Here is a 56,737-nt window from a genome sequence, read left to right as displayed (position 1 = left end):
TCTCCATAAAGCTCCCCGATCATCGGCCCCGGTCGGAAATACCACCGGCCACGACCTCCGCACCCGATCTACGAAGGATCCAACGGGGTCCGGCGATACAAGGGCCGGTACCGTCGACCGAACCGGTGAACCTGCCAGGACCGCCCGGCGGCCGCGACGGCGAGAGGAGTGATCCCATCCGATGAGGTACCCAACGCCTGGAATCCGGCAGGTGACGCTGGCCTGTGTCGTCGCCGGCCTCATGGCCGTGACGGTCGGCATGACTGGCTGCAGCAGCGAAACGCATAACGGCGACCGACGGCCGGAGCCGACTCCCCAGGCCGCGAACGACACCGACATCGCCAGGGAGGCTTCCGAATTCGGCGGAATCGTCATCCCGGAGAATGTCTCTCTGCTCAGCGCCCGATCCGAGCGCGGTATCGACACGCTCTACCAGCTCGCGCTATCGACCGATCCCCAGGGCCTTACCCTGGTGCTGACCACGTCGAAATTCTCCGCGCCGCTGACCAAAGTCTTCGGCGTGGCTCAGACCGCCATCGCGGGGCCTTCCCTGGAGACTTCACCGTCGATCCTGAAGGCCCAGGACCTCTACCGACGCCCTGATGGAAAGTCGGTCAACCGGATCGTCATCGTGGACGAGCGGGACGCATCGAGCCGCTTCGTCCACATCCAGCTGTTCGACACATGATCGGCGTGCTCGGCCAGGGTTGAGGATCAGGTAGCCCACCAGCGCGGCGACGAACACGAGCAGCGGGAGCACGGCCGCAGTGCGTTTCTGCCAGTTGACCATCCCTGGCATCACCCAGGTCGTGCTCGCCGTCGGCGTCGATGCCGGCCTGCGACCGCACACCCTGCGCCACACCTACAGCACCCGGCCTGCGCCTCCATCGAAACCAGCGCCCGCTACTTCCGCCGGTACTGCCGAACAGGCCGCTGTCATCGAAACCGTCTTCGAGCAGCAGATCGGAAGAACCCATAAACGACGATTCCCCACACCGGAACCCTCGAGATCGACGCGGCCGACCTCGAACGTTGCGAGGGCTGGAGCCTCGCGGCAGTCGCCGCCACCGAAGGCACGGTCGCCGACGCCCGCCAAACGATCTCGCCGAACAACAAAGGTCCGAGGCGACCCACGCACCTGCTGCACGCGTTCACCAACCCTCGACGTCGCCGATCGCACCGCTGCGGTGACAGTCGCGCTTGAACGGAGGCCGCTGCGGATGAACCGGCCTCAGTCGGCGAGGTAGCGCAGCATCACCACAGTGTTGAAGTGCCTCGTCTCGGCCAATCGGAGCTGGATGCGCTTGTCCAGTGAAGGGAACAGCGGTGTGCCGCCGCCGAGCACCACGGGCGAGACGAACAGCTGGTACTCGTCGATGAGCCCGTGTGGCATCAGCGAGGCCGCGAGACTCGCACCACCGACCTCCATGACGCCATCGCCTCCGGCCTTGAGCCTGCGGACCTCCTCGACCGCGTTCTCACTGACCAGGGTGCTGTTCCAATGGACCTCGGTGAGCGTCCGGGAGAAGACGACCTTGGGCTTCTGCGTCCAGAGCCCGCCGAACTCACGCTCGATTCGCGGCGCGTCCTCGGGCACGTGCGGCCAGTACTCGGCCATCAGCTCATACAGGCGACGACCGTGCAGCGAGACCTCGATGCCGCGGTAGCGGTCGTTGTGGAACTGGTGCAGCTCCTCGTCCGGGGCAGTCCAGTCGATGCTGCCGTCGCGATCGTTGACGTAGCCGTCCAGAGACACACCGAACCCGTAGATCAGTTTCCTCATAACCGGGCAGACCTCCTACACGCTCGAAACTCATCGGACCTCACCATGGGTTAAGCCATATCCATTGGTTTTTCGGAGATCTCACCAGTCGGCGACCCCATGTCCGACAGCCGGGTACGGCAGATTCCGGCGAGGTCGTCGGCCCCGGCGAAGCCCGTCCTGTGCCAGCTCGCAACAGTGCAGGACCCGCCGGAAGCCACCAAGGCGCGCGTGACACATGGCGGCGCCCAGCACCGCGTCACCCCATTCCGCTGCCACCTCACAGGATGCCGCAGCCCACGGCTCGCCCCGCGCACCAGACTCAGACTCCGCACGGGCACGCAGTCTGACCGCCACAGCGGGCCCATGCCCCCAGAACCCACAACGTATATCCCAACTCCGCAACCTAGCCCCGCACACCGCAACCAATCCCTAAACAGAACAAATATTGTCCGTTCCAATTGCGGACCGCGACTAGCTGACCTGCTCCCGAAAGGTTGCCGAACAGTTCGGCGGCGCGAGTGTTCGGAAATCTACTTTGCGGATCGGGGGACCTCCGCCGGTCAGACCGAGTGATCCGGGGACGCAGGCAACGGGAACGATCGGGTTCCCGCTGGTCACCACCAGCACGCCGAAACCTATGTCCACCGAACCCACCCACGAAAGCCAACCCGAACACCCAAATGCCGGCCCGAACAGGAGCGGACGGGTTTCCAGACGATGCGGGATTGCAGCGAAGCTAGTGGTGCCTCCGTGCGGAAACGCCGCTGACGCGACTCCTGTGCGGGTGACAGGTGAGACTCATACTTCTCCGGCGCCCGGCGTACGATAGCGGTGGCTGATCCGGGGTCGGTGGCCCCGCCGGTCGGCGACCGAGGTGGATGCGAGGAAGTGGCTCACAAGGGAGCTGAGTATGCGCATCGTAGTGGATCTGAACAAGTGTCTGGGATACGCGCAGTGTGTCCCGCTGGCGCCGGATGTGCTGAAGCTGCTCGGTGACGAGGCGCTCGCCTACGATCCCAACCCTGACGAATCCCAACGCCAGCGGGTACTGAGGGCGGCGGCGGCCTGTCCGGTTCAGGCGATCATCGTGGAGACCTACACTCCCGCTGAGGATGACCCGATGTGAGCGCGGCATCACTGGTCGCCGAGCTGGTGGCAGCGTTTCGCGCGGAAGGCCGCATCGTGATCGTGGGCGCCTCGCTGGCCGGGTTGCGCGCCGCGGAAGCGTTGCGAGAGCACGGTTTCCGCGGCAAGCTCACGGTGATCGGCGACGAGCCGCACGAGCCCTACGATCGTCCGCCGCTGTCGAAGCAGGTGCTCGAGGGATGGGTACACCCCGATCACACCAGGCTCCCGCGGCGGCGGGCCGTCGACGCCGACTGGCGGCTGGGGGTCGCCGCCACCGGCCTGGACCGGGTCAACCGCCAGGTGCTGCTGGCCAACGGGGACAAGGTCGACTACGACCGGCTGCTGATCGCCACCGGGGTGCGGGCGCGGCAGTGGATCAATCCTCGAGAAGCCGCGCTCGACGGCGTTTTCACAGTGCGTACCTGCGATGACGCGGCACGCCTGCAGGCCGCGCTGCACGCCGCCCCTCGACGGGTCCTCATCATCGGGTCAGGATTCATCGGATCGGAGATGGCCTCGGTGTGTCGCAAGCTGGGCCTGCCGGTGACCGTCACCGAACGCGCCGACGGGCCGCTGGTCGGCGCACTGGGCGGGGTGATCGGTGATATCGCCGCCAGGATGCACCGCGATGCGGGCGTCGACCTGCGCACCGGGGTCGCGGTCGAGGCGCTGGAGGCAGATGACGGCGGCCACGTGCGGCGGGCTCGGCTTTCCGACGGAGCCACCCTCGATGTCGACGTCGTGGTCGCGTCACTGGGCTCGATCCGCAACGTCGAGTGGCTCGAGGGCGCCGGGCTGGCCAGCGGCTTCTGGGGGGTGGGGTGCGACGCCGGCTGCCGCGCGTTCGACATCAACGGCGTAGTGACCGACAACATCTTCGTCGCCGGCGACATCGCCCGCGCCCCGCACGTGCTCTACGAATACCAGTTCATCTCCATGGAGCACTGGGACAACGCGGTGTCCGGAGCTCAGGTAGCTGCCAACAACATGATCAACCTGGAGACCGAGCGGTGCCCGCACCTTCCACTGCCGATGTTCTGGTCCGCCCAGTTCGGCGTCAACATCAAGGGTGTGGGGGTGTGCTCCTTCGGCGACGAGATCGTGTTCACCCAAGGTTCGCCTGACCAGCGCCGCTTCGCCGCCGCATACGGCCGTCGGGGGCGCATCGTCGGCGCCGTAACGTTCGACCACGGCAAGTGGCTCGACTATTACGGCGCTCTCATCGAGCGGTCGGCGCCGTTCCCGCCGCCACCACCGGGCTACGACCGCCCCGGGGACATGACCCCGATCCCGGCGCGCTTCCCGGATCCGCGCGTGCCCACCGAGATTCCCACCGTCGTGCTCACCGGCCACGACCCGACCACCCGGGGTGCCGAGTTTCGTCGGCGGAGCTGACACCGCACGCCACTGCCCGCCGAATCAAGGAGGGATTATGACCGCAGAGACTGCCTGGGCGGAGGCGATGACCTACGACAACCGCGCCGATCCATACCCGTTCTTCGCCGAGCTTCGCAAAACTCCCGTCGTGCAGGTGGCCGACAACCTCTATGTCGTCACCGGCTACCGCGAACTGCTCGCGCTCGCGCACGACCCCCGGATCAGTTCCGACATCCGCCGCAGCCCGCTGGCAGCCCACCTAGCCGGCGACGCCGAAGCACCCGCGGGCGTCGAAGACTTGCAGGCGCACGGCGGCCGCAAACCGAGCATCATCGTGTCCGATCCGCCGAATCACGACCGAGCCCGCCGGCAGGTGATGCGCCACTTCGGGCCGCCACACTCGCCCGACCTGATCCCGAGCATGGAGCCCAGCATCGTCGGACTGTGCAACAAGCTGCTCGACGACATCAAAGCCCGAGAATCAACCAGGTTCGACGTGGTCGACGACTACGCCTATCCCGTACCGATGACAATGATCTGCAAAATCCTCGGGGTCCCCCGCGCCGACGAACCAACCTTTCACATCTGGATCCGTGACCTATTGACCGGCCTGGATCTAGGCCCGGACGCCACCACCGACGAAGGACGTGCCCGCGCAGCCCAAGGCCGAGCCGCCGGTGCGGCACTGCGGCACTACCTCGCCGAGCTGATCGAGCAATACCGTCACCAGCCCGGAGATGGACTGCTGTCGGACCTGGTCAACGACACCGACGGGCCGGACGGTCCGATGTCACCGCAAGAGGCGGTATCCAACGCGCAGTTGTTGCTCGTCGCCGGCCACGACTCCACGGTCAACACCATCGCCAACTGTGTGATGACCCTGCTACGCAACCCCGGCTCGTTCGAACTGCTGCGGCAGCGCCCGGAACTAATTCCACGCGCCATCGAAGAAGTCCAGCGACTGCAGTCGGCCGTGCAGTTCTTCCCCAGCCGCAGCGCCACCGACGACATCGAGATCGCCGACACCGTCATCCCGAAGGGCGCGGCGGTGCACCTGATGTACAGCGCCGCCAACCGCGACCCCACCCGCTTCGCCAACCCCGACCAGTACGACCCCGAACGCCCCGACAACGAGCACCTCGGCTGGGGCAGCGGAATCCACACCTGCATCGGCGGCCCGCTAGCGCGGCTCGAAGTCAACCTCACACTGGAAACCTTCCTGCGCCGCGTGCAGAGCCCCCGCCTGGTTGACGACCCACCGCCATATCGCCGAAGCCATATCTTCCGCGGACCCCTACACCTCATGATCGACGTCGACCACATCACCGACTGACGACACATCATCAAGTCGTCGCCCACCCCTTGCTCACCCGACCACCGACATCAGGCGATCCGCTGGGAGAACATGGTCCAGATTCGTTATGCCGACCGATCATGGCGACGGCAAACTGAACGTCCGGGAAATGCCTATGAGCGTGCATATCTCGGGCGGCATGTGCGGACCCGGCACTACGGCTGTTCCGCCGATCGAGTTGCCCGCGCATGTCTTCGGCAATGTTCATCAGGGTCGGGCGGTGTGAGCGGAGTACCGCCATGCACCTTCACGCTCTAGCCAGGTGGTGAAATCCAGCAGTTCCGGATGGCATCGCCGCAGCGCCACGATATCGGCATTCCAGCCTCCACCCTGGTTGGCGAACCGGTAGCCGGCGAGGGCGTCGGGGTCCTTGTCCAACAACGCTTCTCGTGGGATCGCTCGGTATTCGATCGATTGTCCGAGGGACCGGCTCATGGCCTCGGCGATCTCGGTCATGGTCAGCTCGTCGCCCGCCAGTTCCACAGCGGCTCCGATGTATTCGTCCGGGTGAGTGAAAGCCCGTACAGCGAAGACACCGATGTCGGTACCCGCGATCAGCTGCACGGGAACGTCCGGATGAATGACATCGGTGAGTACTCCCTCGCGCAAGCCGAAGCGGGGGTCGAGCTGGTTCTCCATGAAGCGCACCGGGCGTAATGCGGTGGTCGGCAGGCCGAGCCGAGTCGAGTAGCTCTCCAACTCCGCCTTGCTCTGCCAGCGGCGAATGCCGTGATCGGCGTCCGCAGCGCCGACCGAGGCGTAAACGAAGTGAGCAACACCCGCTGCCGCGGCCGCATCCGCGACATTGCGGCCGAGCCTCAGTTCATCGTCGACGGTGAAGCCGGGAGGTGTGCCAGGGTATCCCACGGTCGGTTGCACGCTGAACACCCCGTGAACACCCGCCGCCGCCGTATCCAGCGTGGTTCGGTCGCCCATATCGCCACGCGCCAGTTCCGCACCCGCCCCTGCCAACATCCGAGCACCCGCCGTGTCCGGGTCACGCACCAGCGCACGCACCCGCCAACCCGCCGCCAGCAGTGCGCGAGCCGTTGCGCCACCTTGGGTGCCCGTCGCTCCGGTAACCAAAACGATGTCCGACATCGCATCCTCCTCGAATAGCGCTGTTCGCCTGTATCGGCAATAAGTGGGGATTGTCCCCGTTTAACCGTCGGCTACAATACGGGGACTATCCCCGTTTTGCAATCGGAGTGTAATGACACCAGCCCCGAGCAGACCGGCTCGCGCCGACGCGCTGCGCAATTACGAGCGGCTCATCACCGCCGCCACCAATGCCTTCGCCGAACACGGCCCGCAGGTGCCGCTGGACGACATCGCACGCGCCGCCGGGGTCGGCAATGCCACGCTCTACCGCCATTTCCCGACCAGACAGGCACTACTGGAAGCGGTCCACCACGACCACATAGAGGCACTGGTCCACCGAGCCGGCGACTTGGCCACAGCACACGCCCCCGCCGAGGCGCTCAGGTTGTGGCTCGACACCGTTGTCGCACAGGGCAGCGCCACCCGCGGCCTCGCGGCCTCGCTGCTCGCAGTCATAGGCACATCGACCGAATCTTGGTGCCGGAAAGAAATATTCGCCACGGCAACCGGCCTTTTGCAGCGCGCTCAGGATGCGGGCGAGATCCGTTCCGGGCTGACCGCACCCCAGTTACTGAAGCTCGTCAACGCGATAGCCCTTGCCACTGAAGGAGATCCGGACCGAACGCAGCAAGCCCATACGCTGCTGGACTTCCTCTTCGACGGCCTTCGCATCCAAGCGTGACACTGTGCACGCGACAGACCTTGTGCACAGCTCGAACGGGCCGATCCACCCTCCCGGCAACAATCGGCTTCCACCCGGTGCAGGACTCTCGGCCAGGATCGTGTTTTAGCGCTTCACTTCCAGGTGTGGCGTGGGCCCGCCTCTTCGATGATTCGACCTGCTGGTGTGAGTCGAGTCGCGGTCGCGAATGCAGCTGGGACGACCGGAAGCTGGGCGCGCCCGCCAGCCTATGGCAATTCCACTGCGAAGCCCGGCCCGTCCTGACCGCACCGGCGCTATCGTGGAGGTACCTGTGGGGAGGAATACGATGGTATCGGTGACGCTGTACCGCTATTCGTTCAATTTCCGCTATGCCCTGAACGACCGGCAGATGGCGGGTTTCGACCCGGGCCGGGCATTCGTCGAGATCTATGCCGTCGACACGCCCGAAGGCCGGGACGAGCGCGGGTGGACCTGTCTCGACCGGAGGACGGCGACGCGGAGTATCCGAGTCGAGGCCACCGACGGGGAATCCGCCGCGTGGGCCCGGGCCCAGACCGAGGCGCTGGATGCACTGTGGACCGCCGAACAGCAGCTCGTCCACGATCTCGGCATGCGGATCGAGGTCGGCTTCTCACCCGGACTGCGGCGTGGTTCCGGCTGGTCGGCGGCCCGCCGCCGCAGCCGGACCGCGTCACGGCAGGCATTCGACAGACTCGAACAGCGGCTGCACGACATCGCCGAGCGCTATCGCCCCGTCCGCGAGCAGATCGAGCCCCGCGTGGACGAGGCCGACGCACGCGCACAGGAAGAACAGGCACGACTCTGGAAAGCCCAGCGCGAGCGGGAAAAACGCGATGACCGCTTCACCGAGCTGGCGGCCCAGACCCGATGGAGCTACCGCGTCACCGAATCCGACCGAACCGTCCACGTCTTCCGCGCCGACGACTCGACCCTGACCACCGGCGCACTGATCGACGAGCTCCAGCGCCCCACCCACCACCTCACCGGCTACACCGTGCACTGGGCCGCCGCCGATCGCGCCGAGATCGAGCACGTCAGCGGTGCGGCCTTCGCAACCTGGTGGGCCGTAGTAGCTCCCGGCCACTGGAACGATTCCCGGCGCATCCCGTCCCGCCCGCCGACCCGTTCCGGCCCATACATCGGCGGCCACTCCAGCTACGGCGGCCACTCCTCCTCCTGCGGTGGCGGCTTCTCCTCCTGCGGTGGCGGCTTCTGACGCGACGGCGTGCAGCCGGGCTGATACACAACGTCCAGGCGGTCGCGGACCTGTGCTTAGCGCCGGATTGGGCGGATCTGCTCCCCGACCCCCGACGGCCGCCCGTCGATGCCGGCGAGGGCGAGGACGTCGTGCTGGTCGATTTCCGAACACGACTAGGGTGTAGCGGTGTATCCGCCCCAGATCCGGCGATAGCGTCGAAAGACGTTGTGAACACGGTAGTTCGAGTTCACCTGAACACTGGCCGAGATCCGGCTGACGATCTCGGGCATCTGCACCACTACCCCCTGGCCCTACATGTGGGATCTGTCAGCTCTGTGTCAGCGGTCGTGTCAGCACGGGATCAGTCCGGTGTCAGGACAGCGGGCGATTGTTGCTTCCGTAATCAGTTCGGCGAGCACGACATACGCCGACCCGGACAGAACAGATTCAAGGGAGCAACCACCATGTCCATCACCATCACCATCACCGACCAGGACAAGGCCACCCTGCGGACCGCCGCGTACGGCGCCGTCTCGCTGATCGCCGCCGCTGATGCCACCGGCACGCCCCACAAGGCCGCCACCAACGGCAGCAACGCCCTGTACGCCGCGACCGGCCTGGTCGGGCACGTGCTCGCCGCGAAGTCCAAGGACATCAAGCTGAAGGGCAAGAACGTCGCCGAACTCGCCGACCAGGTATTGCCGGCACTCACCGCAGCCATGAGCCTTCTCGGGCAGCAGGATCCGGCCGAGGCCGAGAACTTCCGTAGCACCGTCCTCGTCGCTATCGACGCGGCGAGCCGGACCCACCAGAGCCAGCCCAGCCCCACCGTGGTCGCGATGATCAGCAAGATCACCGGAGCCCTGTACGCCGTGTGACGGGATGGGCCGGGGCGTCTGAAAGTCGGCGGCGTCGCTGAACGTCGCCGTGTGGGATGTCGGCTTTTCATCCGGTGCCAGGCAGACCCGTAGGCCGAATGACCGCGCCGATAACGCGCGGCCTTCGGGGAGCGCCGTCGAAGCCATGGGCGCCACACCGGGACGGGTCCCGCAGATCGAACACTATAAGCAGGAGATTGATGATGGAACACAACAACAGCGGCTTCTCCGAGGCAGGGCTGCGCAGAGTACGCGACGTGCTGGACCGGCATGTCGAGTCCGGAAAGATTCCCGGGGTCGTCGCCCTGGTCAGCCGGGGCGGCCAGACGCATGTCGAAGCGATCGGGACGATGCGCGCCGACGGTGACGCTCCGATGCGCCGGGACACGATCTTCCGGATGGCGTCCACGTCCAAGCCGGTCACGATGGCGGCGGCGGTGATCCTGCTCGACGAATGTCGTCTGCGGCTGGACGACCCGGTAGATCCGTGGCTGCCCGAACTGGCCGACCGTCAGGTGCTGCGCCGGGCCGATGGGCCGCTGGAGGACACCGTGCCCGCGCAGCGACCGATCACCGTACGGGACCTGCTGACCTCCACATTCGGGCTCGGAGTGGATCTCACGCTCATGGGATCCCCGATCATGGACGCGGTTCTCGACCGGGCCAACTACAGCGGGGAAGCCGCATCGGCGCCCGAGCCGGACAAGTGGATGAGCCGCTTGGGCGAGCTGCCGCTGTCGTACCAGCCCGGCGAGCGGTGGCAGTACGAACTCAGCCACGATGTCCTCGCCGTGCTCGTCGCCCGGGTCTCGGGTCAGTCGTTCGAAACGTTTCTGCGCGAACGCGTCTTCGAGCCGCTGGGGATGACCGACACCGGCTTCCACGTGCCCGCCGGCAAGATCGACCGGCTCCCGCCCAGCTACGCCCCCGACCCGCAGACCGGCGAGTTCATCGTGTGGGACGAGGCCGCGGGCGGAAGGTTCAGCGAGCCTCCGGTATTCCAGCACGGCGGCGGCGGGCTGGTCTCCACCGTCGACGACTATCACGCCTACTTTCAGATGCTGCTCAACCACGGGATGCACGGGACCGAACGGATCCTGTCCCGGCCCGCCGTCGAGCTGATGACCACCAACCGCCTCACGCCCGAACAGAATGCCGCCCGAAATGCGCTGGCCAAGAACAACGTCCATGTGTCGTTCGGTCAAGGACAGCACGGTGGCTGGGGCTTCGGAATGGCGGTGCGCACTTACCGCGGCGACTACGCTCCCATCGGCCAGTTCGGTTGGGACGGCGGCACCGGCACATCCGCCTACGCCGACCCGAGCAACCAGCTCACCGGAATTCTGTTGACCCAGGTCGGGTTGTCGACCCCGGATCCGGCGTGGCTCATCCACGACTTCTGGACCACGCTCTACCAGGCACTCGATTCCTGACGAGGCCGGTCTCGACCCCGTCTGCCTCAGGCCGGGTCACCCGAGGGCGAGATCACCTCAGGCGACCCGACCTGAGCAATCCAGACAACAGATTCATCAGCTGACGAGCTGAGCACCTGGCACCTGTACACGGGGGTAGTGGTGTATACCCCAGCTCCGGTGCCAGCATTGAAAGACGTTGTGGAACATGGTAGTTCGGAGTTCGCCGGAACATTAGCGCCGGATCTCGGGCATCCGCAACCCCGATTTCTCGCAGATGCTCCTCAACCCCGACCAGTTGGCCGCTACCTCCTTGCCCGTGATCACGGCTGGCCGGTGGCGAACGCCTGTACAGCGTCGCCGAACTCCGGGCCGCCCACGACGTATCCGCCGACGGTTCCACCGATCAGCACACCCGCGGGGATGCTGATCCCCCATATCAGGGGCAGACACGCCCCGAGGAGGCCGCCCACGATGGCACCGCCGACGACGCCAGGCAGGTTCTTGTTGATCTGCTCCTCGAGCCGGTCGTAGGAGCTGATGTCCTTCAGTTGCGCAATATCTTCTGCCGTCGGGGTCGGTGTCACCGCCAGAGTGCGACCGTCCGCACCGACGTGCTGCGCAATCGCGATCGAACGCCCGTCGACGGCGAACCACTGCGGTATTTCGGTCACCGCCGCTCCGTCGCCGGACTCGAGCACCACCGCACCGTTCTGCGCGATCGCGAACTTGCCATTCTCGACGGTGGCGATAATCACCCTGTCGACTGGCGAAACCGTGATCTGGTAGTTGATTCCGTGATCCACACCGGAAGTCGTGTCCCCCACACTCACCGCAGTCGGCTGCTCCGTGCCGGCCAGCTCTGCATGCGCGGTTGCCGCAGTGACACCCACGGCCGAGATGGCCATGAAAACAGCCGCAGTGATCTTCTCGAACTTCATCCTTCGAATCCCTCCACTCAGCTGCCCCAGATGGGCGGACCGAGTCAGACCTTAGGCGTCGAATCCAGTGGTGTGTCGTACGCCACACACAGTTCGAAGTCGAGAGCTGACCTCGAACGTCCGATAGAGGGCCAGGGGGTCGGGAGCCCGGGGCGATGACACCCGTTATGCCATCGCCCCTTAGCCGTCGTTCGCGTCATCTGGGCGCCCCGGCGGACCTATCGGTACGGGCCCGTTCGGAGCGGATGGGGCTGGCTAGCAGTTAGTCTTCCTCGTCGCCGTCAGGCGGGTCAATTGGGCTGCCATCGATATCGTCTTCTATATCCTCAGTCGGTTCGCCGGGCATGGTTCGATCTCCATTTCGGGTTGGAAGTAGAGCAGGTCAACAGTAGTTATCGTCCGCTACCTGCTGGTGGCCTCGGGCTCGATTGGCAAACCTGCTCGAACGATGCCAGGGTTCCCGCAGAACTCGCCGATTTGGGGCGGATTTGAAGATCCCCTACCCAAATAGATTGCGGTAGACCGCCGATTCCATTCCCTTATCGGCGGTCAGAACTTTGCAAGGATGGATATGCCCCGGACGAAACCGCGCGCATGCCACCATGCCGTGGCGCTGTAGTTCCCAGCGTGGAAGGCGAAACGCCGTGCCCGGTCCATCTTCAGTCCTCGGCAGACGGCCGATGTTGTAGGCCGACCAGATCGGCGGCAGCCGGGTTTTGTTCGAGCTGGTGTTCGGTGTGCATCGGACTGATCTGCCCGCGGTATGTCCGCAGGATCTCGGTGACTTGGTCGCGGTGTTCGCGGGCGGCGCGGTCGGCCATGGCGTGGGCGGCGGTAATCGCGCGGGAGTACTCCATATCGCGTTGTTCGAGTTGATGGTGGTGTTCGGTGGCCTGATCGTCGAGCCGCTGTCGCAGAGTCGCGTTCTCCTCAGCTGACGCCTCAGCGTTGGTGACCGCGGCATCTCGTTCGCCTTCGGCGTGGGCCTGTGCTGCGCGGGCGGCGTCGAGGTGTCCGCGCATTTCCCTCAAGACCGCTTCGGCCTCCTCGTACACCCGGTCGCGATCCACTTCTACCTCGCCAATGCGCTCTTGTGCGTCGGTAGAAGCTTGTGCTGCAAGGTCTTTGGCCTGCTGTGCTTCCTCAGCGGCTTCGTCGGCGGCGACCAGGGCCAGCTCCTCGAGTTCGACCGCGCGTTCCAGCCGACATGCCATGACCGTGGCCGATTTCTCCGCATCGGCGCGAGCCTGTTCGGCGGCGGCGATGCGGACGGTCGCGTCCCGTCGCACCTCGGCGATCTCGCGGTCGATGACCTCGGGATCGGTGACCTCGGCGATCAATTCACCGGCGTCTACCAGCATGGCTGCCAGTTCCGCGCGCGTCAGCTCGATGCGGTCGACAAGATCGGTCGTAGAAGTGGAACGGAACCTGCCAGGCGATCGACCCGTTACTACGGGGTCGCGGGCGGGGTGTGAGCATGAAGCCTCCAGAGCCGGTAGGTGCCCTGAGAAGCTGCCGTGACCGCAAGTGGTGACATGTGTGGTGACATACATGTCTGCACCAGGGTAGCTCACGCTACTGACCTGGTGTTTTCGTGGAGCGGATGACGGGATTCGAACCCGCGACCCTCACCTTGGCAAGGTGATGCGCTACCAGCTGCGCTACATCCGCGTGCGCTTCGTTGTGGTCCGGGAGGGCCGCGACGTCGTGCGCCCAAAACTGTAGTCCGTCATCACGTCCAAAGGAAAATCGGATATTCGCCGGGGCCGGTCAGGTGGCGTTTTGGTCGGCAACGCTCGGGGTGAAGGAGGAGGCGTGGTCGGCCGCCCATTCGGCGTAGCTGCGGGGGGCGCGGGCCAGGACTTGGCGGACATCGTCGGTGACCGTGGCGTTGCCTCCGGCTCGGACGTAGGCCTGGCCTGCTAGTGCCCCGTCGGCGAACTCCGGAGACATCCCTGCCGAGATCATGTGGTCGCGCGCAACGTGTTCCGGCACGTCGACCACGTCCAGGGGGTGGCCGAGGAGCGTTGCCAGTGTGGCGACCTGATCCGCGCAGGTGAGCAGCGCCGGGCCGGTGAGAGTGTAGATACGGCCGGAGTGGCCCGGCATAACCAGAGCCTCGGCGGCAACCGCAGCGACGTCACGTGGATCGATGACACCCTGGCTGCCGGTGCCGGTCAGATTCGGCACGGGTTGGCCGGCCCGGACGGCATCGGCCCAGCTCAATGTGTTGGAGGCAAAGCTGGTCGGACGCAGGATCGTCCATTCGAGCCCGCTTTCCCTGGCCGCCTCTTCGCCGGGAATATGCCAGGTGCCGACGCGGCCGAGTTCCGGATTGCCGGTGCCGATGGCGGAAAGTTTGACGATCCGGCGGACGCCCGCGTCGCGCGCCGTGCGGACCAGCACGCGATCGGTCTCGGCGTCGTCGGGGCCGAGGACACCGACGATGAAGGCCGCGTCCGCGCCGGTCATCGCGACGGCCATCGAGTCGAGGTCGTGGTAATCGCCACGCACCACCTCGACCCCGGCGGGCACCCGCGCTTGCTCCGGATTCCGCGTCACCGCCCGGACCCGCACACCGCGCGCGGCGAGCTGACGGATGAGTTCACTACCGATGGTGCCCGTGGCACCGGTGACGACGATCATGAGTAGAGCGTGCCGCCCATCCCACCCGGTTCGATAGGAAATTTCGGCACGGCTTCGGGCGCTGTATTCGGCCGTGAGCTGCTTACAGTGGGTCGGGTGAGCATGCAGGTAGACCTGATCGAACCAACGGTGCCCGCACCCGAATCGCTGCGTGCGTGGATCACCGAGCTGGGACGCTTCCCCACCGACACCGATGCGTCCCTACCGCTCACGCATGTACCGCACGCCGGGACGACGATCGTGCTCCGCACCGCAGACCGCCCTGACGCACTCGTCCTCGGCCCGCAGACCCGCGCCTCCTACTCCACAGCCGATAAGCCCGCCGGCTGCGTCCGCCTGCGCCTGGCTCCCGGCGCGACCCGGCAACTGCTCGGCGTCCCGGCCACCGATATCGCCGATCGCGTTGTCCGCCTCGCCGACCTTCCCGGCGTTGCCGCCGAGCTGGCGAACGAACTCGCCACGCTGCCAACGGATGAGGTCCTGCCTTTTCTGGAAGAGGTCCTCCCGCAACGCATCTCCGAAGACGCGACGCAGCGCACCCACCGCGAACTACTCCGCGATGCGGTTGCCGCCATATCCGCAACGCCAACGGTTCACGAACTCGCCACCGATCTGGCCGTCAGCGAACGCCAGCTTCGCAACCTGTTCACCACTGGAATCGGTATCTCCCCAAAGCATTTCGCCCGGATCGGGCGTGTGCGCCAGATCCTCGTCGATGCGAGCAACACCCCTGGAGTCGAGCTGGCCCACATTGCGGCCGTCCACGGCTACTACGACCAATCGCACATGTCGGCGGACTTCAAAGCTCTGATGGGCGTTCCACCGGCCAAGTTCTTCCAGGGGCGGGTGCCCGCGCCAACCCGGTGCCAGTCGTCCTGACGAGTTCAGCGAGTTTGCCGCTGTGCCGCACGAGCGCGACGGCGGGCCATCTCTTCCCGCTCCAGAACCGCGGCCTCGGCAAGCGTAGGCGCGCCGCCGCCGAGGCGGGCCGGGACCCAAGGCGCGCCTTCGGGCATCGGGTAGCCGGTTTGCGCCTGTTCGAGCAATTCGCCCATCCGCGTGCGGGTTTCGGCGGTCAGGTCATCGGTCGGTTCGGCGGGCGGGATCGGATCGCCGATGCGAATATTGATCGGAAAACGATGGCGGCCGAGTTGTTTCGGGAAACCCTTGGTCCAGATGCGGTGCGCGCCCCAGATGACGATGGGGATGATCGGCACATCCGCGTCGATCGCCATGCGGGCCGCGCCGGATTTGAATTCCTCGAGCTCGAAGCTGCGGCTGATCGTCGCTTCCGGATAGACCACGACCAGTTCGCCGTCCCGCAACGCCTCGACGGCGCGTCGGTATGACGCCGCTCCGGCCGCGCGGTCGACACCGATTGCCTTGCAGTGCTTCATGAGAAAGCCGACGATGCCGTGCTCGAGTTCGGCCTTCATCATGTATCGGACATTGCGTCGCGATTTGCGCCCGACCAGCCCGACCTCCATGAAGTCGAGGTAGGCGGTGTGATTCACGGCGAGTACGGCGCCGCCGGTGCGCGGGATCCGGTCCTGTCCGCTGATGTCGATGCGCAGCCCTTGCACCGCGAATATCGTGCGAACCAAGCCGGTGAGAATGTCATAGACCGGTTCCCGCGACATAGCTTCCCCTACAACGAATCCTCGGCCGCCCGGCGCGCCGCCTTCTCCTTGGCTTCGGCGGCATCCATGGCATCGGCTTCTTCGAGGGTAGGCGCACTGCCGCCCAAGCGTGCCGGTACCCAGTACGCGCCGGGTTCGTGCACGTAGTCCTGCTGCAGATCCAGCAGCATGGCCTGCATGGTGCTGCGGAGTTGGGCGGTGAGTTCGGCGGCCGGCTCATAGGGCTGGATCGGTGCGCCGACGGCAATCGAGATCGGAGTGTTGGTGCGGCCCAGACGCTTCGGGAAGCCCTTGGTCCACACGCGCTGAGCACCCCAGATGACGATCGGGATGATCGGCACCTCCGCCTCGATCGCCATGCGCGCGGCACCGGACTTGAAGGCCTTGATCTCGAAGCTGCGGCTGATCGTCGCCTCGGGATAGACGCCGACCAACTCGCCCTTGCGGAGATATTCGAGTGCCGCCTGGTACGAGTCGGCCCCTGCGGACCGATCGACCGGAATATGCTTGAGCGCCCGCATGATCGGGCCGGAGATGTTGTTGTCGAACACCTCTCTTTTGGCCATGAAACGGATGTACCGCTTGGGGGTGCGCACCGGCAGACCCGCGTAGGTGAAGTCCATGTAGCCGGTGTGGTTCACCGCAAGGACGGCACCACCGCGCGCCGGAATATGTTCAGCGCCCTTGACGCTGAACTTCAAACCTTCGACGAAGAAGACGGTCCGGGCAAGCCCGATTATCGTCCGGTAGACGGGTTCCACAATTCCGCTAGCGTAGTCGCTGACTGTCCCATCCGGCAGAGCCGCCGCGACTGCGCGCGTCTGACCCGTCGCTCAACGTCTAGAAAGAGGACCCCCGAAGTGGAACGCGCCCGCCCGATCCCGCGTGAACGCGACTGGAAGGACCCGCGCGAACGCGACCGGAGAGGGCTGGCGGCCATCATGGGTGGTCTGCTGACCGGCGCCGTGCTGCTCACCGGCTGCGATTCGGTATCCGGCATTCCCGGCGACGAGCCGAAGCAAACATCGACGCCGACTGCCAGCGCGAAATCGGCTGCGATTGCGACCACAACTCCTACGGACGTGGCGCGAGCGTTCGCGGTGCCGGTCGGCGCGGTCCCCGGCCTGCCCGGCGCGACAGATGTCGCGGCGCGCTTCGGGGCCGTATTGGCTGGTTCGACACCTGCCGAATTGCGCGCCAAGTGCTGGATGCTGGCTCCGGGCAATGTGGCCGATATGGCCACCGAGCAGACGGCGATCCTCAAAGCCCTAGCACAGCCCGCGACCACCACACAGAACACCGTCACCTGGCAGAACGCGGGCACGTCCGTCACCTTCGATCGAAACGAAGTGGTGGCGGCCACGAAGAATTCGTCTCAGATCGTCTGCCCGTGGGTGGCCCAGGACGGCGAAGCTGGACCCAATGAGGCCGATGCCAGGCATACCGTGCGACGCTATCTGTCCCGCTTCGTCGGCACCCCCCTCGACCCTTCCGATAAAGAAGGAACGTATCCGCTGGTCTGCAAAGCCAGCCCGGCGAACTGGGACCCCAACGGAACCGGCAGTCCGACAGCCCCGCCACTGGCCAACAACCCAGGCAAGCTGACCGGGACCACGAAATTCACCGATCAGGAGATCCGCTCGGAGCGGCTGCGTGCGGACTACGTCACTGTGCAGGTTCCGGTCACGAACTCCTCGGGTGTGACCCAGACCCACACCTTCACCCTGACCGCGGACGCCGAGGGCTACTGCATCGGCGACGTTTCTGCCTAACCACTACCCTGGATGGCTGGTAACGGTCAGGAGGAGCAGCTCGTGCAGATCACCAGCGTCGGACACGCCGGATTCCACATCCGCACCGCGGCCGGGTCGATCCTTTGCGATCCCTGGGTCAATCCCGCGTACTTCGGGTCGTGGTTCCCGTTTCCGGACAACACCCAGTTGGACTGGGACGAGCTGGGCAATTGCGATTTCCTGTACGTCTCGCATTTGCACCGCGACCACTTCGACGCGGCGCATATCGCGAAGCACGTCAACAAGGACGCGACCGTACTGCTGCCGGACTATCCGGTGCCGGATCTCAAGCGCGAACTCGAGAAGCTCGGCTTCCACAAGTTCTTCGAGACCGAAGATTCGGTCAAGCATCGGGTGAGCGGACCCGGCGGCGAGATCGACATCATGATCATCGCGCTGCGCGCACCCGCCGACGGACCGATCGGCGACTCCGGGCTGGTCGTCGCCGACGGCGAGACCACCTGTTTCAATATGAACGACGCCCGTCCGGTGGATATGGATGTGCTGCACGACGCATTCGGGCATATCGATATCCACCTGCTGCAGTACTCGGGCGCGATCTGGTATCCGATGGTCTACGACATTCCTTCGCGGACCAAGTCGAATTTCGGTAAGCAGAAGCGTCAGCGCGGAATGGATCGTGCGCGCAGCTATATCGAGCAGGTCGACGCCACCTGGGTAGTGCCCTCGGCCGGCCCGCCGGTATTTCTCGACGACGAGTTGCGCTACCTCAATGACGATCGCGGCGACGAGGGCAATATCTTCCCGGATCAGATGGTGTTCCTGGAACAGATGAAAATCCACGGCAACGAGGGCGGGATCCTGATGATCCCGGGTTCGGTCGCCGACGTGCGCGGTGCCGAACTCGCGCTGACCCATCCGTTCGAGCCGGGCCTGATCTATGACAACAAGGCCGAATACATCGAGCTGATGGCACAGCGTCTCGCTCCGGTGCTGGCGGCCGAAAAGGCTTCGTGGGCAACGGGTGACGAGCGGCTACTGGAACCGCTGAAGGCGCTGTTCGAGCCGATCATGAAGCAGAGCGATCTGATCTGCGACGGGATCGGCTATCCGGTCGGACTGGTCATGGGTGACGAAACCGTGGTGCTGGACTTCCCCAAGCGCGTAGTGCGCGAGCCGATCGAGGGTGAAGGCAAGTATCGCTACGGCTTCCGTATCCCGCCGGAACTGGTGCGCACCGTGCTGCGCGACGACGAGCCGGACTGGGTGAACACCATTTTCCTGTCCACTCGATTCCAGGCCTGGCGCATCGGCGGCTACAACGAATTCCTCTACACCTTCTTCAAATGCCTCACCGATGAGCGGATCGCGTACGCGGACGGCTGGTTCGCCGAGGCGCACGATGATTCCGCCTCAACGGAATTGGCCGGCTGGGAAGTCCAGCGCCGCTGCCCACACCTGAAGGCGGATCTGTCGAAATTCGGCGTGATCGAAGGAAATACCCTCACCTGCAATTTGCACGGGTGGCAGTGGGATCTGGAATCCGGGCGGTGCAAGACCTCCAAGGGACATGAGTTGCGCTCGCACAAGCTCGTCTGAATTCTGGTCCCCCGGGTGCCTTTTGCCGACTGTCGGTCGGTTCTGAAATTCGGTGCGATTCGGTCGCTCACGTGCTGGTGGCGACTACCTGGGGCTCCTACAATCAGGGGCGTCGGGGAATATCGAACGAACTCGACGATCGGCGAGTCCCGTACGCGGGACGATTCGCCGGAAGAAGGCACCATGATCATCAACAAGGCGCGCGGCAGCACCGCGCGCCGACTGCTCGCAAAGGTCGCGCTCGTTGGAGCGGCGGTGGCGGTTCCGATGACGGCAGTGGCGGTTCACGCCACGGCGATGCCGACACCCGGACCAGGTGTTGTGCAGACAGATAATCCGCACTGCCCGGGCTACGGCCCCGGGTGCAATGGCGGCGGTTGGGGCGGGGGCGGCGGCGGCTGGGGCGGCGGCGGTTGGGGTGGCAACGGCGGCTGGGGTGGCAACGGCGGCTGGGGCGGCAACGGCGGCTGGGGCGGCGGCTGGGGCGGCAACGGCGGCTGGGGCCAGTGGTTCCCACCGGGCTGGTTCGGCAGCAGCTAACCGAACAAATCCGAGCATCGCAAGATAGGTCTCCCGGCGATGTCGACCATTACGGTGGGGTCGCTGGGCGGCCCATGTCCAGGCGCATGCCCTCGAGCAAGGTCGGCCCCGAACACCAAGTGCAATGACTGACACATCGGTGAGTCGCTGCCCCGCAATGCCGGAAGTTCGGCGCTGGGGTCAGGTTCGTGAGCGGGTGGCGACGAGGACGGCGAGGAAGGTGAGGGCGCAGCCGATTACGGCGGTTGGGGAGAGTCCGGCACCGGTTGGGGTGAGCAGGTCCAGGGTGATCGAGGCCAGGAGTTGGCCGGCAACCGAGGTAAGGCCGAGGAGCAGGACGCCGATCCAGCGGACGGTGATTGCGGCCAAGGCGATGAAGGCGACGCCGATGAGGCCGCCCAGATAGAGCCATGGCTCGCTGGGGAATCCACCAGGCCAGCCGGTGCCGACCAGGATGCAGGCCTCGATGGCGAAAAGGGCCGCGGTGCCGATGCCGAAGTTCACCAGGGTGGCGGAGAACGGACCGCCGACCGCGCCGACGCGACCGTTGACCGCCTGCTGCCAGGCCAGTCCGATTCCGGCCAGCGCGGGCAACAGGATCAGCACAGCGGTCGGGCTGTTGCGCAGCCATTCGGGCACCGCCGCGGAACCGACCGGCGCGCCGGACCCTCCCGCCACAGCGAGGACCACCGCGACCATGGCCAGCGCCGCACCGCCGACGCGCGAAACCGTGACCGGAGTCCGGCCATTCGGCGCCAACCCGAGCCGGTCCACCACCAGACTGCTCAGCAATTGCCCGCCGACTGTGGCGACGGTGAAGGCCGTGACGCCGATCGCCGCAACGGTAAGTCCTTGGCACGCAACGAAGAACGCGCCGCAGAGCCCACCGAACAACTGCAGCGGCCGCAGCTCACCATCGGCCACCGCCCGCCGCACCCGCACCAGCCCGTCCCGCAACCGCCGACTCACCGCGAACGCGATCACCAACACCACTAGACCGATGCCGAAACTGATACAGGCAGCCGCGATCCCATCCCGCAACCGCACCCCCAACGCCCCATTGATCCGGCCCTGCACCGCCACCCCGGCCCCGATGCAGAACCCGAAGGCCAACCCCACCTTCGCCCGCGCCACCATCCCCGCACCGTACCGCCACCCCCCGCATCCCCCGACCGCGCCACAACCCACCGCGCCCGAGCGCACCTCACACCAGCCCGATCAGACACCCTTCGCTGGCGCCGAATTCGCACGGAATGGCCGGTCACCCTCGATGCAAGTCGGCCGAAGGATGTTCGTCAGATGTGTGTCTGGCGGCTGCACCATCGACCGAGTCGACCAGCCATGCGAGACCGTCATCGGCTGTATCGCCGTATGTGGAGTTGCTTCGAGCGCCCTTGCAGCGCCGCCACTTCCAGCGCCAACTCGTGACCAAGCACTGACTGCGGCGATCCGCCGAACGTCATCGCGGTGATGCCATGGCGGCATCGGTCGGAACGGGCCGTATGCCGACCGCCCGGCGCGCAGGGGTAGCACGGTTACCCGGCGCGCAGGGTGGTGCGGGCACCGTAGGTGTCGTGACGAGCGTAGGTGCGGTCGCCGCCGTTGCGGGCGATGGAGCCGCGGACCAGGCGGGCGCGGATTCGGGCACCGAGCCGTTCTTGGAAGCGGGTGGCGCCGGGGATGAGTTGGCGGGGTACTTCCAATGCGCCGTTGACTACAGCAGTCGCCATGACGGCGCTCTGGAAGAACTTGCTGTTCTCCAGGCCGAGGAAATCAGAGTTGGTCGGGCCGAGGACGATTCGGCTGTAGGCGACCATATAACTGGTGATCACGCGGCGGATCAGGCGCTGACCTGTGGTGTCGGTGCCGATGAACAGGCCGCCCGCGGCCGGGACCAGGGCCTGGGCCAGGCGTCGGGAGTCCTCGTCCGGGATGAATTCGGTATCGGCGAGGATCCAGAAAGCGCGCCAGGTATCGGTTTCATTGGTCGGCAGGATTTCGGCGTCGATGCCCAGCAGGAAGCCGACATAGCGCCAGAGTTGGAATACCGAATCCTTCTCCTGGGCCGAAAAGCGCAGGCCGAGTGCCTGTGCGCCAACCAGATTCGCCATCGAGAACAGGCCGAGTGTGCCGACGGTGAGCACCTGGTTCACCGGATGGTCCCAGGCTTCGTAATCCCAATCGGGGCGTCGATTCATGCCCGCGCGCACCAGCGCGTGCATCAGCCGCACCCGCAGCACACTCTGGTAGCCGACCTGATTGCGTTGCAGGCCACCGGGAGTCGTGACGTCCAGCCACCACTGGGTGGTTTCGGCCAGGCGGCGCGGCGCCATGGCATCGAGATCACCGGTGCCGACCAGGGCCTTATCCGCGCGAGAGGCCAGATAGCCGCCCATCAGCGCGAACATCCCCATCGCGATCCCACCCCAGACACTGGTGCGTTCCACGACCCGGGCACCGCGGTCGATTTTGGTGCGGTCCAGCCAGTACGGGTCCGTCTCGACCTGACCGAAGAATGCCGTCAATTCGTCGGGTGCATTCGGCACCGCATCGATTCCGCGCTCCACGGCGACCTCGAACATCCGCCGACCCTCGCCGACCGGCAGCCGCTTGAACATGGCGACCACACCGTCCGCGAGCGGATCCCCGACCTGCGCGAACCGGCGGAACGAATCCCGCTGCGCCGCGGTGCAGCGCAGATCGCCGGGTGCCAGCACCGGCACCGCGTACCGGAAGGGGAACTCCGTGAACAGCGGCGGAGTGGGCAGCAGCTGGTTGTCATGCGTCATTGCATTTCACCCATCGGAAGAGAGATTCGCGCCCAAGCCGAGCACATCTGACAAGACCGTCTCACAAATTCGAATATCTGGCAAGGATCCATGCCAGAATTGAGCGGCGAACCCCTCTCATCGAAGCGACCCACAGCTGACATCCCATTGCCTCACCGATCGGACGTGCGGCGCGGTAGCGAGGACGGAATCAGCAGGGCAATAGCGAGCATGGAAGCGCCCAGCAACGCGACCGTCGTCGACATCGACAGCCACAACGTGGCGATGGCGGCGAACCCGAAGACCGCCAGTGCGACAACCTCCGCAGCGAGACCCGACACCGAGGTGACCGTCGCCCGCGCCGGACCTTCGATCGCGTCCTGCAACCGAGCCCCCGCCACCACACTGGCGTTGTAGACGATGCCGTAGGAAACACCGATCGCCGTAAATCCCACGCCCGCGAGCACATACACCGCACCCGGCCAGCGGACGGCGAGACCGGCGACCACCGCACCGCCGACGAACAGCACACCACCCAGCCCCACCGCGATCGCCATGACGCGCGCCGACATGGCCTCGGTGCGCCCCGCCAACACCGAACCCACCAGCGAACCGACAACCGTGATCCCGACCAAAACCGGCACCACCGCCGTCTCCACCCCAACCTCCTGAGCGAGCAATGCGAAGTACTCATCGAAGGCCGTAACCCCCGACAGCAGCGCCCCCAATGCCACGACATTACGCACGGCACGCACCCGAATCGCCTCCCCCACACCGGTTCGCAGCATGTTCAGATACGTCGCGAACGGCCGCGACTCCGTCGAGATCGACGCCTGCGCCATCACCGACTCGCCACTCAGGGCGACTGCTCCTCGCGATATCTCGGATGACCCAGCCGAATCCTCGTCTTCCAGATCCTCCACTGCCACCGCCGACACAGCCTTCGGCGCGCTCGGCAAGGACAGACCGACCAGCGTGTGCACCGCCGCGAACGCCACACTGCACCAGCCGAGCAACGGATAGCCGCCCCAGATATACAACGGCGTCGCACCGAGGATGGCGATCACGATCGCGGCTTCCGACGCTGCCCTCGCATAACCGATGATGCGCGGATACGCCCGCTGCTCATTGCGGGCGACGAGTTCGTCGTAGAGCAATGCCTCGAACGTCCCGGACATCAACGCGCCCGAAGTACCCCACAGTACGAAGCCGACCGCGAATCCCAGGTAGGTCGGCAGCAGTGTCCAGCACGCGAAACCGGCGGTCAGCAGCACACCGCTCGTGACGAGCAGCCCACGCCGTGACACCGTATCGGCCCAGGCACCCGATGGCACCTCGAGCAGGAACGCGGTCACCGACCACATTGCCAGCAGAGAAGAGATCTGCCCAGTGCTCAGTCCATGATCGGCGAACAGCACCGCGTACAGCGCATACAGCGGAATCAGATCACCGAGGCCCTTGAAGAGCACCGCCCGCACCGTAAGCCCGCGCAGACCGATCCCGCGGGTCAACGACCTATCGAATCAATAGCCGTAGATAAGTAAACGCATACCGTCAGCCTGCCGATCTGTCCCCCAGCGCGTCAAGCGATTTTCAGCCGAGCGGCAGCCACCCGTTGGCGGTATGCAGGTCTCCATCACCGAGTTCCCGATCATTGAGCCCAGGACCGACTCGACCCTGATGCTCGTTCAGATCGGTGATCAGCTCCGAGACCGGATGTGAATCGCTGTAGTGATAGCCCTGGGCCAGCGCGAAACCGAGTTCGGTGAGCACCGCCGCCTGGTATTCGGTCTCCACGCCTTCGGCGATCACCTGCAGGTCCAGTGCACTGCTCAGTGCTGCGATCACACCGAGCAGCGGCGGTGCGGGTGAGTCCGAACGGATCGCGGCGACGAAGGACTGGTCGACCTTGAGGATGTCGCTGGGCAGGGTGGCCAGGCGACTCAGCGACGAATAGCCCGTGCCGAAGTCATCGATCGCGATGCGCACGCCGCGCTCGCGCAGAATATGCAGATTGCCGATGGCCGTTTGGGATTCGGCCGCCAACTCGCTCTCGGTCACCTCGAGCACCAGTTGGTCGGCGGGCCAGCCGGTGCTGGCCAGGATATTGGCGACGCGGTCCGCGTAACCGGTCTCGGCCAGTTCCAGGCCGCTGACATTGACATTCAGCGTCAGATCGAGTTGCGCGAAGGTTTCCTGCAAACGAGCCGCGTCCGCACACGCCCGGCGCAATACCAGCTCGTCCAGATCGGAGATGAGGTCGTATTCCTCGGCAACCCGGATCAGCCCCTCGGTGGTGACATCCGGCTGCGCACTCGACGACCAGCGCAGCAGCGCCTCGACACCGACCGCCTTACCGCCGCCCTCGGTCAGGCTGACGATCGGCTGGTAGTGCACATCGAGCGCGCCACGGTCGATCGCCTCGCGCAACTCGACCGCCAGCGGCAACTGTCGCGACGACTCCAGCACCGTCCGATTGCGCCCCGCCTGCTTGGCCCGGTACAGACCGACATCGGCCCGACTCACCAGCAGCGAACCCGACTCACCCGGCTGCCATGAGGTGACTCCGGCCGAACACCCGGTGGTCACCGATGCCCGCAACTGCTCGGTCAGCAGAATCGCCGCCTGCTCGGTGGTATTCGGCAACAGCAGCGCGAAGGCGTCACCGCCGTAGCGAGCCAGTCGCTGGTCCGGCGCGAGCAATTTCGACCAGGTATCGGCGACCCGCTGCAGCACCGCATCGCCCGCGCGATGGCCGAGGTGATCGTTGATCTTCTGGAAGCGGTCGAGGTCGACGAGCACCAAGGCCAGGCCCTGGCCGGTGCGGGTGGCGGTTTCGATCGCGGCGTTCAACGCACGGTCGAAACCGCGCCGGTTGAGCAGTCCGGTGAGCACATCGATATCGGCCTCGGAGGCCATTCGGGTCAGGATGCCGACTACCACGCCGACTCCGAAGGTCACACCCGCCGGAATCAACCCGGACCACCATGGCAGTGTGGGATGCACCGGCCGCGTCGGCATCACCCACAGGCACATGACCATAGCGAAGGCTATGTGCGCGAATGCCTGTGGCCATGCGAAGAACAATGCGGCATCACAGGCAATGAATACATAGAACGAGGCGAGACTGATCGCGCCGACGGTATTCGGGAACGCGTATACCGCGATCGTCACCAATACCGTCGCTATCGCGACATAACCATGGTGAATCCCATGCGGCAACCGCGGACCCCAGCCGAGCAGGCTGAGTCCGAGCAGCAGCGCCACCGCGGCGGCGGTACCCACCAGTGCTCGGTTGCCCTCGCTGCCCGGGGCAATTCCCGTGATCAGCAGGCCGAGCGCGCCCCCCATTACATAGAAGGCTCCGGTGGTCCGGGACATGACCATCGCCGTCGCCAACGCAGACGCGGCCCGCACCCGGGTTCGGGTATCGCCGCGAGACCCGATTCCTCGCACGGGGAATAGCCTAGACATAGAAATTACCTACAGTTGCCACATCCTGTGAATCCGGCATGGCGAACCCCTAGCTATTTACCTGTAGGCAATGTCGGACGGGCTATTTCGAGGTGTTTATCGCGGCGGTGTCAGCACCTCGGTACCGACGAACGGTACCAGCGCGGCGGGCACCCGGACAGAACCGTCGGCCTGCTGATGGTTTTCCAGAATCGCCACAATCCAGCGGGTAGTCGCGAGCGTACCGTTCAAAGTGGCTGCGATCTGCGGCTTTCCATTCTCGTCGCGATAGCGCACAGCGAGGCGGCGGGCCTGGAAGGTGGTGCAGTTCGAGGTCGAGGTGAGCTCGCGATAGGTCTGCTGGGTTGGCACCCAAGCCTCGCAGTCGAATTTGCGCGCTGCCGAACTGCCCAGATCGCCCGCGGCGACATCGATGATTCGATAAGGCACCTCGACGGCCGCGAGCATGTCCTGCTCCCAGGCGAGCAGGCGCTTATGTTCGGCCGCGGCCTCCTCGGGCGTGGTGAACACGAACATTTCGACCTTGTCGAATTGGTGCACCCGGATGATGCCGCGGGTGTCCTTGCCGTAGCTGCCCGCCTCGCGCCGGAAACACGACGACCAGCCCGCATAGCGCTTCGGACCGGCGCTCAGGTCCAGGATCTCGTCCGAGTGGTAGCCCGCCAGCGGCACCTCCGACGTGCCGACCAGGTACAGCTCGTCCTCCTCGAGGTGGTAGACCTCGGCACTGTGCTGACCCAGGAATCCGGTACCGGCCATGATCTCCGGACGCACCAGCACCGGCGGAATCATCATGGTGAACCCGTTGGCCACCGCCTGCCGCGCGGCGAGTTGCAAAAGACCCAGCTGCAGCAGCGCACCGTAACCGGTCATGAAGTAGAAACGCGCGCCCGAAACCTTGGCGCCGCGTTCCATATCGAACAACCCGAGTGACTCGCCGAGCTCCACGTGGTCCTTGGGCTCGAAGTCGAATTCCCTTGGTGTACCGATGGTCTCCAGCACGATGTAATCGTCCTCGCCGCCCGCGGGGGCGCCTTCCTGGACCACATTCGAGATGGCCCGGTGCGCGGCGTCCATATCGGCATCGGCGGCGTGCTGGGCGACCTCGGCCTCCTTGACCTTCGCCGACATCTCCTGCGCCTGTTCCAGCAGGACGGACCGTTCCTCCGGCTTCGCCTTGCCGATCAGCTTGCCCATCGCCTTGTGCTCGGCGCGCAGGTTATCGGCGTTGGCCACCGCCGCACGGCGCGCCGCGTCCGCCTCGAGCAGGGCGTCGACGAGGGCGGGGTCTTCGCCGCGGGCGCGTTGCGAGGCGCGGACCGCGTCGGGGTTGTCCCGCAGGAATCGGAGGTCGATCATGGGTGACCAGCCTAATGGTCGCGATATTGCGGTTTCACGCCGATATCCCAGGATGCGGACCGGCGGGCGGGGTCCGCGCGCATAGTTGGCTTGTGGGCACGCCTTTCGACGAAACCGCTATTGATAATGCAGTTGCCGATCTGGTCGCGGGTGAGAGAACGTGGGCACACACCCCGCTGCGGCGCCGCCGCGAACTTCGCGACGATATCCACACGCGCACCGGCCGCTTCTCCCACGAATGGGTGCGCGCGGCGCGCACCATCTAGGGTCTGGATCCGGACTCGCCGCTGGTCGGCGAGGAGTGGATGTCGGGTCCGATGACGCTGCTGCAGGCCACCACCGCGCTGTCGGCCACGCTCTCGGCGTTGGAGCAGGGGCGTAGTCCGCTCGACGGGGTCGAACTCGCCGAGGCGCCGGGCCAGCGGGTCGCGGTGCCGATTCTGCCGCTCGATTTCTACGACAGATTGCTGCTCAGCGGTTTTCACGGCGAAGTGTGGCTGCGTCCCGGCATCGACGCCGATACCGCGCGCCGGCGCGCCGGACTCGCCCAACTCGATCCCACCGCGACCGGCGGCGTCGGCGCGGTTCTCGGCGCGTGCAATATCACCTCCAACGCAAGCTGACCGAGTTCTACGCGAGCGCCGATCCGGCGCGGTTGCCCGGCCTATTCCTGTCCACATTCCGCGGCTGACGCGCCTGGCATGGGTACGACCGGGGCGCTTCGGATCGATTCGTCCAGGTCGTAGCACCAGCGAACAGACGCTGACATGATGGACCGCGATGTCTGCTGATGATGTGACCAAGGACGCGTACGAATCCGACCTGCCCTCGGGCGAGTCGTCGCGCGCGGAATCGTTCCCGCAGTCGGTGATCATCGACCGCGACGCCGTCGCCGACGGCAAGCTGCATCTGTCCGCGCCGAAGTTGCGTTGGGTATTGCTCGCCGCGGCGACGGGCGCCGTAATCATCTCGTTGGTCGGTCTGTTCATCACCGGCTACGACAACGACAAGCGGCTCGAGGCACACAACCCTGGTTCGCCCGGCCAGACCGCCTTGGACAAGGAGTTCGGCACCGCGGCCCGGGGCGACTGCCTCAGCTGGACCAAACAGGACCGTGGCGATCTGGTGAAGGTCGCCTGCTCCAACAAGCACCTGTTCGAGGTCGCGGCCGATGTCGATATGGCCAAATATCCCGGCGTGGAATTCGGTCCGGGCTCCCGCTTTCCGGACTCGTTGCGACTGACCGAACTCAAGGAAGAGCACTGCACCCCCGCCGTCGAGCAGTATCTGAACGGCAAGTTCGATCCGCGCGGTCGCTATGTGGTCGGCCTGATGTACCCCAGTCCGGACGGGTGGAAGCACGGCGACCGAACGCTGCGCTGCGGACTCCAGTTCTCCGGTAGCACCGGTACCCCGCTGCCGACCAGCGGCGCGGCCACCGAACACGATCAGTCGAAGATCTTCGAGCCGGGCACCTGCCTCGGCATCAATCAGAATCTGCCCTCCGATCCGGTGGATTGCGCACAGGCGCACGCCGTCGAGATCGTGTCCACCGTCGACCTCGGCCAGCACTTTTCCGGCGGTCCGCCCACCAAGGACGACCAGGACAAGTTCATGGAGGACGAGTGCGGCCGGGCAACCAACGACTATCTCGGCTCACCTGATGCGGTGCGCAATAAGACGCTGACGGTGTTCTTCGACTACCTCGACGCACGCAGCTGGCTGGCGGGCAGCCACAAATTGGACTGCATGATCGGAAAGGGCACCGACCGTGAGGGTTTCGCGCCGGTCACCGGATCGGCGAAGGGCGACATCCTGATCAACGGCCAGGCTCCGGTGCCGCCGCCGAACTCTGGTCGCTCGACTCCTGCCCCACTACCCGGCGCCGCGCCGCTGCCACCACAGCCACAACCGCGCTGATGGCGGTGACCATGTCCGCGGACCGGTTCGAGGAGCTGGTCGGCGATGCGCTCGATCTCATTCCGCCCGAATTGGCCCGCGCCATCCACAATGTGGTCGTGCTGATCGAACCGCGCAATCCGGAGGATCCACATCTGCTCGGGCTGTATCACGGAATCGCGTTGACCGAGCGAGATAGTCACTACGGCGGCTCGCTACCCGACACCGTAACCGTCTATCGCGAGGCGATTCTCGATATCTGCGGCGATGAGCGCGAGGTCGTCGAGGAGGTCGCAATCACTGTGATCCATGAGATTGCACACTATTTCGGCATTGACGAAGACCGGTTGCATGAGCTGGGATGGGGCTAGTCTTATCCAAGTTGTGTTCGGGCTCGGCTCGACGAGCGCGAAACCAGCACGGATGACCGGAAGAAACTTGGGGATTCGATGGAACCGATCGCGTTGCTGTCGCGTCCTATCACTCGAAGGGGGAATTCTCGTGGTTCCGCCCCACAGCCACTAGAAGGAGTCGAGTCATGGTTGGACATGTACTGATCTCGCCCGAGGCCATTCTCGCCGCGGCGGCCGAACTCGATCTGGTCGCCGAGCGGCTTTCCGCAGCGTCCATGATCACCGCACCGGCGACGCACGTGATCCCGTCCGGCACCGAAGAGGTGTCGCTCGTGGCCGCCAGCCACTTCAACCAGGGCGCGGTGACCCACGATCATTCCGTCGCCCAGGGCATTCTCGAACTGCACCATGCTGCACAGACACTGCGCATGCAGCTGGCGCAGCATATCGCCGGCGATGTCGTGCGCGCCGCTGGAGTCAACGCCATACAGGTCTAGCCGGCACGGCTGTCCTCAACCACCATTCAGACATTCAGGGGAGTTATCAGCATGGTTGCAGGAGTCACCGGGGTCGTGTGGATCGCCCGGCCATCCGAAATCAATTCCGCCACCCTTCACGCGGGCGCACACGCGATCCCGATTTCAGCCGCCGCTACCGCGTGGGGCGCGCTCACCGCCGCCTGGGTCGATGCGACGACCACCGTTGCCCGCGTCATGGCCGAGCTCGGCGTCGGCATGCAGGGCATCAACGGTATCGCCGCGCTCGGCAAGCTGACCGGCTTCCTCGGCTGGTCCGAACAGCAGGGTGTGCAGGCAGCGGCGATGGGCGGCAAGGCAGCGGCGAACGTCATCGCTTACGGCGTTGCCGCGCTCGCTATGCCGAGCCCGCCCGAAATCGCGGCCGTCAATGCCGCGCTGGTCGCTTCGACGAACCCGGCCGGCGCCGTCAGCGGCGCCATGGAGGCCGCCGAGGTCGCCAGGCACGCCATGGATATCCGCGCGGCGTTGGTGATGGACACCTACGAGGCTGCGACCTCGGCGATGGTGGCCACACCCGCCGACTTCTTGATGCCGCCGCCGATCGCCGCGGGCGCGGGCCAGGCCAACCCGAGCGGGACCGCCGATGCCGCGTTCGAAGCCCCCACCGACCCGATCTCGGCGGCGGTGGCCGCCGTGCAGGCGTTCGTATCGAACCCGGGTGTGGCCAGTGCCGCCACGCAGGCCGCGCAGGCAGTCGGATCGGTAGTCAGCACCGGTGTGTCAACGGTCGGCAGTGTGGCGAGCAATGCGGTCGCCGCCGCGACTACGAGCACGCCGATGGCGACCATGGCACCGATGGCGATGGGTGGCACGATGGCCGCGGCGGGCACTGCGGCCGCGACCCGTGCGGTCTCGTTCTCCGGCACCTCGGTCGGTGCGGGCAGCGCCCAGCTCAAACTGCCGGAAGGCTGGGGTACGGGCAGCGTGATCGGCGGTAACACCGCGACAGCGGCACCTCAGACGGTCGCATCTATCGAAGCCGCACCGGCCCGGTCGATCAGCAACAGCGGCGCCGGCAACCCGCTGATGGGGAACCAGGCCCGTGACGGCGAGGACGAGTCCGAGCACGACAGCAAGGTCGACCTGCGGGCCGATCACTTCACCGATGGCCGCTTCGCCGCCGACGGGGTGATCGGCGCCAACGCCGGGACGGTTGGGTGACCGTCCTCGGTTCTATCGGTGGCCCGTCCGCACTCGAGGCGGTTGTGCTGTCACCCGACGAGATCCAGTTTCTCCGCGAGAAGCTGGATCTCGATGACCTTCCGGTTGTGCTGAACGCGTACGCCCGCTTCGATAGTGTGCCCGCGCATCAGGCGGCAATGGCCGCCGCGGCCGCGTCGCTCGAACAACGGGACCTGCTGATCGACGGCGGGATTCAGCCTGACTTGGAGGACCGACTTCGGGTGCTGAACCGGCCGCACTGGATCATCACCATGCGGCTGATCGTCGACGGGTACGTGAGTCGTTTCTGTCTGGCGAAGGGCGACGATCTTTCGGTCGTGGCCCTTCGCGGGCAGGACTCGTATGTGATCGATGAAGTGGGAATCGACCTGGCGGGCACCGTAATAGCGGCGCTCGGCACGGCCCCGCCACTCGAGCTCTACGGGATGAACGCACCGACCGAGGAACTTGCGACGATCTTCGAGGATGTCGGCGATGCCACCGCCACCGCGCAACGACTCGCGAAGGTCGGCAATCCCGCGCAGGACGCGCAAACCATCGCCTCGGCCGTCGTCGAAATCCATTCGCACGCGCAGATCACGGCCGTGCTCTACCGGGACGGCACCCGTGACATCGTCGAGAACCACATCGCCGTATTCAACACTCGCAACGGGCGATTCATCTCGACGGCGAGCGTGGCCGACGACGGCACCAAGTGGTCGTCGCTGGCCAGCGGCACTCCCGCCCGACTGCGCGCCGCCGTGGAGGATCTGATCCATTCGTTGCCGGAGCGCGAAGAGTTTCCGAGGAATCCAAGGTTTGCCTGAGGGCGCATCCGCCGGGAAGTAATGCCCGCTATGCCGCTTCCTGATCTCGAGCCGATTGCGCGCGCTGCGCCAGATCGGCGCCGATCCGGTATGCCTGGTCGAGCAACTGTTCGTGAACCCGCGGTTCGTCGGTCTCGGTGCCGTAGAGAAACTTGATGGATGACTCGGCTATCCCACAGTAGCCGGCAATGCCGTGCACCATCTGGGTCATCATCGCCTCCTTGTATCGGCGCCGGTCGTAAGTGCCTTCATCGAGACCGGCAACTGCGATGAAATGCAAAGCTCTTACCGCACTCTGACCGCTTTCCGAGCTGGTCTCGTAGGCCCAGCCTCTGGCGAATACGCGGTCTATCCATCCTTTGGCCAAGGCAGGCATCGACCACCAGTGCACCGGGAAGAGGAGAGCGATTGCATCGGCCGAGTCGAGCAATTCCTGCTCACGCCTGACATCGGCGGGAACCTCGCCCCGCAGCCGGTGCACCGCCAGATCCTGCTTGCCGAAGATGGGATCGAATCCCGACTTTGTCAGATCATGTGTTGTGGCAGTGGTGTTTCCATCCGCCTGGATGCCTTGTTCAATTTCTCTGGCAATAGCCCAGGTAGCGGAGTCGTGGTCCGGGTGCGCAACCACTAGTACGACGTTCGGCCGACCGTCTTCGTTCGTCATATGGCCAAGCTAAAGTATGACACTAACGTCAATGTCAAGGAGTTTGCCGGGTGCGGATCAGCGATCTGAGTCGTATCACCGGCGCGAGCCCTCGGATGCTCCGTCATTACGAGGCCGCCGGTGTCCTCTCGCCTCGGCGGGATCCCAACGGCTATCGGCATTACCGCCCCGAGGATGTCAAGATCGTGAAGGATATTCGCTGCTTGCTGGCATCGGGACTGTCGCTGACCGAGTCCTACACGATGTTGCACATTGCGTGCACCGCCCCGTCCAGTGCATCCGAGGACGATCGCGATGCCGTGCTGCAGCAAATCGATGAGCGCACACGCCAATTGGACACCGCCATCGAACGACTCGTCGCCGAGAAGGCCAATCTGCTCGAGCTCCGCTCGGATATCGAGGCGGGCGGATAACACGAAGGCGAGCGGGGAGCATTGTGCCCCAAGGGGATTCAGCCCATGGGATCGTCGGCGGTGGGGGAAACCTCGTAGGCGAAGGGTGGAGTGAAGCGGCCCCAGCGGATGCATTCCCAGCCGCCGACGGGGCGGGGGACGAGTTCGATGGTTTCGGTGTTGTCGAGATGGTTATTGGTGGTGAAGGGCGGTGCCACGCCGCTGAGGTTGCGGGAAACCAGGCGCATGGCGGCGCCGTGGCTGACCACCAGGATGTCGCCGTCGCCGCCATTGGCCAGGTATTTGGTGCGCAGGTCCTCGACGACCGGTAGGAAGCGGGCCAGGACGTCGTATCCGGATTCGCCGCCCGGTGGGCGTTCGGCGAGATCGCCTTCGTGCCAGGCTCGGTAGATCCGCTGGAAATACGAATGAGCTGCCTCGGTATTGAGGCCCTCCAGTTCGCCGACCTGCACTTCGTGGATGTCATCGAGCACCTCGACCGGTACGCCGGTCGCCGCCTCGATGTAGCCGGCGGTCTGTCTGGCGCGCAGCGCGGCCGAGCAGAACAGTGCCTTCGGCGGTCTCAGCAGACTCGAGCCGAATGTCTTCGCTTGGGCCGCACCGCGTTCGGTGAGCGGAAGGCCTGGGACACGGGTGTCCAAGATTTTGGCTACGTTGCCTTCGGTCTCGCCGTGGCGAACGAGTATCAGTCTGCCGGTCATAGGTCGGCCACCCCCTTACGCAATTGGGTCAGCCACTCGGCGGCCGGTTCATCCGAGGGCGGTGGGGTTCCAGTCGCCGAGGTCGCGGGCCAGGAACCGAGGAAACGGATCCGCGCCGTGCGGTGCAATGCCTTGAGTGCCTCGGCGACCGCGGTGTCGTCGATATGGCCGACGCAGTCGAGGTAGAAGCGGTAGGTGCCCATACCTGTTCGAGTCGGCCGGGATTCGATTCTGGTGAGATCGATACCGCGGGTGGCGAATTCGGCGAACGCGCGCATGAGTGAGCCCGGTTTGTTGAGCAGCTCGAGCACGATCGAGGTGCGATCCGCCCCGGTTGCGGGCGGCGCGACTCGGGGGCGGGTCACCAGCACGAAGCGGGTGATCGCCTGGTCGTGGTCGGCGACACCCGAAGCCAGTGCCGTCAAACCGAGGCGTTCACCGGCCAGCGCGGTGGAGACCGCGGCGTCGGCGCGACCCGCTGCGACATCCTCGGCGGCAGCCGCATTCGACGCCGAGGTGTACATCTCGACATCCGGCAGCGTGTGCGATACCCACAGCCGCACCTGCGCCCCGGCGACGGGATAGGCGGCCAGGGTGCGAACATCCGCGAACTCCGTCCCTGGCCTGGCCAGAATCGCGAAGCTCACCTCGAGTTCGGTTTCGGCGATAATCTGCAGCCGCGGTCCGATGGCCAGCGAATCAAGGGTCGCCGAAATGGAGCCCTCCACCGAACTCTCGATCGGCACGACGGCACCCTCGACATCACCGGATCGGATCAGGTCCAGCGCCGCACCTTGACTGGGCGCGGCAATCCGCTCGACCGGTCCGTCGAAAGCTTGCGAGGACTCGAGTTCGGCGAGGGCCATCTCGGTAAAGGTTCCGGACGGCCCGAAGTACGCGATTCGCGGCACGGTTACGAGATTACTTGCGTGCGCTGAGGATGCTCAGAGTTCCAGCTAGATCGTCGGGCGCATCGGTTTCGATCGCCAGCAACACGCTGCGCGCCGCCTCAACGGCGGGCGGCTTCAACGAGGTCAGGAAGGTGATATCGGGCTGGGCCAGCGCCGCTCGAATATCCTCACCGCACAGCGCCGCAACCGTTCCCGCGACGATAGCCAGCGCCCGCTTCCCATCGGAGGTCCGCGCAATGAACCCGCCATCCGAGTGCGCGATCTCGACCAGGAATTCGGCGACCTCCCCATCGGTCACATCCGCGTCGAGAATCCGAACATCCGCCGCCGCGGTCCCCACCGCCCGCACCAGCCCGTCATCCAAACTCCGCCGAGCCGCCGACGGCGCCACCAACGAAAGCAACACCGGCTCCCCCGCCACCCCGTGCGCCGCCTGCACTCCATCCGCCATGCCTCCACCGTAGCCACGCCCACCGACGCACCTGGGGCCACCTGCGCACATCCAGCTGCTCGCACCCGGCCGCCCCTCGACATGTATCGACCTTGCTCGCGCGGGTGGAGTCGCCGTGTGCGGCCCTTCGTCCAGCAGGCCGAAGGTTCTTCTCGTGGAGGGCGATCTCGGACGGCCGGGCGATAGTGAGTTCGGCGCTCACGGTCCAGCCCGGCTGACCGACGCCGACGGAAACGTCACTGCGAATACCGGGGCGTCCGGCTACGGGCTGCCCCATCGAATCGGAGTTGAACCGATGAGGCACCGCGACCGTCGACCATCCCATACGCCAGGCCGCCGCTGAACCTCCCGCGGCCGATCGCGAGTTTGCAGAACAGCTGAACCGGGTGCCGTCTTAGCGAAATGACGTCGTCAGCTGAACGCGGACGTGCGGTCTACGCGCTCTCTTCTGCCCGCTCGCGAAGGACTCCCGCATGGGCTGGGACGCACACCGTCGGTGCGGCGACAGGTCGAGATCGAGGGGGATTCGAGGCTGGAGCGCTTGCGGAAAGCGGGAGCCTGACTTAGCTTAGGGTAACCTAATTGCACCGCGTGACTCGGAGGTCTGCATGCTGAAGCCGACTGTTGCACCGTCTACCGCTGAGCGGGTTCGCAGTGCATGTGCCCATGCGGAGCAGGCGGTGTTGGCGATGCCGGGCATCGACCCGACGCCGATTTCGGTGCATCACGTGCGGCAGTGCGGAGATGCGGTGATCGCGGTGTCGACCGCGTCCATGGCGGCGGTATTGGCCGGGAATTCGGGGGAGAGCGGTGCACCGGCGGTGCTGGAGCTCACTGATCACGCGCCACTGCCGCTGCGGGAACCGGTGCGGGCGCTGGTGTGGCTGCGCGGGTCGGTGCGGGCGGTGCCGACGCAGGCGCTGCGGGCGCTGGCCTCCGAGGTCGCCAGAGATTATCCGCATCCCGACCTGCTCGATGTCGGCTACAGCTCGACCCTGTTACGCGTGATGATCAACTCCGCGGTGCTGGCCGATTCGACCGGCGCCGAATCCGTCTGCGTCGACGAACTCCGACTGGCCCAACCGGACCCCTTCTGCGCACTGGAATCGGCCTGGCTGCAGCATATGGACACCGACCACGCCGACATCATCGCCCAACTCGCCCGCCACCTCCCGCCCCGCCTGCAGACCGGCGCCGTGCACCCACTGGCCATCGACCGCTACGGCGTGACCCTGCGCATCGAAGGCCACGATGGCGACCACGACTTCCGCCTCCCGTTCAACTCCCCCGCCGACGACATCGAATCCCTCAGCCGCGCTGTACGCACCCTCGCAGGCTGTCCCTTCCTGAACGGCCTGCGCCGAATCTGATGCGGACCGCCGGCCTGCGCCAGGTACCGAAACCCGGTGCACCGCAACCCGCCCCGCAGGTACACCGCAGCGAAGATCACCCGCCTCGACCGTCAGCAGCGACGCACCTCACCGAGCAGACGCGTACCAACCCAACCGGCAGCACCGGACAGGGCCACCATCTCGGGCGGCCACGCTTCGCCGGTGAGGCGAGACCCTGCAAGCGACCCGGCACCCGGAGCAACCGATCTTGAACCAGCAACGATGCGGTCTGCAACCCGGATTCGCTGCGCCACCCCGAACCGCTGATCGAACACCACCACCGTCCCCGACGGCGGCCACAGCGGCCACGCCTCGCCAGTGAGGCGACACCCAGCAAGCGACCCGGCACCCGGAGCAACCGATCTTGAACCAGCAACAATGCCGTCCGCAACACGGATTCGCTGCGCCACCCCGAACCGCTGATCGAACACCACCACCGTCCCCGACGGCGGCCACAGCGGCCACGCCTCGCCAGTGAGGCGACACCCAGCAAGCGACCCGGCACCCGGAGCAACCGATCTTGAACCAGCAACAATGCCGTCCGCAACGCGAATTCGTTGCGCCATACCTGTTGGTCGCAGGCTGCGGCGGTGCGGCGACTCCGCGCCCGCCCGGCATGGTGGTGGTGTTCGATCAGCGGATCGGGGGTGACCGCGATCGCGATGACAAAACCACTGATCAACCCGACGCGTCCCGCACAGCACACGCCGGAACGGTGCGGGCAATAGATTCGGACGCATGCGTGCTGAGACCGGTGCCGGGGACGAGCCCGAGCTGACCGATCGGGAGCGGATTGGGATTCGGCTCGAAATCCTGGTCGTGCTGGTGGTGACGTTCGGGCTGAGTGGTTTGAATGCGGCGCTGTCGTTGCTCGAGAGTGCGCTGTCGCCGGGCGGGGTGGGCGGGCAGACGGTCGCGCTGAATCCGACGCGGGCGGCGCAATCGACCATCGACCTGCTGTTCCAGCTGCTCAGTGCCTTGCGGCTGGCCGGGTGGGGGGCGCTCGGGCTGTATCTGTTGTGGCGCAGCGGGAGCGGGCCGCGGATGGTCGGGTTGGCCAGGGTCCGCTGGCGTTCCGATGTGCTGCCGGGGCTGATCCTCGCGGCGATCATCGGGCTGCCCGGGCTCGGGCTGTATTTGACCGCACATGCGCTGGGATTCAGCGTGACGATCGTGCCGAGTTCACTCGGTGACCATTGGTGGCGCTTGCCCGCACTCATTGTTTCCGCCTGTGCGAATGCGGCGGCCGAGGAGCTCCTGGTGGTGGCCTATCTCATTACCCGATTGCGCAGGCTCGGCTGGTCGGAGAACCGGTCGCTGCTGGCCTCGGCACTGCTGCGTGGGAGCTATCACCTGTATCAGGGCTTGGGCGGCGGGCTCGGCAATCTGGCCATGGGGGTGATTTTCGGCCGGTTCTGGCAGCGCACCAACCGGCTGTGGCCGCTGGTGCTGGCCCACGCGACGATCGACGCGGTCGCCTATATCGGCTATACATTGCTACGCGGTCACGTTTCCTGGTTGCCGTAACATCCGCGGGTCCGCGCGGCGAATTTATCGACGAGCGCTCACCCCGAGCGCACCCACTTCCGGCCGCTCGTCAAGCCCCCCGACGGCCCTCGAACAGTAGAGTCTGTGTGATGAACGGCGACGACCCCCAGCGCTACGACCGGACGCGCCGGGTGCCGCAACCCTTCGGAAATCCCGGTGCGCCGTCCATGCCGCCGCAGCGGCGCGAACCACATCCGCCGGGTCGTCGCGGACCAGGTCCGGATCCGAGGCATATCGACCCCACCAAGGTCATCCGCCGCGACGGATCGGATTCCGCACAGCCACTGGCATATTCGCAGGTACCGCCCGAAACGCGAATGCCGCCACGCAGGCCGCCCCATGCGCCGACGCAGCAGCCGCAGCCGTACCGGGAGCCTCGTGGCGTCCCCGGCTATGCGCCGCCCCAGCAGCCGGTTCCTTACCAGGCCCCGCAGAACTTGCGTCCGCGCCGCGAGGTCCCCCCGCCGCCACCCTCCTTGCCGCCGTCGCGCCGGGAACGCGAACCCGGCCCACCGCGCCGCCGTCGCAAACTGCACCTGTTCCGCTGGTTTCTCGTGCTGTTGGTGGTGCTGGTCCTCGCGGTGGTCGGCGCGGTAATCAAACTCGACGGCTCGCTCAATCGGATCGATGCACTCGCAAATTACTCCGACCGCGTCGGCGATACCCCGGGCACGAACTGGCTGCTCGTCGGCTCCGACGGCCGGGCCGGGCTCACTCCCGATCAGGAACAGGAACTCGCCACCGGCGGTGAGGTCGGACCCGAGCGCACCGACACGATCATGCTCGTGCATATCCCGAAGTCGGGTTCGACCACGCTGGTCAGCCTGCCGCGCGACTCGTATGTGGGCATTCCGGGCCACGGCAAGGACAAACTCAACGCCGCCTTCGCCTTCGGCGGTGCGCCGCTGCTGGTGCAGACCGTCGAAACCGCCACCGGCGTGCACATCGATCACTACGTGCAGATCGGGTTCGGCGGCTTCGCGGGCATCGTCGATACCCTCGGCGGCATCGATGTCTGTGTGCCCAAGGCCATCGACGATCCGCTCGCGGGCATCAATTTGGCGGCTGGGTGCCAAACCCTGGACGGTCCGCAGGCCCTGGGCTTCGTTCGCAGCCGTGCGACCGCCCTCGCGGATATAGACCGGATGAACAACCAGCGCCTGTTCATGGCCGCCCTGCTGAAAAAGGCGACCAGCGCAGGCACGCTGGCCAATCCGTTCACGCTGTGGCCGCTCACCAGCGATACCGCGAAATCGTTGAAGGTCGATAAGGGCGATCACATCTGGAATCTGGGCCAGCTCGGCTGGGCGATGCGCGGCGATACCGTGGCGACCACCGTCCCGATCGGCGGCTTCACCGATACCGATAGCGGAAATGTATTGCTGTGGGATAAGCAACGTGCGGGTCAATTCTTCGATGACCTCGCCAAGGACCAACCGATCCCGGACGATCTGCTGACGAGGTAGCGTCGGGCGTATGCCAGATACCGATGCCGACGAGCCGTTCCCGGACCTGCTGCGCGACCAGATCCGTCGTGGCTTCACCGCCTCGCAGCAGTATCTGGCGGCCGCGGTCTACTTCGATTCGAAGCGACTTCCGCAATTGGCCGGGCACAGCTACGGCAAGTCCGCCGAGCACCGCTCGCATGCCCTGCGCATGGTGCAGTACCTGCTGGACCGCAATCTGGAAGTGCAGGTCGGCGGCTTGGACAACGTGCGATCCAGTTTCGAATCACCGCGCGGCGCCGTCGTTTTCCTGCTGGAATCCGAGCGCGCCCGCAATGCGCAGATCACCGAGTTGGCCAGCACCGCGCGGGCGGCGGGCGACTACCTCGGCGAGCAGTTCATCCAGTGGTTCCTCAAGGAACAGGTGGAGGACGTCGCCGGGATGACCACCCTGCTGACGGTCATCGACCGTGCCGCGGGCGATCTGTTCGACGTCGAGGACTTCATCTCGCGCGAGCTGCGCACCACACCGCGCGCCGATATTTCCGCCCCGAGAATGGCGGGTGCGGCCAAAAATTAATTAGGCAATACTAGCCTCAATAAGGCTGCACTTGGATGACACGCGGCTTGACCAGCGCTAATGTCGCAACCATGTCCAGCCATCCGGAGTCCCCACGCAGCAAATTCCACGGCCTGCTCCACGATCAGATCCGGCACGAATTCAATGCCGAGCATCAATACATCGCGATCGCGGTCTGGTTCGACAATGCAGATCTGCCGCAGCTGGCCAAGCGTTTCTATGCGCAGGCGGTCGAAGAGCGTAATCACGCGATGATGATCGTGCGGTACTTCTTGGACCGGGATATCAGCGTCGAACTTTCCGGTATCGACGCCGCGAAATCGCATTTCGAGAATGCTCGCGAACCGATCGCACTGGCCCTCGCGCAGGAAAAGAACGTCACCGACCAGATCATCCAGTTGGCGAGCACGGCTCGCGAAGAGGGCGATTACCTGGGCGAACAGTTCATGCAGTGGTTCCTGAAGGAGCAGGTGGAGGAGGTCGCCAATATGACGACCCTGCTCACCATCGCCGATCGCGCCGGGGCGAATCTGTTCGACCTCGAGGATTTCGTCGCTCGGGAAATGAGTGGTCCCAGCGACGCTTCCGGCGCTCCTTCTGCCGCGGGCGGCAGCGTTTAAATTCGCGATTCATCAGGGCCGGCTCGTCGCGACGAGCCGGCCCTGTCGCTATGAATCGAGCGGGGTCGCAACCCCGCGGTCCGCATTACGGTTTATGCGGCACTCAATGAGCTGAGCAGCGTCTTGAGCAGCGTCAGAATGACTTCCATGATGGTCCTACTTTCCTCATCTTTCGGTGAGACTTCGCTCACCACCACCAGCTTTCGGTGATGCAGAGAACCTAACCGAGCAACGATCAGAAAGGAGGGTGTTTCACAAAATTCTTCGTGGCTTTTTCGAAATCACCGCAGAGTGATCTGACGCGACCGCAGCCCGTCTCGGGAACGGCGCTCGTCCGCCGAGAGCGGAGCCTCATCGGCCAGCGCTGCCGCCAGGCGCTCCCCGAATTCGATCGCCGGTTTGGTCCACTCGCTGGCGTGCAGTTCCGGATCCAGGTCGAAGACCGGCACCAGCAGGCCGTGCGTGCGGAAGGAGCCCGCGAACCGGGAACCCTCGCCGAGATGCAGTCCGCCCGACGCGTGCAGCCGCGCCAGCGCCAGCATCAGCTCGTCCTCGTTCTCCGGGCGCACCCAGCGCAGATGTGCCTTATCACCGGCATCGACCCACCAGCCCGCACCGATCGAATCGCCGAGATCCAGTCGCGCGGACGGCATTATCGCCTGCTTGGCCTGTTCGATGGTCGCGGCGACCTGCGGATCAGGTTGCACACCCTCGGGGACCCACCAGTCGAAGTCCTGGTGCACGGTCAGTTCCAACTGCGCGTCCGCATCGATCACATCGGCCAAACGCGGTCCGCCCTCGACACTTTCGGCCGCGGTCAGCGATTCGCCGGGTTCGGCGGACTGTGTCCACAGAATCGTCGCCGCGATATCGGCGGCCGGATCCGGACCCTGGAATTGCACCTGCGTGGCGACGTATCCGGTCGGCGGCTCGCCCGCCCGCACCATTCCGGCGACCGCGCCCGGCAATACCGTGGCCAGCACGACGGAACGCTCCGCCGCGATATCGGACGACAGCGGCAGCGTCGCGGTCGCCGACGGCACGAATTCGCGCAGCGCGACCAGATCGCACTCCGCTGCCAGCCCCTCGAACGGACGCGCACCGGACTGCGCCGCCTGCAGTTCCAGAGCCGCCCGCCGCTCGGCGAGACGCTGGGCCCGGTTCCCTCCGGGCTTCGGACTATTGCGCTTGCTTTTACCCACGGCAGGTCAAACTACAGTGGCTGTGTTCGATTTGCCGCGCCTGCCGGCGCGGCGTGTTCGCGGCCCCCTGGCGTCTCGCGAACGGCCACTCGTAAGACTCGCTCCGTCGTGGTCGCCCGAGCGGTTCGTTCGTCCTCGGCTATGCGCTCGCCCAGCGGTGGAAACCGATTCGACTCAGGCAGCCGCGAGCAGGGCCTTCGTGCGGGCCGGGTGGTTGGTGGCTACCCAGCTGACGCCCAGGTCGGCGCACAGGCGCACATCGTCGGGATCGTCCACCGTCCAGCAGTAGGTGGCGCGGCCCGCGGCGGCGGCCTTGTCGACGAGGTCCGGATGGTCGCGCAGAGTTTTCACCGAGGGACCGACGGCGGTGGCGCCGACCGTGGTCGCGGCACTGCCGCCCAGGTAGCGCGATGATTCGCCGAGCAGGACCGTTGGCAGCAGCGGTGCCGAACGCCGGATCCGCCAAACCGCGGTGGCCGCGAACGACATGACGACCGCGCGGGAGTGATCAGCGGAGGCGGGGGTGGCGATGCCGTAGCGCTGGAGTTCGGCGAGCAGCTTGTTCTCCACCAGCGCGCCGTAGCGCACCGGATGTTTGGTCTCGATGAACAGCTTGGTCGGCCTACTGCGCCAATCGAGTACCAGCTCGATCAGCTCGCTGAGGGTCAGTACCGATGCGGGTGCGCCATCGGACCCGAAATCGAGTCCCCCGAGTTCGTCCAGGGTCATTTCGCTGACCAGTCCGGTGCCCGAGGAAGTCCGGTCGACGGTGCGGTCGTGCACGCAGACCAGATGGCCGTCCCTGGTCAGCCGGACATCACACTCCACGCCATCGGCGCCCTCCTGCAGCGCCAGCTCATACGCGGCGAGCGTGTGTTCCGGGCGCGCCGCCGACGCTCCCCGGTGCGCGACGACGAACGGTGCGCGACTGCCCTGGCTCACTTGGCCAAAACCTCCTCATGCTCACGGTGCGGTGTACTTGTTTCGAGCGCGACCGGCTCGGGCTGCTTCGACGCGCCGCCACCGGGCTGCACCGGTTCGATGACGGGCACCGCCGGATCGACGGCGATCACCCACCGGCGCGCGATCCTGGTGCGGCCGAACAGATCACGACCGCTCATCGACCGCTGCACCCAGAGGGTCAGCACCGCGACCCCGGCCGCGACCAGATCGGTGAACCCTGTGAACAGCACACTGTCCGCCTTGGCCTGCAGGGTATCCGCGGTCCGCCACAGCAGGGCCGCCACCGTGCAGCCCGCGCCGAGCACCCAGCCCACCCACCAGATGCGCACGGCCCGCAGTGTCCGCGGAGCCGGACGCACAGCGACCGTCTCGGTGAGAAAAACACCGGGCCACAATAGATTCACCCCCGGTATCAGACAGCCGAGCGCGAGCGTCCGGGCCAACCGTGGGTCGCGGCGGCCGACCGCGGCGAAGGCGGCCCGACGCGTTTCGATCAACCAGCCGAGCATCGCGATCGCGGTGATCAACCCGAGTGTGAGCCCGAGCAATGCGGAAAGCCACACCATGGCATCGGAGATGTGTAGCAGCCATGACGGGATCAACCGGGTGCGGTTGCGCAGGAGGATCAGATAGCGCCCGAGTTCGGCGCAGGCGGCGACCGCGAAAACCGCCGCGGTCGCGATGAGTAGCACACCGGCCCGATTGGTCAGCCGGTCCAGCGGACGTTGTGGCGCAGGCGCGGACTCGACCGCCGGATCCAGCAGGCCCCAGCGTGGAATCTGCTGGTAGCGCGGTGTTTCCACCGGTGGTCGCGGCCGACCCGAGCTCAGCTTGCGGCCGCGCTGATCGGGGCGGCGCGCCACCCATCGGTAATTGCGCCGCTCGGCGGGGGCATCGATGGGCGCCGGTGACAACAGCACGCCACGGCAGCGCGGGCACCAGTGCATCGGCGTTGTCTGCACCGCCCAGCGCGCGCCACAGCGCGCACAAGGTTGTACCGCCGTACTCACGGTGTCTCCTTTGCGGCACGCCCGGGCCCTCCGTGGTTACGCAGGCTGCCACCTCCGGGCCTGACGTTCATGCCGCGTGTCTCCTTTGCGGCACGCCCGGGCCCTCCGTGGTTACGCAGGCTGCCACCTCCGGGCCTGACGTTCATGCCGCGTGCCTCGCTCTCTTGCCTCAGTAGATCTTCGCCTGGTGATCGCCGTCGGCAACCAATGGTCGACCCACCCGCTGCCATGCCACCATGCCACCGCTGACATTGACCGCGTCGTATCCGATGTGCGCCAGGTACTTGACCACCTCGATGGATCGGCCGCCCTGTCGGCAGATCACATACAGCTGGGCGTCGTAATCGAGCTCGTCGACCCGGGCGGGCACGTCGGCCATCGGAATGTGGATCGCGCCCGGCGCGTGGCCGAGCTGCCATTCGTCGTCCTCGCGCACGTCGAGCAGAATCGCCGCCGGGGCGTCCGCGGCGACACGGTCGGTCTTATCGAATTCGTCCGGTACGGCTTCCACCGGCACCGACGACACTTCAGGGCTCGTCACGCTTCGATCCTGCCATGGGTGGCGCACCACGGGGCAGTTCCGGCCCCGCTAGGCCGGTGCCCCACGGGTACTTCACGGCCTCGACATCGGCACGTTACCTCGGGTATGTTCTGTGCTTCTGGTTCCCGTCCGATGCCCCGCTCCGGGGCCGCTTGTGCATACCTCGGTCAAAGTTATCCACATAATCCACAACTTGATCCACAGGCCACAGCTATCGAACAGCACACCGATCACAGGCGTTGACTACCAACCAGCTGTCGATCTACAAGGGATAATGCACTGAATCCGGCATCAGGCGGGCGATCCCGGAAGATTGCTGGATCGGGTCGCGGTACGAACGACCGATCCGGGACTCCCCTCCTTGCCATCCCGGAGCGGTCATTCGCCGCTGCTTCGGGATCTGAGGCTGTGCAGGTCCCGATATCTACTTGGACGCCGCCCATCACCGATCGGTTCCAAGAAAAATCGAGAACACCAGCGAATAACTGAAATACCGGGTTCCCGCAGGTGCTGTCGGTAGCCTGGGCGCATGGACGTGAGCAGGGGGCTACTCGACAAAATGGAAACAACATCACTCAACACCGCACTGTCCGAGGCCACATGCCTAGGCGTGCAGGTCGATACCGCGAACGCGCAACTGAGCCTCGACCTGGAGGTATTGACGCTTCCGGCCGAAGGACCCGCGCCCGAGGACTACCGCGTGAAGTTGACCTTCACCGGTGTCAGTCGAGTCGCGGCCTCGCTGCGCGTTCAGGAGTGGGACGATGTGGCGGCCAGGGTGCTGCCGCTACAGCTGGACAATCTGGACGCGGCAATCAGCAGCTTCGGCGGCGGACGACTGCACGGCTGGGAATTCATCGATGTGGACGACAGCAGCTGGGTGCACTGGGGTGAACTACTCAGCTTCGATACCCAGATCGCCTCGCACGCCGCAGCGCACGTACTCGAGTTCTCCCAGGAGGAAGGCATCGACCCGCGCGAACTAGACGTGCGGGTGTGGTTCGACGGCATCACGATTCACGATGCCAAGGGCACCGAAATCCCGCTGAAGGAATTCATCGCGGGCGGGGTGCGCTGGTGGAAGGCGCATGACGAGGGCGACCCGCGGACTATGCGCGCCGGAATCGTGCCGCAGCTGTAAGCATCCGCCAACCGCACACCCGGTCACCGGGTGTGCGGTTGTGTGGTTCAGGCGCCCAGTCCGACCGGACAGCTGACGCCGGTGGCGTGCACCGGGCAATAGCCGCCGGGATTCTTGGCCAGATACTGCTGGTGGTAGCTCTCGGCGTAGAAGAACTCGGGCAGCGCCCGCAGCGGATCCGTGCCGCCCTGTCCCGGCAATTCGGTGATCCCCGTGGTGATCTCGCCGTAGCCCGCCGCGGCCAGCCGTTCGCCGAAGGCCTGCGCGGTGCTGTGTGCGAGCCGCGCCTGCGCCGGGTCGACGGTGAAGATCGCCGAGCGGTACTGGGTGCCGCGATCGTTGCCCTGGCGCATGCCCTGGGTCGGATCGTGGTTCTCCCAGAAATGGCGCAGCACACCGGCGTAGTCGATGACTTTCGGATCGAAGACGATCAGCACGGCTTCGGTATGGCCGGTGCGCCCGCTACAGACCTCTTCATAGGTCGGGTTCCGGGTGTATCCCCCGACGTACCCGACCGCAGTGGTGAAGACACCGTCGAGTTGCCAGAACTCCTGCTCGGCACCCCAGAAACAACCCATGGCCAGCACCGCGACCTGCAGACCTTCCGGAAACGGCGGCTGGATCGGCCGACCGTTCACATAATGGGTACCCGAGACCAGTATCGGGTCGGGACGACCGGGCAGCGCTCGCTCCGGCGTCACCATCTCTGGCTCGGGAAGATGGACCCGTCCGACTAGTTCGTCGTACCAGGACATGGTGCTCATCCGCCTCTCCGCGTATTCAGGCCATACGAGTCGAGTGCCACGTGGCCTGGTCTCAGGTCCTGCGTGCGGTGCCTGGTTGACTTTTGGGCGTACCCGGCGAGTTACCCATGTATTTATGAAATCAGTCGTTCCGTCGAGCGTCCAGCGCGCGGACCGGGAAAGTTACGCGACGGAATGTGGGGGCAAGGAGCGCGGTTGCAAACCAGCGGGTGTACGAATGATGGTTGAGTGTGCTCGAGACGAGGGCACACACGGCCCAGACACTAGGAAGGGACATCGTGGCTGAGTACACGTTGCCAGATCTGGATTACGACTACAGCGCCCTGGAGCCCCATATCTCCGGGCAGATCAACGAGATTCATCATTCCAAGCACCACGCTGCCTATGTCGCCGGCGTCAACACCGCCCTGGAGAAGCTCGAAGCCGCACGCGAGGCGGGCGACCACGGCGCGATCTTCTTGAACGAGAAGAACCTGGCCTTCCACCTGGGCGGCCACGTCAACCACTCGATCTGGTGGAAGAACCTCTCCCCCAACGGTGGCGACAAGCCGGTCGGCGAGCTGGCCGCCGCGATCGACGACCAGTTCGGTTCGTTCGACAAGTTCCGCGCCCAGTTCACCGCCGCGGCCAACGGCCTGCAGGGCTCCGGCTGGGCGGTGCTCGGCTATGACACCCTCGGCCAGAAGCTGCTGACCTTCCAGCTCTACGACCAGCAGGCCAATGTGCCGCTCGGCATCATCCCGCTGCTGCAGGTCGACATGTGGGAGCACGCCTTCTACCTGCAGTACAAGAACGTCAAGGCGGACTACGTGACCGCGTTCTGGAACGTCGTCAACTGGGAGGACGTGCAGGAGCGCTTCGCGCGCGCTGTCGGCCAGGCCAAGGGCCTCATCTTCGGCTGAGCTGAGTCCAATTGCGGCGCCTCCGGCGCTGCGTGTTCGCGGCCCCCTTGTGGCTGCGTCCGAGCCGTCGAGACTCGCGACTGCGTCGCATGTGCTTCGACGACTCGGACGCAAGCCGGGCCGCGAACGTCGCATGCTCGATCTCGTTTCGCTCGAAACACCAATGCCCTCGCCTGCGACATGCTTCGTTTTGTCCGCTTAGCACTCTTTGGTACTTGTGTGCCAACTGAGTTTTGGCGCATCCTCGAGAATCCACAGTTCGAGGACGGGCAAAGCCGCCCCCGGTTAGCTCACGGGAGGCATCATGCAAACGAACGGACCCATCGGCATCACGCCGTTCCAGGCCCGCGGATCGCTGCGAGGGTTCGTCATCTCCGGACGCTGGCCCGACACCACCAAGGAATGGGCACAGGTACTTGTGCTCGCCGTGCGGGTCGCCTCGTATCCGGGACTGCTGACCACCTCGACCGTCTTCGGTGTGCGCGAAGAGCTACCGGATGATCCGGCACCGGGCACCGTCGGACTGGTCCTCGCCGAGGGGCCGGTGCTCGGTGATCAGGCGCTCGAGCCCGGCCGGTTCGCCGATCATGTGCCAGCGGCGCTGTTGATGCTGCATCCGCCCTCGGAGACCCGGCCGTCGCTGCCGGAATGCGTCGGAGTGGCGTCGGGTTGCGTGCTCCTGCCGGGCGTCCCGCATCTGGGATTGGAGCATCGGGCAGCCTGGGCCGAGGCCGAATCCGACGGCACCGTCACCTCTTTGGTGAGCCGGGTTGGCCTGGACCCGATCAGCGATCCCGACACCGCCGTACTGGCGATGCTGCTGGCCGCCTGAGCACTCGCAACCGCCGCGTATTCGGTGGCTGCCTCGCACAGGTCGCAGTGCTGCGCCGCTTCCGCCGAAATATCCGAGCTAATGGCCGATTTTGGTACGCAGGAAGTGCCAGAAGACGGCACGCCGATACGACAGCCCGGACTCGACCGCCGATCCGGCAAGCCCGGTGCCGAAGACGCCGAATGTGCGATCGTGCCGTCATAGCGACGGACCAAATCACCTGGCGACGGGCATGATTGCGTCTCAGCCGCCCACAATGGGCACGTGGCCTGCGCTACGGCCAAAAGCCGCGCCAATTCGGTAACTGCCTCCGTGTGCGAGTCACCGACCGATATGCGCTATCCGGTGACCTCATGAAGATTGCCAAGGGCTAGCTCACTTCTGGATAAGCGCGTGCTGCCGGATCTGTGAGGACAGCCGAAACTCGACGGTTGGATCGCCAAACTTATTGTGCGCATTGCGATTTCGATTAAAGCGGCTTGGCTCGAGTGCGCCCGCAGGGTACAGTCGATGGCAGCGAAGGGGAGTAGCCCGCAATCGCGCTGTCGACATACTGGCCCGCCGCCTCACGAGGGCGCGGACCCGGTCGCGCGAACCGGCGCAGATCCGGTGGGCGAGACCTTCGGCCGAGACAACTATTTCGTTGTCGGCCGGAGGCGTAATTCGATCTCCGGGCCGGCAGGCCGGAGCCCGGGAGTGCACACCACATGATCGCGACGATATTGCTGAGCGTCGGAATCGTCTTTCTCGCCGAATTGGGCGACAAGTCCCAACTGATGGCGTTGACGTTCGCGCTGCGCTACCGCTGGTGGGTGGTACTCGGCGGCATCGCGACCGCGAGTGCGGCGGTGCACCTGATCTCGGTCGGCGTCGGATACTTCCTCGGTGCCGCACTGCCCACCCGGGCCATCACCATGGTCGCCGCGCTGACCTTCCTGGCCGTCGGCCTGTGGACCCTGCGCGAACATTTCGGCAGTGCGGATGAACCGGCCGAACCCAAGCCGCCACGTTCGACAACCGCGCCGTTCCTCGTGGTCCTGTCCGCCTTCCTGCTCGCCGAACTCGGCGACCGGACCATGTTCGCCACCGCCGCTCTGGCCACAGATAACAGCTGGGTCGGCGTCTGGATCGGCTCCACCATCGGCATGGTCGCCGCCGATGCCCTCGCCATCGCCGCGGGCATCGTGGTCGGCAAACATCTCCCGGAACATGTCATCGGCATCTGCTCCGGCCTACTGTTCCTCTACTTCGGCACCGCCAGCCTGCTCGCCGCCACCCGCCCCGACCTCGGCATCCTCACCGGTGGCGCACTGGCCATCCTCGCCCCGACCGCCGCGGGCCTTGCCCTGCTGATTCGTTCGCGCCGCGCCCGGCGCGATTCGGAACCTGCCGCGGTAGCCGAACCCGCCGAAGAGATGCGCTGACCGATCGCGCTTCGAGCCCAGGCCGTTTCGAGCTGTCCAGAGAAGTCCCCGGCCTGGCGCTGCTCGACCATTCGCCGTGGCCGGGCAGCCAGCCTCGAGCAGAAGTCCCATAACCGCCGCTCAAGCACGCACCTCGGACTGACGCAGCATTGCCTCGCCATAAAGGTCACCGCTGCGGCGGACCAGGTCCAGTAGGGGTTCGCGGAGGGCTCGGAGGCCGTCGAGGTCGTCGACCGCTACGCGGGCGGTGACCATGGCGCTGATGGCGGCGGCGAGGGTTTGGCAGGCGAAGCGCTGTTGGTCGGTGCGGGCGTCGAGGACCTCGGCGATCATCGCGACGAAGGATTCCTGCAGTTGGGTGCGGCGGGCGACGGCCTTGGAGCCCACCGCGTAGACCTCGACCAGGTAGAGGCGGGCATATGCGGGTTCAGCGATCAGCCCGTCGAAGTAGGCCTCGAGGATTCGGCCCATCCGGTCGGGATCGGCCGGGTTTGTCGAATCCCGTGCATCGCCGCTGATCGCATTCGCGATATTCGAGATCAGCAATTCGACGGCCCACTCATAGGCGGCCTCGAAACAATCCTCTTTGGAACGGAACTGCTCGTAGAAGGTCTCCCGGGAAACCCCGGCCCGCTTGAGGATGGCCGCGACCGAGGTCCCGACGTATCCGTTCTCGACCATCGCCTCGGCCATCGCGCTCAAAATCCGCTCGCGCTGCGAGGCGATCACCTCCTCCCGCGGCAGGCCGTGTCGCCCCCTCGGGAGTTGGCGTGCGTGGCTGGCGGATTCGGTCATTCAGTGGCTCCGAGGGTCGGGCGGGCAATATCCGGCTACGCCGGTCGCTCCATTTTGCGGGGTCTGGCCGGTTGGTCGGTGGTGAAGGGCGCATCTTCGGTGCGCGCGATCTGCAACGCCCGCGCTACCCCGCGGCGCAGCGCGATATCGATGACGCGCTGCGCGACCGGCCGGAACGGCAACGCCACCGCTACCCACCAGGGCGATACCACCTGACGCTTGCGCCGGGCGATAGCACGCTCGACCGCATCGATCGCGGGGCCGAGTGGTGCGACTCCCGACACCGTGGACCGGCCGAGAATGGCTCGCGCGGCGGCGGTACCGAAGCCGCGCGCGGTCATATCGGTATCGAGTTCGGCGAAATACGCGACACCGACCTTCGCACCGGTATGCCTGACCTCGTGCCGCAACGTATTGCCGAGCGCCTCCACCCCGGCCTTGGAGGCGCTGTATGCCCCGACCAAAGGCAGATTCACCGCAGCCGCCAACGACGAAACGACCAGCGCATATCCGTTCGGATGACAGATGTGCGGTCCGGCGGCACGCAGCGTGTAGTAGACGCCCAGTACATTGACCGCCAGCGTCTCCTCGATGACCGCCGGATCCCCGCCGAGCAGGGCCAATTGTTTGGCGATCCCGGCATTGGCCACCACCACATCCAGCCCGCCGAGTTCGGTGACCAGCGTGCTCACCACCCGCTCCACCTGCCGGTGATCGGCGATATCGCAGTAGCGCCATGGTGCGTCCCCGCATTCGCGCGCCACCTCCGCGAGCAGATCCGCCTCCAGCCCGAGCAGCGCTACCTTCGCCCCTTTCGCGTGCAACTGCCGCGCCAGTGCGGCCCCGATGCCGCGCGCCGCGCCGGTGATCAGAATCCGGCGCCCGCTAATAGACGCGGCGGAAAACAGGTTCATACCAGCGACGATACCAGCCGCGAACACGTATGTTCGCAAATAATTTTCCGTTTATCCAGCAGTGTTATATAGGGCCGGCATCGGGTGCGAGGGAGCCGTGATCGGTTTCTCACATGCCACCGGTTAGGGTGCAATTGACGAAGGGCCAACTGGCTGTCACGAACGAGAGGACCATCGTGGAGATTTCGGGTTCCGCCGCCATCATCACCGGAGGCGCATCCGGCCTCGGCGCCGCCACTGCCAAGCGTTTCGCCGATCTGGGCGCAACCGTCTTCGGACTCGACGTACCCCAATCCATCGAGCGCGCCGGGGATAACGTGCCCGACGGCGTCACCCTGATCCCCGCCGACGTCACCAGCAACGACGAAGTTGCCGCCGCGGTCGCGCAGGTCGTCGAATCCGGTGCGCCGCTGCGCATCGTGGTCAACTGCGCCGGTGTCGGCTGGGCCGGGCGCATCCTGTCCAAGAACGGCCCGCACGACCTGGAGCTGTTCCGCACTGTCATCACCGTCAACCTGCTCGGCACCTTCAATGTGATGCGCCTGGCCGCCGACGCGATCGCCAAGACCGAGACGGTCGACGAATACGGCCAGCGCGGCGTGATCATCAACACCGCTTCGGTCGCCGCGTTCGAGGGCCAGATCGGTCAGATCGCGTACTCGGCCTCCAAGGGCGGCGTGCACGGCATGACCGTCCCGGCCGCGCGTGACCTGGCCCAGTTCGGCATCCGCGTGAACACCATCGCTCCCGGCATCATCGACACCCCGATGCTCGCCGGTGTCACCGAGGAATACCGCAAGGGTCTCGAGGCCGGTGTGCCGTTCCCGTCGCGCCTCGGCCGTCCGGACGAGTACGCGCAGCTGTCGCAGTACATCGTCGAGCACGATTACCTCAACGGCGAGACCATCCGCATGGACGGCGCGCTGCGCATGGCTCCCCGCTAAAGAGCCTGCGCTCGTCCGCCTCCCCGGATATTCAGGCCCATAGCAGTTGGGTGCCCAGATCGTCGATCGTAAGGCCGGCGGTCGGGCACCCATTCGGCTTTTGGGCGTACCCCCACCGGTCTCAGAGGGTCGGTTTGTGCCCGATGCCGAGGAATGCCGTGGTGGACAGGGGTTTGTTCGGGCGATAGTTGACGGCGAGATAGGCGCGCATGAGGGCGACGCGTTCGGCCCATACCTGCTCGCCGACGGTGCGGCGCATCAGCAGCAGTGGGGCACTGCTGCGCACCATGGTCTCCCACATCTCGTCGGAGTCGGCGAAACTCAGTGTGCTGGTGTGACGTTGGATACTCACCCCGGCGAAGCCCGCGGTGCGCATCTCGGTCGCGAAGACCTCCGGATTTTCCAGGTTGAGGAAGTTGGGTTGGGGTTCGGAGATGGTCGGGTCGGCGGCGGCGAAGGCGCCGAACATCATTCGCATCAGGGTCGATTCGGCCACCGGTGCCCAGCTCGACACAACGGCGGTGGCACCGGGACGCAGTACCCGGAACAATTCGGCGAAACCCTTCGCCCGATCCGGGAAGAACATCAGCCCGAACATCGAGAAACCGGCATCGAAGCTCGCGTCGTCGAACGGTAGCGCCTGCCCGTCCCCCACCCGCGCTTCGATATTGGTCAGCCCAGCGGCGCGTGCGTCCTCGGTGAGTCGCTGGATCATCGGCTCGGAGAAGTCGATGGCCGATACCCGCGCCACTCGCTCGGCGGCGGGCAGACTCAGCGTGCCCGGCCCCGCCGCGACATCGACCACCCGCGATTGCGCCGAAAGTCCAGCGAGTTCGAGGGCATATGCGGAGAAAGCCGCCATGATCGCGGGTCCGAATTCGGCATATCCGTCGGCGACGAGATCCCACGGTTCGGCGGCGGCAAGCGGGTTACCAGACATCAGCTGACGATCCTTTCGACCGTCCAAGGCTAACCGGGCGATACCCCCGGACCCTACCAACTTCGCCCGATCTCACTGTGCGCGAAGCAGATCAGATCTTGCGTTCGAAGGTGATCAGATGATGCCCTGGTCCGTTGTAGTCGCGCACCGGTCCGACGACCGTGAAGCCCAGATGCCGGTGGAAGCCGATCGACGCGTCATTGCCGGGCGAGGTGATCGCTTTCACGATATGGCGGTCATTCGCCCGGGCTATCGCGAAGAACCGCTCATAGAGCTCGCGCGCGAGACCGCTCTTGCGAGACTGCGGATCGACGCCGACGAAGTGGATGTAGGCCTCATCGGATTCCGACGGCGAGAGGAACCCGATCAGAAAGCCCGCCAGCCAGTCGGTCGGTTCCCGCCGTCCGGCGCCGGGCACCTCGGCGACCAGGCTGGTCCGGTAGAAATGATCGAGGAACAATCTGGGCAGATGCGATAACACCGAGCGCCCCCACCAGTCATCGATAACGGTGGCGATGGCGTCGTAGTCATCGGCACGTGCGGCCCGGATGACCGGTCCGTTCGCATTCGGCACGTTAGCTAGCCCGCCTCCCCGCATATTCAAGCCAGATCAAGTGCCACGATAGTCGCGTTGGCGCCCAGCGGTGAATCGGTGCAGGGCTTAGCCCGTCCCCGATGAGTTACCCATGTGCCATGGAAATCAGTTGTCTCGTCCGACAACCTGGCGGGTCGTCGCAGACCTAGGGAGCGGCTCACACAGGTTGGGAACCTATGTGAGCCGCTCACTGGTTATGTCTCCCCCATTCCTGGCAGATCGACCTTCAGAGCGTGCGGGTCAGGCGCTCGGTGAGGATCTGGGCGAAGCGGGCCGGATCCTCGAGTTCCCCACCCTCGGCGAGAACCGCTGTGCCGTAGAGCAATTCGGCGGTCTCGGTGAGTTCGGGCACCTTACCCGCGTCGGCGTCGTCCTTGCGGGTGTCATAGGCGTCGCGCAGGCCGGTGACCAACGGGTGGGTCGGGTTGAGCTCGAGGATTCGCTTGGACGCGGGCACCAGCTGACCAGAGGCCCGGTACATGCGCTCCAGCATCGGGGTGAAGTCGAAGACATCACCGACGAGGCAGGCCGGCGAGGTGGTGAGCCGGTTGGTCAGGCGCACCTCCTTGACGTTGTCCAGGGTCTTGCCGAGCCAGCCGAGCACTTCGGCGAAGTCCTTGTCCTGCTGTTCGCGCAGCGATTCGGTGGCCTTCTTCTCCTCCTCGGTCTCCAGATCGACTTCGCCCTTGGCAATGGACTGCAAGGGCTTGCCGTCGAATTCGGTGACCGAACCGACCCACATCTCGTCGACCGGATCGGTCAGGATCAGCACCTCGCGGCCCTTGGCTTTGAAGGCCTCCATATGCGGGGAGCTTTCGACCTGCTGACGGGTCTCGCCGGTCATGTAGTAGATGGCGTCCTGACCGTCCTTCATCCGCTCCACGTAGGCGGCGAGGGAGGTCAGTTCTTCCTCGGAGTTGGTCGAAGCGAACGAGGAAACCTGCAGCAGCGTCTCGCGGTTGTCGAAGTCCGAGAGCAGGCCCTCCTTGAGGACGCGCCCGAACTCCTTCCAGAACGTCTGGTACTTCTCCTGATCTTCCGCACCCTGCAGTTCCTTGACCGTCGAGAGCACCTTCTTCACCAGGCGCTTGCGGATCATCTGGATCTGCCGGTCCTGCTGCAGGATCTCGCGGGAGACATTGAGCGACAGATCCTGCGCGTCCACCACCCCCTTGACGAAACGCAGGTATTCCGGCATCAGCTCTTCGCAGTTGTCCATGATGAACACCCGCTTGACGTAGAGCTGCACGCCGCGCTTGTGCTCGCGGGTGAACAGATCGAAGGGCGCGTGCGAGGGAACGAACAGCAGCGCCTGGTACTCGAAGGTGCCCTCGGCCTTCATCGGGATGATCTCCAGCGGATCGTCCCAGCCGTGGCTGACGTGCTTGTAGAACTCCTTGTACTCCTCGTCGCTGACCTCGCTCTTCGGGCGCGTCCACAGCGCCTTCATGGAGTTGAGGGTCTGCTCCTCGAGAATCGTCTTCTCGGTCTTCTCCTCACCCTCACCCTCGGTGACGGTCCGCTCGACCTGCATGCGGATCGGCCAGGCGATGAAGTCGGAGTACTTCTTGACGATCTCGCGGAGCTTCCACTCCAGGGTGTAGTCGAAGAGATGGTCCTCCTCGTCCGGGGTCTTGAGATGCAGCGATACGGTGGTGCCCTGCGGGGCCTCGTCGAGGGTTTCGATGGTGTAGGTCGAGCTGCCCGCGGCCGACTCCCAGCGGGTGCCCTCGGTCTCGCCCGCCTTGCGGGTGGTCAGGGTGACCTTGTCGGCGACCATGAAGGTCGAATAGAAGCCGATGCCGAACTGGCCGATCAGCTCCTCGGCGGCCGCCTCGGATTTGGCCTCGTTCAGCTTCTTACGCAGCTCCGCGGTGCCGGATTTGGCGAGTGTGCCGATCAGATCGACCACCTCGGCGCGGGACATGCCGATACCGTTATCCCTGACCGTCAGGATCCGATTGTCCTTGTCGACCGCCAGCTCGATATGCAGATCGGCGGTATCGACGTGCAGATCCTTATCGCGGAAGGACTCCAGCCGCAGCTTGTCCAGCGCGTCGGAGGCGTTCGAGATCAGCTCCCGCAGGAACGTGTCCTTGTTGGAGTAGACCGAATGGATCATCAGCTCGAGGAGCTGATGGGTTTCTGCCTGGAACTCGAGTTGTTCGACGTGCTCTGTCACGTCGCGATGGTACCGCCGCGCCTATCCGACATCGCCGACATCTGCCCGAAGTCGGCCAAGCCGGGTACCTCGACGTCGGCGCGATGGGGATCATCGGAGCGCGTAGGGCGTGGATGCATCCATTCGCGCAGCACCATGGTGGCCCGCACATCGTCCTCGTTGTACTCGAGCAGCCGGGTGCGCTGACCATGATCGGGTTCGCCCTCGTAGCCGACGGCCAGCCGATACCAGCTCATCGACGCCTCCCCGCCCGCCTCCGGATCGCGCCAGGAGAAGCCGGCCACCGGCGCGATCTTCTTGAGTCCCTTGCCGTTCGGGCAGATGAACTGATCGGAGACGGCCTGGAACATATCCACCCACTGTGGTCCGTCGACGAAGGCGCGCACCTGCTCGACCGTCGGCACCCCGGGCCGACCCGCGAACCGGCGCGCCGATTCGTAGAGCCATTTGTCCTCTGCGGTGC

General features: G+C 65.5%; 57 protein-coding genes and 1 tRNA gene (1 of these 58 only partly in view). 30 read left to right on the top strand and 28 right to left on the bottom strand.

Annotated elements, in window-relative coordinates:
* Positions 1-211 precede the first annotated feature (211 nt).
* On the top strand, positions 212-688 hold the full coding sequence (locus tag AB0J47_RS26105; RefSeq protein ID WP_364351097.1) for a hypothetical protein: 477 nt from the start codon (positions 212-214) through the stop codon (positions 686-688).
* Between the two features lie 543 nt (positions 689-1,231).
* Here the strand turns inward: AB0J47_RS26105 and AB0J47_RS26100 are convergent.
* Positions 1,232-1,783: a dihydrofolate reductase family protein gene (locus AB0J47_RS26100; RefSeq protein WP_364351094.1), complete on the bottom strand. Its 552-nt coding sequence runs from the start codon at positions 1,781-1,783 to the stop codon at positions 1,232-1,234.
* An 892-nt stretch (positions 1,784-2,675) separates the two neighbouring features.
* On the opposite strand from AB0J47_RS26100, the gene AB0J47_RS26095 reads away from it, so the two are divergent.
* The 3 genes from AB0J47_RS26095 to AB0J47_RS26085 are packed head-to-tail and all read left to right on the top strand — an operon-like array spanning position 2,676 to position 5,603.
* Positions 2,676-2,891, top strand: coding sequence for a ferredoxin (locus AB0J47_RS26095; protein WP_327094688.1), 216 nt, complete (start codon positions 2,676-2,678; stop codon positions 2,889-2,891).
* Positions 2,888-4,288, top strand: a complete 1,401-nt coding sequence (locus AB0J47_RS26090) for an FAD-dependent oxidoreductase (RefSeq protein WP_364351090.1) — start codon at positions 2,888-2,890, stop codon at positions 4,286-4,288. Before AB0J47_RS26095 ends, AB0J47_RS26090 begins: the two co-directional genes overlap by 4 nt.
* A 37-nt stretch (positions 4,289-4,325) precedes the next feature.
* Positions 4,326-5,603 carry a cytochrome P450 gene (locus AB0J47_RS26085; protein ID WP_364351087.1) on the top strand — a complete coding sequence of 426 codons (1,278 nt, stop codon included), beginning with the start codon at positions 4,326-4,328 and terminating at the stop codon, positions 5,601-5,603.
* Between the two features lie 228 nt (positions 5,604-5,831).
* On the opposite strand, the gene AB0J47_RS26080 is transcribed toward AB0J47_RS26085, so the two are convergent.
* Positions 5,832-6,725, bottom strand: coding sequence for an NmrA/HSCARG family protein (locus AB0J47_RS26080; RefSeq protein ID WP_364351084.1), 894 nt, complete (start codon positions 6,723-6,725; stop codon positions 5,832-5,834).
* A gap of 112 nt (positions 6,726-6,837) precedes the next feature.
* On the opposite strand from AB0J47_RS26080, the gene AB0J47_RS26075 reads away from it, so the two are divergent.
* From AB0J47_RS26075 to AB0J47_RS26060, 4 genes are all read left to right on the top strand, one after another.
* Entirely contained in the window at positions 6,838-7,407 is a 570-nt protein-coding gene (locus AB0J47_RS26075) for a helix-turn-helix domain-containing protein (protein ID WP_327097738.1), read from the top strand.
* Positions 7,408-7,723: 316 nt separating this feature from the next.
* On the top strand, positions 7,724-8,626 hold the full coding sequence (locus AB0J47_RS26070; protein WP_364351080.1) for a hypothetical protein: 903 nt from the start codon (positions 7,724-7,726) through the stop codon (positions 8,624-8,626).
* A 446-nt stretch (positions 8,627-9,072) separates the two neighbouring features.
* Positions 9,073-9,486, top strand: a complete 414-nt coding sequence (locus AB0J47_RS26065; protein ID WP_364351077.1) for a hypothetical protein — start codon at positions 9,073-9,075, stop codon at positions 9,484-9,486.
* 203 nt (positions 9,487-9,689) lie between these two features.
* A complete protein-coding gene (locus tag AB0J47_RS26060; protein WP_364351075.1) occupies positions 9,690-10,919 on the top strand; it encodes a serine hydrolase domain-containing protein in 1,230 nt (409 codons plus the stop codon).
* Positions 10,920-11,221: 302 nt separating this feature from the next.
* On the opposite strand, the gene AB0J47_RS26055 is transcribed toward AB0J47_RS26060, so the two are convergent.
* The 4 genes from AB0J47_RS26055 to AB0J47_RS26040 all read right to left on the bottom strand — a co-directional run bounded on the left by AB0J47_RS26055 (position 11,222) and on the right by AB0J47_RS26040 (position 14,485).
* Positions 11,222-11,839, bottom strand: a complete 618-nt coding sequence (locus AB0J47_RS26055; RefSeq protein ID WP_364351073.1) for a hypothetical protein — start codon at positions 11,837-11,839, stop codon at positions 11,222-11,224.
* Between the two features lie 659 nt (positions 11,840-12,498).
* Positions 12,499-13,200, bottom strand: coding sequence for a hypothetical protein (locus AB0J47_RS26050; RefSeq protein WP_364351071.1), 702 nt, complete (start codon positions 13,198-13,200; stop codon positions 12,499-12,501).
* A gap of 234 nt (positions 13,201-13,434) precedes the next feature.
* Positions 13,435-13,510 (bottom strand) — tRNA-Gly (locus AB0J47_RS26045).
* Positions 13,511-13,609: 99 nt separating this feature from the next.
* The gene (locus AB0J47_RS26040) at positions 13,610-14,485 is read right to left on the bottom strand and encodes an NAD(P)H-binding protein (protein WP_364351069.1); all 876 of its coding nucleotides are present in this window, start codon (positions 14,483-14,485) and stop codon (positions 13,610-13,612) included.
* A gap of 102 nt (positions 14,486-14,587) precedes the next feature.
* Here AB0J47_RS26040 and AB0J47_RS26035 point away from each other — a divergent pair, with 102 nt between their 5' ends.
* Positions 14,588-15,364 carry a helix-turn-helix domain-containing protein gene (locus AB0J47_RS26035; protein ID WP_364351154.1) on the top strand — a complete coding sequence of 259 codons (777 nt, stop codon included), beginning with the start codon at positions 14,588-14,590 and terminating at the stop codon, positions 15,362-15,364.
* 5 nt (positions 15,365-15,369) lie between these two features.
* Here AB0J47_RS26035 and AB0J47_RS26030 read toward each other — a convergent pair whose 3' ends face one another.
* Together AB0J47_RS26030 and AB0J47_RS26025 are read right to left on the bottom strand one after the other, a co-directional pair.
* Positions 15,370-16,125 carry a lysophospholipid acyltransferase family protein gene (locus AB0J47_RS26030; RefSeq protein ID WP_364351066.1) on the bottom strand — a complete coding sequence of 252 codons (756 nt, stop codon included), beginning with the start codon at positions 16,123-16,125 and terminating at the stop codon, positions 15,370-15,372.
* A gap of 8 nt (positions 16,126-16,133) precedes the next feature.
* On the bottom strand, positions 16,134-16,886 hold the full coding sequence (locus AB0J47_RS26025) for a lysophospholipid acyltransferase family protein (RefSeq protein WP_364351063.1): 753 nt from the start codon (positions 16,884-16,886) through the stop codon (positions 16,134-16,136).
* Positions 16,887-16,985: 99 nt separating this feature from the next.
* Here AB0J47_RS26025 and AB0J47_RS26020 point away from each other — a divergent pair, with 99 nt between their 5' ends.
* The 3 genes from AB0J47_RS26020 (at position 16,986) to AB0J47_RS26010 (ending at position 20,018) form a co-directional block, all read left to right on the top strand.
* Positions 16,986-17,897, top strand: coding sequence for a hypothetical protein (locus AB0J47_RS26020; protein ID WP_364351060.1), 912 nt, complete (start codon positions 16,986-16,988; stop codon positions 17,895-17,897).
* A 42-nt stretch (positions 17,898-17,939) separates the two neighbouring features.
* Positions 17,940-19,478: a Rieske 2Fe-2S domain-containing protein gene (locus AB0J47_RS26015; RefSeq protein ID WP_364351057.1), complete on the top strand. Its 1,539-nt coding sequence runs from the start codon at positions 17,940-17,942 to the stop codon at positions 19,476-19,478.
* A gap of 183 nt (positions 19,479-19,661) precedes the next feature.
* Positions 19,662-20,018, top strand: coding sequence for a hypothetical protein (locus tag AB0J47_RS26010; RefSeq protein WP_364351055.1), 357 nt, complete (start codon positions 19,662-19,664; stop codon positions 20,016-20,018).
* 180 nt (positions 20,019-20,198) lie between these two features.
* Here AB0J47_RS26010 and AB0J47_RS26005 read toward each other — a convergent pair whose 3' ends face one another.
* The 5 genes from AB0J47_RS26005 to serS form a co-directional block, all read right to left on the bottom strand.
* Positions 20,199-21,155: a DMT family transporter gene (locus AB0J47_RS26005; RefSeq protein WP_364351052.1), complete on the bottom strand. Its 957-nt coding sequence runs from the start codon at positions 21,153-21,155 to the stop codon at positions 20,199-20,201.
* Between the two features lie 398 nt (positions 21,156-21,553).
* Positions 21,554-22,807 carry an oxygenase MpaB family protein gene (locus AB0J47_RS26000; protein ID WP_364351049.1) on the bottom strand — a complete coding sequence of 418 codons (1,254 nt, stop codon included), beginning with the start codon at positions 22,805-22,807 and terminating at the stop codon, positions 21,554-21,556.
* Between the two features lie 152 nt (positions 22,808-22,959).
* On the bottom strand, positions 22,960-24,279 hold the full coding sequence (locus tag AB0J47_RS25995; protein ID WP_364351151.1) for an MFS transporter: 1,320 nt from the start codon (positions 24,277-24,279) through the stop codon (positions 22,960-22,962).
* Positions 24,280-24,379: 100 nt separating this feature from the next.
* Positions 24,380-26,242, bottom strand: coding sequence for a bifunctional diguanylate cyclase/phosphodiesterase (locus tag AB0J47_RS25990; protein WP_364351046.1), 1,863 nt, complete (start codon positions 26,240-26,242; stop codon positions 24,380-24,382).
* 114 nt (positions 26,243-26,356) lie between these two features.
* Entirely contained in the window at positions 26,357-27,619 is a 1,263-nt protein-coding gene (gene serS / locus AB0J47_RS25985) for a serine--tRNA ligase (protein WP_364351043.1), read from the bottom strand.
* A gap of 92 nt (positions 27,620-27,711) precedes the next feature.
* Here serS and AB0J47_RS25980 point away from each other — a divergent pair, with 92 nt between their 5' ends.
* The 7 genes from AB0J47_RS25980 (at position 27,712) to AB0J47_RS25950 (ending at position 32,398) form a co-directional block, all read left to right on the top strand.
* Positions 27,712-27,885, top strand: coding sequence for a hypothetical protein (locus AB0J47_RS25980; RefSeq protein WP_364351040.1), 174 nt, complete (start codon positions 27,712-27,714; stop codon positions 27,883-27,885).
* A gap of 39 nt (positions 27,886-27,924) precedes the next feature.
* Positions 27,925-28,242, top strand: coding sequence for a hypothetical protein (locus AB0J47_RS25975; RefSeq protein ID WP_364351037.1), 318 nt, complete (start codon positions 27,925-27,927; stop codon positions 28,240-28,242).
* Between the two features lie 157 nt (positions 28,243-28,399).
* Entirely contained in the window at positions 28,400-29,539 is a 1,140-nt protein-coding gene (locus AB0J47_RS25970; protein WP_364351034.1) for a septum formation family protein, read from the top strand.
* Positions 29,539-29,889 carry a metallopeptidase family protein gene (locus AB0J47_RS25965; protein WP_364351031.1) on the top strand — a complete coding sequence of 117 codons (351 nt, stop codon included), beginning with the start codon at positions 29,539-29,541 and terminating at the stop codon, positions 29,887-29,889. Before AB0J47_RS25970 ends, AB0J47_RS25965 begins: the two co-directional genes overlap by 1 nt.
* Positions 29,890-30,056: 167 nt before the next feature.
* A complete protein-coding gene (locus AB0J47_RS25960; protein ID WP_364351028.1) occupies positions 30,057-30,368 on the top strand; it encodes a PE family protein in 312 nt (103 codons plus the stop codon).
* A 51-nt stretch (positions 30,369-30,419) separates the two neighbouring features.
* Positions 30,420-31,571, top strand: coding sequence for a PPE family protein (locus AB0J47_RS25955; RefSeq protein ID WP_364351025.1), 1,152 nt, complete (start codon positions 30,420-30,422; stop codon positions 31,569-31,571).
* Entirely contained in the window at positions 31,568-32,398 is an 831-nt protein-coding gene (locus tag AB0J47_RS25950) for an ESX secretion-associated protein EspG (RefSeq protein WP_364351022.1), read from the top strand. Before AB0J47_RS25955 ends, AB0J47_RS25950 begins: the two co-directional genes overlap by 4 nt.
* A gap of 28 nt (positions 32,399-32,426) precedes the next feature.
* On the opposite strand, the gene AB0J47_RS25945 is transcribed toward AB0J47_RS25950, so the two are convergent.
* The gene (locus AB0J47_RS25945; RefSeq protein ID WP_364351018.1) at positions 32,427-33,065 is read right to left on the bottom strand and encodes an NAD(P)H-dependent oxidoreductase; all 639 of its coding nucleotides are present in this window, start codon (positions 33,063-33,065) and stop codon (positions 32,427-32,429) included.
* Between the two features lie 50 nt (positions 33,066-33,115).
* On the opposite strand from AB0J47_RS25945, the gene AB0J47_RS25940 reads away from it, so the two are divergent.
* Positions 33,116-33,478, top strand: coding sequence for a MerR family transcriptional regulator (locus AB0J47_RS25940; RefSeq protein ID WP_364351014.1), 363 nt, complete (start codon positions 33,116-33,118; stop codon positions 33,476-33,478).
* 38 nt (positions 33,479-33,516) lie between these two features.
* On the opposite strand, the gene AB0J47_RS25935 is transcribed toward AB0J47_RS25940, so the two are convergent.
* Genes AB0J47_RS25935 through AB0J47_RS25925 form a run of 3 tightly spaced genes read right to left on the bottom strand, consistent with a single transcriptional unit; the run spans position 33,517 to position 35,541 of the window.
* Positions 33,517-34,179 carry a histidine phosphatase family protein gene (locus tag AB0J47_RS25935; protein WP_364351011.1) on the bottom strand — a complete coding sequence of 221 codons (663 nt, stop codon included), beginning with the start codon at positions 34,177-34,179 and terminating at the stop codon, positions 33,517-33,519.
* Positions 34,176-35,090 (bottom strand): prephenate dehydratase, encoded by a 915-nt coding sequence (pheA, locus tag AB0J47_RS25930; RefSeq protein WP_364351008.1) that lies wholly within the window; start codon positions 35,088-35,090, stop codon positions 34,176-34,178. Before pheA ends, AB0J47_RS25935 begins: the two co-directional genes overlap by 4 nt.
* 10 nt (positions 35,091-35,100) lie before the next feature.
* A complete protein-coding gene (locus AB0J47_RS25925) occupies positions 35,101-35,541 on the bottom strand; it encodes a hypothetical protein (RefSeq protein ID WP_364351005.1) in 441 nt (146 codons plus the stop codon).
* Between the two features lie 608 nt (positions 35,542-36,149).
* On the opposite strand from AB0J47_RS25925, the gene AB0J47_RS25920 reads away from it, so the two are divergent.
* From AB0J47_RS25920 to AB0J47_RS25900, 5 genes are all read left to right on the top strand, one after another.
* Positions 36,150-36,911 carry a DUF2470 domain-containing protein gene (locus AB0J47_RS25920; RefSeq protein ID WP_364351002.1) on the top strand — a complete coding sequence of 254 codons (762 nt, stop codon included), beginning with the start codon at positions 36,150-36,152 and terminating at the stop codon, positions 36,909-36,911.
* 759 nt (positions 36,912-37,670) lie between these two features.
* The gene (locus AB0J47_RS25915; protein WP_364350999.1) at positions 37,671-38,459 is read left to right on the top strand and encodes a CPBP family intramembrane glutamic endopeptidase; all 789 of its coding nucleotides are present in this window, start codon (positions 37,671-37,673) and stop codon (positions 38,457-38,459) included.
* Between the two features lie 110 nt (positions 38,460-38,569).
* Positions 38,570-39,946, top strand: a complete 1,377-nt coding sequence (locus AB0J47_RS25910; protein WP_364350996.1) for an LCP family protein — start codon at positions 38,570-38,572, stop codon at positions 39,944-39,946.
* 10 nt (positions 39,947-39,956) lie between these two features.
* On the top strand, positions 39,957-40,505 hold the full coding sequence (locus AB0J47_RS25905; RefSeq protein ID WP_364350993.1) for a ferritin: 549 nt from the start codon (positions 39,957-39,959) through the stop codon (positions 40,503-40,505).
* Between the two features lie 71 nt (positions 40,506-40,576).
* Positions 40,577-41,125 carry a ferritin gene (locus AB0J47_RS25900; RefSeq protein WP_364350990.1) on the top strand — a complete coding sequence of 183 codons (549 nt, stop codon included), beginning with the start codon at positions 40,577-40,579 and terminating at the stop codon, positions 41,123-41,125.
* Positions 41,126-41,406: 281 nt separating this feature from the next.
* Here AB0J47_RS25900 and AB0J47_RS25895 read toward each other — a convergent pair whose 3' ends face one another.
* The 4 genes from AB0J47_RS25895 to AB0J47_RS25880 form a co-directional block, all read right to left on the bottom strand.
* Positions 41,407-42,327 (bottom strand): DUF5926 family protein, encoded by a 921-nt coding sequence (locus AB0J47_RS25895; protein ID WP_364350987.1) that lies wholly within the window; start codon positions 42,325-42,327, stop codon positions 41,407-41,409.
* 174 nt (positions 42,328-42,501) lie between these two features.
* Complete coding sequence (locus AB0J47_RS25890; protein ID WP_364350984.1) at positions 42,502-43,269, bottom strand: glycerophosphodiester phosphodiesterase; 768 nt, start codon at positions 43,267-43,269, stop codon at positions 42,502-42,504.
* A complete protein-coding gene (locus AB0J47_RS25885) occupies positions 43,266-44,300 on the bottom strand; it encodes a DUF4328 domain-containing protein (protein WP_364350981.1) in 1,035 nt (344 codons plus the stop codon). Before AB0J47_RS25885 ends, AB0J47_RS25890 begins: the two co-directional genes overlap by 4 nt.
* Positions 44,301-44,469: 169 nt before the next feature.
* Positions 44,470-44,841, bottom strand: coding sequence for a rhodanese-like domain-containing protein (locus AB0J47_RS25880; protein WP_364350978.1), 372 nt, complete (start codon positions 44,839-44,841; stop codon positions 44,470-44,472).
* A gap of 529 nt (positions 44,842-45,370) precedes the next feature.
* On the opposite strand from AB0J47_RS25880, the gene AB0J47_RS25875 reads away from it, so the two are divergent.
* Positions 45,371-45,982 carry a hypothetical protein gene (locus AB0J47_RS25875; RefSeq protein ID WP_364350975.1) on the top strand — a complete coding sequence of 204 codons (612 nt, stop codon included), beginning with the start codon at positions 45,371-45,373 and terminating at the stop codon, positions 45,980-45,982.
* 47 nt (positions 45,983-46,029) lie between these two features.
* Here the strand turns inward: AB0J47_RS25875 and msrA are convergent, their stop codons facing one another.
* A complete protein-coding gene (gene msrA / locus AB0J47_RS25870) occupies positions 46,030-46,737 on the bottom strand; it encodes a peptide-methionine (S)-S-oxide reductase MsrA (protein WP_364351148.1) in 708 nt (235 codons plus the stop codon).
* Positions 46,738-47,024: 287 nt separating this feature from the next.
* On the opposite strand from msrA, the gene AB0J47_RS25865 reads away from it, so the two are divergent.
* The 3 genes from AB0J47_RS25865 to AB0J47_RS25855 all read left to right on the top strand — a co-directional run bounded on the left by AB0J47_RS25865 (position 47,025) and on the right by AB0J47_RS25855 (position 49,904).
* Complete coding sequence (locus tag AB0J47_RS25865; RefSeq protein WP_040685719.1) at positions 47,025-47,648, top strand: superoxide dismutase; 624 nt, start codon at positions 47,025-47,027, stop codon at positions 47,646-47,648.
* Between the two features lie 304 nt (positions 47,649-47,952).
* Complete coding sequence (locus tag AB0J47_RS25860) at positions 47,953-48,480, top strand: peptidase (protein WP_364350971.1); 528 nt, start codon at positions 47,953-47,955, stop codon at positions 48,478-48,480.
* 707 nt (positions 48,481-49,187) lie between these two features.
* Entirely contained in the window at positions 49,188-49,904 is a 717-nt protein-coding gene (locus AB0J47_RS25855) for a TMEM165/GDT1 family protein (protein ID WP_364350968.1), read from the top strand.
* Between the two features lie 120 nt (positions 49,905-50,024).
* Here the strand turns inward: AB0J47_RS25855 and AB0J47_RS25850 are convergent, their stop codons facing one another.
* Positions 50,025-50,699 carry a TetR/AcrR family transcriptional regulator gene (locus AB0J47_RS25850; protein WP_364350965.1) on the bottom strand — a complete coding sequence of 225 codons (675 nt, stop codon included), beginning with the start codon at positions 50,697-50,699 and terminating at the stop codon, positions 50,025-50,027.
* Between the two features lie 35 nt (positions 50,700-50,734).
* A complete protein-coding gene (locus AB0J47_RS25845) occupies positions 50,735-51,613 on the bottom strand; it encodes an SDR family NAD(P)-dependent oxidoreductase (protein ID WP_364350962.1) in 879 nt (292 codons plus the stop codon).
* Between the two features lie 176 nt (positions 51,614-51,789).
* On the opposite strand from AB0J47_RS25845, the gene AB0J47_RS25840 reads away from it, so the two are divergent.
* Positions 51,790-52,557 (top strand): SDR family NAD(P)-dependent oxidoreductase, encoded by a 768-nt coding sequence (locus tag AB0J47_RS25840; protein WP_364350959.1) that lies wholly within the window; start codon positions 51,790-51,792, stop codon positions 52,555-52,557.
* A gap of 121 nt (positions 52,558-52,678) precedes the next feature.
* Here AB0J47_RS25840 and AB0J47_RS25835 read toward each other — a convergent pair whose 3' ends face one another.
* From AB0J47_RS25835 to AB0J47_RS25820, 4 genes are all read right to left on the bottom strand, one after another.
* Positions 52,679-53,497 (bottom strand): methyltransferase domain-containing protein, encoded by an 819-nt coding sequence (locus tag AB0J47_RS25835; RefSeq protein ID WP_364350956.1) that lies wholly within the window; start codon positions 53,495-53,497, stop codon positions 52,679-52,681.
* Between the two features lie 91 nt (positions 53,498-53,588).
* Positions 53,589-54,071 (bottom strand): N-acetyltransferase, encoded by a 483-nt coding sequence (locus AB0J47_RS25830; RefSeq protein WP_364350953.1) that lies wholly within the window; start codon positions 54,069-54,071, stop codon positions 53,589-53,591.
* A gap of 247 nt (positions 54,072-54,318) precedes the next feature.
* Entirely contained in the window at positions 54,319-56,274 is a 1,956-nt protein-coding gene (gene htpG, locus AB0J47_RS25825) for a molecular chaperone HtpG (protein WP_364350950.1), read from the bottom strand.
* Positions 56,271-56,737: the 3' portion of a TM0106 family RecB-like putative nuclease gene (locus AB0J47_RS25820; RefSeq protein WP_364351145.1), read on the bottom strand. Its footprint extends 1,231 nt past the window's final position; only the last 467 of its 1,698 coding nucleotides appear in the window; its start codon lies off the right edge, out of view; its stop codon occupies positions 56,271-56,273. Before AB0J47_RS25820 ends, htpG begins: the two co-directional genes overlap by 4 nt.

Origin of the sequence: Nocardia sp. NPDC049737 (assembly GCF_040674755.1) — a bacterium.
GTDB lineage: Bacteria > Actinomycetota > Actinomycetes > Mycobacteriales > Mycobacteriaceae > Nocardia.
This window is presented reverse-complemented; position numbering and strand designations above follow the sequence as displayed.

Bases quoted from the DNA above. Each gene is read 5' to 3' on its own strand.
- AB0J47_RS26100 (WP_364351094.1), bottom strand. From the start codon at position 1,783: ATGAGGAAACTGATCTACGGGTTCGGTGTGTCTCTGGACGGCTACGTC.
- AB0J47_RS26095 (WP_327094688.1), top strand. From the start codon at position 2,676: ATGCGCATCGTAGTGGATCTGAACAAGTGTCTGGGATACGCGCAGTGT.
- AB0J47_RS26085 (WP_364351087.1), top strand. From the start codon at position 4,326: ATGACCGCAGAGACTGCCTGGGCGGAGGCGATGACCTACGACAACCGC.
- AB0J47_RS26080 (WP_364351084.1), bottom strand. From the start codon at position 6,725: ATGTCGGACATCGTTTTGGTTACCGGAGCGACGGGCACCCAAGGTGGC.
- AB0J47_RS26075 (WP_327097738.1), top strand. From the start codon at position 6,838: ATGACACCAGCCCCGAGCAGACCGGCTCGCGCCGACGCGCTGCGCAAT.
- AB0J47_RS26065 (WP_364351077.1), top strand. From the start codon at position 9,073: ATGTCCATCACCATCACCATCACCGACCAGGACAAGGCCACCCTGCGG.
- AB0J47_RS26060 (WP_364351075.1), top strand. From the start codon at position 9,690: ATGGAACACAACAACAGCGGCTTCTCCGAGGCAGGGCTGCGCAGAGTA.
- AB0J47_RS26055 (WP_364351073.1), bottom strand. From the start codon at position 11,839: ATGAAGTTCGAGAAGATCACTGCGGCTGTTTTCATGGCCATCTCGGCC.
- AB0J47_RS26050 (WP_364351071.1), bottom strand. From the start codon at position 13,200: ATGCTGGTAGACGCCGGTGAATTGATCGCCGAGGTCACCGATCCCGAG.
- AB0J47_RS26040 (WP_364351069.1), bottom strand. From the start codon at position 14,485: ATGATCGTCGTCACCGGTGCCACGGGCACCATCGGTAGTGAACTCATC.
- AB0J47_RS26035 (WP_364351154.1), top strand. From the start codon at position 14,588: ATGCAGGTAGACCTGATCGAACCAACGGTGCCCGCACCCGAATCGCTG.
- AB0J47_RS26030 (WP_364351066.1), bottom strand. From the start codon at position 16,125: ATGTCGCGGGAACCGGTCTATGACATTCTCACCGGCTTGGTTCGCACG.
- AB0J47_RS26010 (WP_364351055.1), top strand. From the start codon at position 19,662: ATGATCATCAACAAGGCGCGCGGCAGCACCGCGCGCCGACTGCTCGCA.
- AB0J47_RS26005 (WP_364351052.1), bottom strand. From the start codon at position 21,155: ATGGTGGCGCGGGCGAAGGTGGGGTTGGCCTTCGGGTTCTGCATCGGG.
- AB0J47_RS26000 (WP_364351049.1), bottom strand. From the start codon at position 22,807: ATGACGCATGACAACCAGCTGCTGCCCACTCCGCCGCTGTTCACGGAG.
- serS (WP_364351043.1), bottom strand. From the start codon at position 27,619: ATGATCGACCTCCGATTCCTGCGGGACAACCCCGACGCGGTCCGCGCC.
- AB0J47_RS25975 (WP_364351037.1), top strand. From the start codon at position 27,925: ATGTCGGGTCCGATGACGCTGCTGCAGGCCACCACCGCGCTGTCGGCC.
- AB0J47_RS25970 (WP_364351034.1), top strand. From the start codon at position 28,400: ATGTCTGCTGATGATGTGACCAAGGACGCGTACGAATCCGACCTGCCC.
- AB0J47_RS25965 (WP_364351031.1), top strand. From the start codon at position 29,539: ATGGCGGTGACCATGTCCGCGGACCGGTTCGAGGAGCTGGTCGGCGAT.
- AB0J47_RS25960 (WP_364351028.1), top strand. From the start codon at position 30,057: ATGGTTGGACATGTACTGATCTCGCCCGAGGCCATTCTCGCCGCGGCG.
- AB0J47_RS25955 (WP_364351025.1), top strand. From the start codon at position 30,420: ATGGTTGCAGGAGTCACCGGGGTCGTGTGGATCGCCCGGCCATCCGAA.
- AB0J47_RS25945 (WP_364351018.1), bottom strand. From the start codon at position 33,065: ATGACGAACGAAGACGGTCGGCCGAACGTCGTACTAGTGGTTGCGCAC.
- AB0J47_RS25935 (WP_364351011.1), bottom strand. From the start codon at position 34,179: ATGACCGGCAGACTGATACTCGTTCGCCACGGCGAGACCGAAGGCAAC.
- AB0J47_RS25925 (WP_364351005.1), bottom strand. From the start codon at position 35,541: ATGGCGGATGGAGTGCAGGCGGCGCACGGGGTGGCGGGGGAGCCGGTG.
- AB0J47_RS25920 (WP_364351002.1), top strand. From the start codon at position 36,150: ATGCTGAAGCCGACTGTTGCACCGTCTACCGCTGAGCGGGTTCGCAGT.
- AB0J47_RS25915 (WP_364350999.1), top strand. From the start codon at position 37,671: ATGCGTGCTGAGACCGGTGCCGGGGACGAGCCCGAGCTGACCGATCGG.
- AB0J47_RS25910 (WP_364350996.1), top strand. From the start codon at position 38,570: ATGAACGGCGACGACCCCCAGCGCTACGACCGGACGCGCCGGGTGCCG.
- AB0J47_RS25905 (WP_364350993.1), top strand. From the start codon at position 39,957: ATGCCAGATACCGATGCCGACGAGCCGTTCCCGGACCTGCTGCGCGAC.
- AB0J47_RS25900 (WP_364350990.1), top strand. From the start codon at position 40,577: ATGTCCAGCCATCCGGAGTCCCCACGCAGCAAATTCCACGGCCTGCTC.
- AB0J47_RS25875 (WP_364350975.1), top strand. From the start codon at position 45,371: ATGGACGTGAGCAGGGGGCTACTCGACAAAATGGAAACAACATCACTC.
- msrA (WP_364351148.1), bottom strand. From the start codon at position 46,737: ATGTCCTGGTACGACGAACTAGTCGGACGGGTCCATCTTCCCGAGCCA.
- AB0J47_RS25860 (WP_364350971.1), top strand. From the start codon at position 47,953: ATGCAAACGAACGGACCCATCGGCATCACGCCGTTCCAGGCCCGCGGA.
- AB0J47_RS25855 (WP_364350968.1), top strand. From the start codon at position 49,188: ATGATCGCGACGATATTGCTGAGCGTCGGAATCGTCTTTCTCGCCGAA.
- AB0J47_RS25850 (WP_364350965.1), bottom strand. From the start codon at position 50,699: ATGACCGAATCCGCCAGCCACGCACGCCAACTCCCGAGGGGGCGACAC.
- AB0J47_RS25845 (WP_364350962.1), bottom strand. From the start codon at position 51,613: ATGAACCTGTTTTCCGCCGCGTCTATTAGCGGGCGCCGGATTCTGATC.
- AB0J47_RS25835 (WP_364350956.1), bottom strand. From the start codon at position 53,497: ATGTCTGGTAACCCGCTTGCCGCCGCCGAACCGTGGGATCTCGTCGCC.